The 56,875-nt window shown below is 61.0% G+C and carries 51 protein-coding genes, 4 tRNA genes, 1 pseudogene and 1 riboswitch (2 of these 57 only partly in view); of the genes and pseudogenes, 12 read left to right on the plus strand and 44 right to left on the minus strand.

The window, feature by feature from the left end; translation table 11 throughout:
- From purF to leuC, 14 genes are all read right to left on the minus strand, one after another.
- Window positions 1-59, minus strand: partial view of an amidophosphoribosyltransferase gene (purF, locus tag ACP7B3_RS04920; RefSeq protein WP_058426877.1) — the 5' end (the start) only. It extends 1,447 nt beyond the left edge of the window; the window shows 59 of its 1,506 coding nt (coding positions 1-59); it begins with the start codon at window positions 57-59; the stop codon falls past the left edge of the window.
- Between the two features lie 41 nt (window positions 60-100).
- Entirely contained in the window at window positions 101-658 is a 558-nt protein-coding gene (locus ACP7B3_RS04925) for a CvpA family protein (protein WP_003192538.1), read from the minus strand.
- Between the two features lie 256 nt (window positions 659-914).
- Window positions 915-1,592, minus strand: a complete 678-nt coding sequence (locus ACP7B3_RS04930; RefSeq protein ID WP_426178221.1) for an SPOR domain-containing protein — start codon at window positions 1,590-1,592, stop codon at window positions 915-917.
- A complete protein-coding gene (gene folC, locus ACP7B3_RS04935) occupies window positions 1,576-2,883 on the minus strand; it encodes a bifunctional tetrahydrofolate synthase/dihydrofolate synthase (protein ID WP_426178223.1) in 1,308 nt (435 codons plus the stop codon). The genes ACP7B3_RS04930 and folC overlap by 17 nt, the downstream gene beginning before the upstream one ends.
- Window positions 2,880-3,800, minus strand: coding sequence for an acetyl-CoA carboxylase, carboxyltransferase subunit beta (gene accD, locus ACP7B3_RS04940; protein WP_426178225.1), 921 nt, complete (start codon window positions 3,798-3,800; stop codon window positions 2,880-2,882). Before accD ends, folC begins: the two co-directional genes overlap by 4 nt.
- Window positions 3,801-4,043: 243 nt before the next feature.
- Window positions 4,044-4,676 carry a phosphoribosylanthranilate isomerase gene (locus ACP7B3_RS04945; protein ID WP_145166127.1) on the minus strand — a complete coding sequence of 211 codons (633 nt, stop codon included), beginning with the start codon at window positions 4,674-4,676 and terminating at the stop codon, window positions 4,044-4,046.
- A gap of 64 nt (window positions 4,677-4,740) precedes the next feature.
- Window positions 4,741-5,565 carry a tRNA pseudouridine(38-40) synthase TruA gene (gene truA, locus ACP7B3_RS04950; RefSeq protein WP_426178641.1) on the minus strand — a complete coding sequence of 275 codons (825 nt, stop codon included), beginning with the start codon at window positions 5,563-5,565 and terminating at the stop codon, window positions 4,741-4,743.
- Between the two features lie 234 nt (window positions 5,566-5,799).
- On the minus strand, window positions 5,800-8,394 hold the full coding sequence (locus tag ACP7B3_RS04955) for a FimV/HubP family polar landmark protein (RefSeq protein WP_426178227.1): 2,595 nt from the start codon (window positions 8,392-8,394) through the stop codon (window positions 5,800-5,802).
- 161 nt (window positions 8,395-8,555) lie between these two features.
- The gene (locus tag ACP7B3_RS04960; protein ID WP_426178229.1) at window positions 8,556-9,566 is read right to left on the minus strand and encodes an aspartate-semialdehyde dehydrogenase; all 1,011 of its coding nucleotides are present in this window, start codon (window positions 9,564-9,566) and stop codon (window positions 8,556-8,558) included.
- A 239-nt stretch (window positions 9,567-9,805) separates the two neighbouring features.
- Entirely contained in the window at window positions 9,806-10,918 is a 1,113-nt protein-coding gene (gene asd / locus ACP7B3_RS04965) for an aspartate-semialdehyde dehydrogenase (RefSeq protein WP_058412147.1), read from the minus strand.
- A gap of 64 nt (window positions 10,919-10,982) precedes the next feature.
- Window positions 10,983-12,065 (minus strand): 3-isopropylmalate dehydrogenase, encoded by a 1,083-nt coding sequence (gene leuB / locus ACP7B3_RS04970; RefSeq protein WP_021491199.1) that lies wholly within the window; start codon window positions 12,063-12,065, stop codon window positions 10,983-10,985.
- A 52-nt stretch (window positions 12,066-12,117) separates the two neighbouring features.
- On the minus strand, window positions 12,118-12,882 hold the full coding sequence (locus ACP7B3_RS04975; protein WP_426178232.1) for a class I SAM-dependent methyltransferase: 765 nt from the start codon (window positions 12,880-12,882) through the stop codon (window positions 12,118-12,120).
- Between the two features lie 129 nt (window positions 12,883-13,011).
- Entirely contained in the window at window positions 13,012-13,656 is a 645-nt protein-coding gene (gene leuD / locus ACP7B3_RS04980) for a 3-isopropylmalate dehydratase small subunit (RefSeq protein WP_094953214.1), read from the minus strand.
- A 10-nt stretch (window positions 13,657-13,666) separates the two neighbouring features.
- Window positions 13,667-15,085, minus strand: coding sequence for a 3-isopropylmalate dehydratase large subunit (gene leuC / locus ACP7B3_RS04985; protein ID WP_145166122.1), 1,419 nt, complete (start codon window positions 15,083-15,085; stop codon window positions 13,667-13,669).
- A 147-nt stretch (window positions 15,086-15,232) separates the two neighbouring features.
- Here leuC and ACP7B3_RS04990 point away from each other — a divergent pair, with 147 nt between their 5' ends.
- Window positions 15,233-16,123: a LysR family transcriptional regulator gene (locus tag ACP7B3_RS04990; protein ID WP_145166121.1), complete on the plus strand. Its 891-nt coding sequence runs from the start codon at window positions 15,233-15,235 to the stop codon at window positions 16,121-16,123.
- A 65-nt stretch (window positions 16,124-16,188) separates the two neighbouring features.
- Window positions 16,189-19,467, plus strand: coding sequence for an EAL domain-containing protein (locus tag ACP7B3_RS04995; protein WP_145166120.1), 3,279 nt, complete (start codon window positions 16,189-16,191; stop codon window positions 19,465-19,467).
- Between the two features lie 3 nt (window positions 19,468-19,470).
- Here the strand turns inward: ACP7B3_RS04995 and ACP7B3_RS05000 are convergent, their stop codons facing one another.
- From ACP7B3_RS05000 to ACP7B3_RS05030, 7 genes are all read right to left on the minus strand, one after another.
- A complete protein-coding gene (locus ACP7B3_RS05000; protein WP_426178235.1) occupies window positions 19,471-20,754 on the minus strand; it encodes a hypothetical protein in 1,284 nt (427 codons plus the stop codon).
- Window positions 20,755-20,858: 104 nt separating this feature from the next.
- The gene (locus ACP7B3_RS05005) at window positions 20,859-21,809 is read right to left on the minus strand and encodes a hypothetical protein (protein WP_426178237.1); all 951 of its coding nucleotides are present in this window, start codon (window positions 21,807-21,809) and stop codon (window positions 20,859-20,861) included.
- An 89-nt stretch (window positions 21,810-21,898) separates the two neighbouring features.
- Entirely contained in the window at window positions 21,899-22,894 is a 996-nt protein-coding gene (locus tag ACP7B3_RS05010) for a hypothetical protein (protein ID WP_426178239.1), read from the minus strand.
- Between the two features lie 364 nt (window positions 22,895-23,258).
- A complete protein-coding gene (locus ACP7B3_RS05015; RefSeq protein ID WP_145166116.1) occupies window positions 23,259-24,218 on the minus strand; it encodes a tRNA dihydrouridine synthase in 960 nt (319 codons plus the stop codon).
- Window positions 24,219-24,273: 55 nt separating this feature from the next.
- Complete coding sequence (locus ACP7B3_RS05020; protein WP_106576673.1) at window positions 24,274-24,708, minus strand: acyl-CoA thioesterase; 435 nt, start codon at window positions 24,706-24,708, stop codon at window positions 24,274-24,276.
- Between the two features lie 38 nt (window positions 24,709-24,746).
- Entirely contained in the window at window positions 24,747-25,580 is an 834-nt protein-coding gene (locus ACP7B3_RS05025; RefSeq protein WP_242195227.1) for an alpha/beta hydrolase, read from the minus strand.
- Window positions 25,581-25,595: 15 nt separating this feature from the next.
- The gene (locus tag ACP7B3_RS05030; RefSeq protein ID WP_083357717.1) at window positions 25,596-26,135 is read right to left on the minus strand and encodes a TetR/AcrR family transcriptional regulator; all 540 of its coding nucleotides are present in this window, start codon (window positions 26,133-26,135) and stop codon (window positions 25,596-25,598) included.
- A gap of 268 nt (window positions 26,136-26,403) precedes the next feature.
- On the opposite strand from ACP7B3_RS05030, the gene ACP7B3_RS05035 reads away from it, so the two are divergent.
- The gene (locus ACP7B3_RS05035) at window positions 26,404-26,769 is read left to right on the plus strand and encodes a hypothetical protein (protein ID WP_416362993.1); all 366 of its coding nucleotides are present in this window, start codon (window positions 26,404-26,406) and stop codon (window positions 26,767-26,769) included.
- Window positions 26,770-26,859: 90 nt separating this feature from the next.
- Here ACP7B3_RS05035 and ACP7B3_RS05040 read toward each other — a convergent pair.
- The 6 genes from ACP7B3_RS05040 to uvrB form a co-directional block, all read right to left on the minus strand.
- Window positions 26,860-26,935: transfer RNA gene (locus ACP7B3_RS05040), tRNA-Glu, on the minus strand.
- A gap of 79 nt (window positions 26,936-27,014) precedes the next feature.
- Window positions 27,015-27,090: transfer RNA gene (locus ACP7B3_RS05045), tRNA-Ala, on the minus strand.
- Window positions 27,091-27,140: 50 nt separating this feature from the next.
- A tRNA-Glu gene (locus tag ACP7B3_RS05050) sits at window positions 27,141-27,216 on the minus strand.
- A 78-nt stretch (window positions 27,217-27,294) separates the two neighbouring features.
- Window positions 27,295-27,370 (minus strand) — tRNA-Ala (locus ACP7B3_RS05055).
- 147 nt (window positions 27,371-27,517) lie between these two features.
- Window positions 27,518-28,999 carry a glutamate--tRNA ligase gene (gene gltX / locus ACP7B3_RS05060; protein ID WP_053128828.1) on the minus strand — a complete coding sequence of 494 codons (1,482 nt, stop codon included), beginning with the start codon at window positions 28,997-28,999 and terminating at the stop codon, window positions 27,518-27,520.
- Between the two features lie 186 nt (window positions 29,000-29,185).
- Window positions 29,186-31,201 (minus strand): excinuclease ABC subunit UvrB, encoded by a 2,016-nt coding sequence (gene uvrB / locus ACP7B3_RS05065; protein WP_124418047.1) that lies wholly within the window; start codon window positions 31,199-31,201, stop codon window positions 29,186-29,188.
- Between the two features lie 343 nt (window positions 31,202-31,544).
- Between uvrB and ACP7B3_RS05070 the strand changes: the two genes are divergently transcribed.
- Together ACP7B3_RS05070 and ACP7B3_RS05075 are read left to right on the plus strand one after the other, a co-directional pair.
- The gene (locus ACP7B3_RS05070) at window positions 31,545-32,741 is read left to right on the plus strand and encodes an amino acid aminotransferase (RefSeq protein ID WP_262210388.1); all 1,197 of its coding nucleotides are present in this window, start codon (window positions 31,545-31,547) and stop codon (window positions 32,739-32,741) included.
- A 332-nt stretch (window positions 32,742-33,073) separates the two neighbouring features.
- On the plus strand, window positions 33,074-33,283 hold the full coding sequence (locus ACP7B3_RS05075) for a hypothetical protein (RefSeq protein ID WP_078738148.1): 210 nt from the start codon (window positions 33,074-33,076) through the stop codon (window positions 33,281-33,283).
- A gap of 109 nt (window positions 33,284-33,392) precedes the next feature.
- Here ACP7B3_RS05075 and ptrR read toward each other — a convergent pair whose 3' ends face one another.
- Window positions 33,393-34,265 (minus strand): putrescine utilization regulator PtrR, encoded by an 873-nt coding sequence (gene ptrR / locus ACP7B3_RS05080; protein ID WP_404483756.1) that lies wholly within the window; start codon window positions 34,263-34,265, stop codon window positions 33,393-33,395.
- A 102-nt stretch (window positions 34,266-34,367) separates the two neighbouring features.
- On the opposite strand from ptrR, the gene ACP7B3_RS05085 reads away from it, so the two are divergent.
- Complete coding sequence (locus tag ACP7B3_RS05085) at window positions 34,368-35,759, plus strand: aldehyde dehydrogenase family protein (protein ID WP_426178244.1); 1,392 nt, start codon at window positions 34,368-34,370, stop codon at window positions 35,757-35,759.
- A gap of 383 nt (window positions 35,760-36,142) precedes the next feature.
- Here ACP7B3_RS05085 and ACP7B3_RS05090 read toward each other — a convergent pair whose 3' ends face one another.
- Genes ACP7B3_RS05090 through ACP7B3_RS05100 form a run of 3 tightly spaced genes read right to left on the minus strand, consistent with a single transcriptional unit; the run spans window position 36,143 to window position 39,069 of the window.
- On the minus strand, window positions 36,143-37,162 hold the full coding sequence (locus tag ACP7B3_RS05090) for a sensor histidine kinase (protein ID WP_426178246.1): 1,020 nt from the start codon (window positions 37,160-37,162) through the stop codon (window positions 36,143-36,145).
- Between the two features lie 9 nt (window positions 37,163-37,171).
- Window positions 37,172-38,638 carry an RAD55 family ATPase gene (locus tag ACP7B3_RS05095; protein WP_426178248.1) on the minus strand — a complete coding sequence of 489 codons (1,467 nt, stop codon included), beginning with the start codon at window positions 38,636-38,638 and terminating at the stop codon, window positions 37,172-37,174.
- A complete protein-coding gene (locus ACP7B3_RS05100) occupies window positions 38,635-39,069 on the minus strand; it encodes a hypothetical protein (RefSeq protein WP_256676531.1) in 435 nt (144 codons plus the stop codon). Before ACP7B3_RS05100 ends, ACP7B3_RS05095 begins: the two co-directional genes overlap by 4 nt.
- A gap of 112 nt (window positions 39,070-39,181) precedes the next feature.
- Window positions 39,182-39,374, plus strand: a riboswitch (cobalamin riboswitch).
- Between the two features lie 116 nt (window positions 39,375-39,490).
- On the opposite strand from ACP7B3_RS05100, the gene ACP7B3_RS05105 reads away from it, so the two are divergent.
- From ACP7B3_RS05105 to ACP7B3_RS05115, 3 genes are read left to right on the plus strand one after another with little or no spacing between them, the layout of a single operon-like run.
- Window positions 39,491-40,501 carry an ABC transporter substrate-binding protein gene (locus ACP7B3_RS05105; protein WP_426178250.1) on the plus strand — a complete coding sequence of 337 codons (1,011 nt, stop codon included), beginning with the start codon at window positions 39,491-39,493 and terminating at the stop codon, window positions 40,499-40,501.
- Window positions 40,498-41,502 carry a FecCD family ABC transporter permease gene (locus tag ACP7B3_RS05110; RefSeq protein ID WP_119742591.1) on the plus strand — a complete coding sequence of 335 codons (1,005 nt, stop codon included), beginning with the start codon at window positions 40,498-40,500 and terminating at the stop codon, window positions 41,500-41,502. The genes ACP7B3_RS05105 and ACP7B3_RS05110 overlap by 4 nt, the downstream gene beginning before the upstream one ends.
- Window positions 41,499-42,263, plus strand: a complete 765-nt coding sequence (locus ACP7B3_RS05115) for an ABC transporter ATP-binding protein (RefSeq protein ID WP_426178253.1) — start codon at window positions 41,499-41,501, stop codon at window positions 42,261-42,263. Before ACP7B3_RS05110 ends, ACP7B3_RS05115 begins: the two co-directional genes overlap by 4 nt.
- Before the next feature lie 295 nt (window positions 42,264-42,558).
- Here ACP7B3_RS05115 and ACP7B3_RS05120 read toward each other — a convergent pair whose 3' ends face one another.
- The 4 genes from ACP7B3_RS05120 to ACP7B3_RS05135 all read right to left on the minus strand — a co-directional run bounded on the left by ACP7B3_RS05120 (window position 42,559) and on the right by ACP7B3_RS05135 (window position 44,404).
- A complete protein-coding gene (locus ACP7B3_RS05120) occupies window positions 42,559-43,056 on the minus strand; it encodes a GNAT family N-acetyltransferase (RefSeq protein ID WP_426178255.1) in 498 nt (165 codons plus the stop codon).
- Window positions 43,053-43,277: a hypothetical protein gene (locus ACP7B3_RS05125; protein ID WP_145166000.1), complete on the minus strand. Its 225-nt coding sequence runs from the start codon at window positions 43,275-43,277 to the stop codon at window positions 43,053-43,055. The genes ACP7B3_RS05120 and ACP7B3_RS05125 overlap by 4 nt, the downstream gene beginning before the upstream one ends.
- A gap of 109 nt (window positions 43,278-43,386) precedes the next feature.
- On the minus strand, window positions 43,387-43,854 hold the full coding sequence (locus ACP7B3_RS05130; protein ID WP_426178257.1) for a DUF1203 domain-containing protein: 468 nt from the start codon (window positions 43,852-43,854) through the stop codon (window positions 43,387-43,389).
- A 94-nt stretch (window positions 43,855-43,948) separates the two neighbouring features.
- Entirely contained in the window at window positions 43,949-44,404 is a 456-nt protein-coding gene (locus ACP7B3_RS05135) for a GNAT family N-acetyltransferase (protein ID WP_426178259.1), read from the minus strand.
- A gap of 127 nt (window positions 44,405-44,531) precedes the next feature.
- Here ACP7B3_RS05135 and ACP7B3_RS05140 point away from each other — a divergent pair, with 127 nt between their 5' ends.
- Window positions 44,532-44,990, plus strand: coding sequence for a hypothetical protein (locus tag ACP7B3_RS05140; protein WP_426178261.1), 459 nt, complete (start codon window positions 44,532-44,534; stop codon window positions 44,988-44,990).
- On the opposite strand, the gene ACP7B3_RS05145 is transcribed toward ACP7B3_RS05140, so the two are convergent.
- Genes ACP7B3_RS05145 through ACP7B3_RS05155 form a run of 3 tightly spaced genes read right to left on the minus strand, consistent with a single transcriptional unit; the run spans window position 44,929 to window position 46,974 of the window.
- Window positions 44,929-45,906, minus strand: a complete 978-nt coding sequence (locus tag ACP7B3_RS05145) for an alpha/beta hydrolase (RefSeq protein ID WP_426178263.1) — start codon at window positions 45,904-45,906, stop codon at window positions 44,929-44,931. The genes ACP7B3_RS05140 and ACP7B3_RS05145 overlap by 62 nt on opposite strands.
- Window positions 45,906-46,346 carry a tryptophan-rich sensory protein TspO gene (gene tspO, locus ACP7B3_RS05150; RefSeq protein ID WP_426178265.1) on the minus strand — a complete coding sequence of 147 codons (441 nt, stop codon included), beginning with the start codon at window positions 46,344-46,346 and terminating at the stop codon, window positions 45,906-45,908. Before tspO ends, ACP7B3_RS05145 begins: the two co-directional genes overlap by 1 nt.
- 58 nt (window positions 46,347-46,404) lie before the next feature.
- The gene (locus tag ACP7B3_RS05155) at window positions 46,405-46,974 is read right to left on the minus strand and encodes a nucleotidyltransferase family protein (protein WP_124418051.1); all 570 of its coding nucleotides are present in this window, start codon (window positions 46,972-46,974) and stop codon (window positions 46,405-46,407) included.
- Between the two features lie 124 nt (window positions 46,975-47,098).
- On the opposite strand from ACP7B3_RS05155, the gene ACP7B3_RS05160 reads away from it, so the two are divergent.
- Together ACP7B3_RS05160 and ACP7B3_RS05165 are read left to right on the plus strand one after the other, a co-directional pair.
- Window positions 47,099-47,704, plus strand: a complete 606-nt coding sequence (locus ACP7B3_RS05160) for a hypothetical protein (protein ID WP_169367243.1) — start codon at window positions 47,099-47,101, stop codon at window positions 47,702-47,704.
- Between the two features lie 616 nt (window positions 47,705-48,320).
- Window positions 48,321-48,560 (plus strand): annotated as a pseudogene (locus ACP7B3_RS05165) (DUF6124 family protein).
- Between the two features lie 37 nt (window positions 48,561-48,597).
- On the opposite strand, the gene ACP7B3_RS05170 reads toward ACP7B3_RS05165, so the two are convergent.
- From ACP7B3_RS05170 to ACP7B3_RS05195, 6 genes are all read right to left on the minus strand, one after another.
- Window positions 48,598-48,897 (minus strand): hypothetical protein, encoded by a 300-nt coding sequence (locus ACP7B3_RS05170; protein WP_017136894.1) that lies wholly within the window; start codon window positions 48,895-48,897, stop codon window positions 48,598-48,600.
- Window positions 48,898-48,972: 75 nt separating this feature from the next.
- Window positions 48,973-49,206, minus strand: a complete 234-nt coding sequence (locus ACP7B3_RS05175) for a hypothetical protein (protein WP_106576648.1) — start codon at window positions 49,204-49,206, stop codon at window positions 48,973-48,975.
- An 815-nt stretch (window positions 49,207-50,021) separates the two neighbouring features.
- A complete protein-coding gene (locus tag ACP7B3_RS05180) occupies window positions 50,022-50,390 on the minus strand; it encodes a hypothetical protein (protein WP_426178268.1) in 369 nt (122 codons plus the stop codon).
- A gap of 348 nt (window positions 50,391-50,738) precedes the next feature.
- Entirely contained in the window at window positions 50,739-51,287 is a 549-nt protein-coding gene (locus ACP7B3_RS05185) for a hypothetical protein (protein ID WP_119742571.1), read from the minus strand.
- A gap of 23 nt (window positions 51,288-51,310) precedes the next feature.
- On the minus strand, window positions 51,311-51,625 hold the full coding sequence (locus ACP7B3_RS05190) for a hypothetical protein (protein WP_119742569.1): 315 nt from the start codon (window positions 51,623-51,625) through the stop codon (window positions 51,311-51,313).
- Between the two features lie 11 nt (window positions 51,626-51,636).
- Window positions 51,637-56,875 carry the 3' portion of a hemagglutinin repeat-containing protein gene (locus tag ACP7B3_RS05195; protein ID WP_426178271.1) on the minus strand. The gene runs 3,005 nt beyond the window's last position, so only the last 5,239 of its 8,244 coding nucleotides appear in the window; its start codon lies off the right edge, out of view — the gene reads right to left on this strand; it ends in the stop codon at window positions 51,637-51,639.

A 56,875-nucleotide genomic window follows, 5' to 3' on the forward strand; every position in this document is an offset into this window, starting at 1 on the left:
GCGTCATACAGCGCCTGATTCACGTTCGACTTACCGACGATACCGACGATGCCACACATGCGACGCAACCCCTACTTAATGAATCTTGACTGAACACTGCTTACTGAGGCGTTTTGGCCGGCAAGAGGTGTTCCTTGAACGGAAGATCAGCGGGTACGCTGATTCCGCTGGCCAGCCACTGACTGCTCCACCCCAGAATGAGGTTCTTGGACCAATCTGCAACCAATAGAAATTTTGGCACGAGTACCGACTCCTGCCACCACGAATCCTGCTGTACCGGCCCCAGGCTCAACAGCCCGACCGCCACGACCACCAGCAACGCGCCACGCGCAGCGCCGAAGGCCATGCCGAGAAATCGATCGGTCCCGGAGAGGCCGGTGACACGTATCAACTCGCCAATAAGATAATTGACCATTGCCCCCACCAGCAGCGTGGCGATGAACATGATGGCGCAGCCCGCGATGACGCGAGCCGAAGGTGTCTCGATGTAACCGGCCAGGTAAACCGACAATGAACCACCGAACATCCAGGCTACGACTCCTGCGATGATCCAGGTCAGCAACGACAGTGCTTCTTTTACGAAGCCGCGGCTTAGACTGATCAAAGCGGAGATGGCGACGATTGCAACGATCGCCCAATCAACCCAGGTAAATGGCACAGTGCAGCCTACGTACGGATAAGGCGGCGCATTTTAGCAGAGCGCCGGGCTGTCGGTAAGCTGTGATTGCGGGTGCGTTGCAAATCAATGGGTTGAGTAGGGCGAAGGCCCCTTCAGGACCACCAAATACAATGTGGGAGGGGGCTTGCCCCCGATAGCGATGGGTCATTATCAGAGAGGCTGACTGACCTACCGCCATCGGGGGCAAGCCCCCTCCCACATTGAGTGCATTCCAAGCTGAAACGGGGGGGTGAAATCAGCCGCGCTCAGGCTGAAAACGCACCACAAAGCCATTCAGGTTCTGCTGGCGACCCAGCAAGTCGCGCAGACGATCGGCCTCGGCGCGCTCGATCAGCGGCCCGATAAACACGCGATTCTTGCCATCGGCACTGCGGATATAGGCGTTGTAGCCCTGAGCACGCAGCTTTTTCTGCAAGGCTTCGGCGCTCTCGCGATTGGCCAGGCTGGCGAGCTGGATCGACCAAGTGATCGGCAGGCCATTGGGATCGATACGGCTTTGACCAACGTCCGGCTTGCCCGGCGCGGCAGGTTGCGGCGCAACCGGCTTGGGCGCTGGTGCCGGCGCGGCCGGCTTGGCGGCAACCGCAGGCGCTGCCGGAGCGGGCGCAGCTGCGGGTGCGGGCTTGACCACTGGCACGCTCGGCTGCACCGGCATGCTCGGCGCCTGCTGCGTAGCCACATCCGCATCACTCGGCACAGACTCCTCAGGCAACGCCTGCGGCTCGGGCACCACCACCGGCTCGACCTGAACTTGCGGTACCGTCGGCGCCTGGGGCGCAGCCGGCGCCTCAACGACTACCTGGCGCTGCTCGTCCTGACGCGAAAACAGCATCGGCAGAAAAATCACCGCCAACGCCACCAGCACCAGGGCTCCAACCATTCGCTGCTTGTATGCGCTATCCAGTAATGCCATGTGCAGCTTCCTCCGTGGAGCGCCGGGCCAACCACTCTAGCGCCTCGGCAACACAATAAAATGATCCGAACAACAGAATCTCGTCCTCGGCCGTTGCCACCGCACACTGCGCTTCAAGCGCAGCGGTGACGCTTGCATACGACGCCACTGGCGCACCAAGGTTCTGCAAGGCCGTTTCCAATTCAGCGGCCGGCCGACTGCGCGGCGTATCCAGCGGCGCAACTGCCCAAGCCTGGACATTGTCCAACAACGGCGCAACCACGCCGCCCAGGTCTTTGTCAGCCAACAGCCCGAACACCGCCAGGCGGCGACCCACCGGCGGCGTACGCGACAGGCGTTGTGCCAGGTACTCGGCGGCATGCGGGTTGTGCCCCACATCCAGCAGCAGGTTCAGGCGCTTGCCCTCCCACTCGAAGGTGCGACGATCCAGGCGCCCGACCACCCGAGTGGCCAGCAATGTCGCGGCAATCTGCTCGGCATGCCACGGCAAATCCAGCAGCAGGTAAGCCTGCAACGCCAGCGCAGCGTTTTCCATCGGCAGGTTCAGCAGCGGCAGATCATGCAGCTCTACCACCTGGCCGCGCGCATCACGCCCACGCCATTGCCAATGTTGAGCACCGATGTCGAGATTGAATTCGCGGCCGCGCAGGTAAAACGGGCAATCCAGCTCGCGCACCTTGTCGAGCAAGGGTTGCGGCGGGTCCAGATCACCACACAGGGCAGGCTTGCCCTGGCGGAAGATCCCGGCCTTTTCATAGGCGACCGACTCGCGGGTATTGCCCAAGTAGTCGGCATGGTCGACGCCAATGCTGGTGACCAGCGCCAGGTCGGCATCCACCACGTTGACCGTGTCCAGACGCCCACCCAGGCCGACTTCGAGAACCACCACATCCAATTGCGCACGCTCGAACAGCCAGAACGCCGCCAGGGTGCCCATTTCGAAGTAGGTCAGGGAAATTTCGCCGCGCCCGGCATCCAATGCGGCGAAGGCCTCGCAGAGCTGCTCATCAGTGGCTTCGACGCCATTGAGTTGCACCCGCTCGTTGTAACGCAGCAGGTGCGGGGAATTGTAGACGCCGACTTTCAGCCCTTGGGCTTGCAGCAGCGCCGCGACAAAGGCACAGGTAGAGCCTTTGCCGTTGGTGCCGGTCACCGTGATCACACGCGGTGCCGGCTGGCCCAACCCGAGGCGGGCCGCTACCTGTTGCGAGCGCTCCAGGCCCATGTCGATGGCTGACGGATGCAACTGCTCAAGGTAGGCGAGCCATTCGCCCAGGGTCCGTTGGGTCATAGGTTTGCAGGCACCGGCGGTACAACGATCGGTTCGACTTTAGGCGCGATGTACACAGGCGTCGGCAGGCCCATCATTTGCGCCAGCAGGTTACCCAGGCGTGGACGCAGCTCGCCACGGGCGATGATCATGTCAATCGCGCCGTGCTCCAGCAGGAACTCGCTGCGCTGGAAACCTTCCGGCAGTTTTTCGCGAACGGTCTGCTCGATCACGCGCGGGCCGGCAAAGCCGATCAGGGCCTTGGGTTCGCCGACAATCACGTCACCCAGCATCGCCAGGCTGGCGGAAACACCACCATAAACCGGGTCAGTCAGCACAGAGATGAACGGAATGCCTTCTTCACGCAGACGCGCCAGTACCGCGGAGGTCTTGGCCATTTGCATCAGGGAAATCAGCGCTTCCTGCATGCGCGCGCCACCGGAGGCGGCGAAGCAGATCATCGGGCAACGGTTTTCCAGGGCGTAGTTGGCGGCACGTACGAAACGCTCACCGACGATGGCGCCCATGGAGCCGCCCATGAAGGAAAACTCAAACGCAGACACCACCACCGGCATGCCCAGCAACTTGCCACTGACGGAAATCAGCGCATCTTTTTCACCGGTCTGCTTTTGCGCGGCGGTGAGGCGATCCTTGTACTTCTTGCCGTCGCGGAACTTGAGACGGTCAACCGGCTCCAGGTCTGCGCCCAGCTCGGCACGGCCATCGGCGTCGAGGAAAATGTCGATGCGGGCGCGGGCGCCGATACGCATGTGGTGGTTGCACTTGGGGCAAACGTCCAGGGTCTTTTCCAGCTCCGGGCGGTAGAGCACCGCGTCGCAGGATGGGCACTTGTGCCACAGACCTTCAGGAACCGAGCTTTTCTTCACCTCGGAACGCATGATCGAAGGGATCAGTTTGTCTACTAACCAGTTGCTCATGCTTTCTTTCTCCAGTACCGGTGGCTTGAACACAGCCCCGCGTATGCCCTTGAGCTAAATTCATATGTGGCGATGACACAGGCTGGACGGGGTCAGACGTTCGACCAGCCACTTCCTGCCTGTATCCTCAGCCTTCCAGACAACCTGCAGCGCGGGTTGCCACTACATTTCCGGGCCTCCCGCAGGCGGCGCCGATGCTGTTTTACACAGTGGTAGTTATGGACGGCGGCAGACTGCGAGCCGTCACATCACACCATTGCTGTTGCGCACCGCTTGCATGAATGCGCGAATCTTGTGGTGATCCTTGATGCCCTTGCCCTGCTCCACCCCACCGCTGACGTCGACGGCGTACGGCCGAACCTGCTCGATGGCGGCCCCGACATTCGCGGGGTTTAGCCCGCCGGCCAGGATAATCGGCTTGCTCAGCCCCTCGGGAATCAGCGTCCAGTCGAATGCTTCGCCCGTACCGCCCGGCACGCCTTCGACATAGGTATCCAACAGAATGCCACGAGCGCCAGTATAGGCAGCGCACGCGGCGGCGATGTCATCCCCGGCCTTGACGCGCAGCGCCTTGATATACGGACGCTGGTAGCTTTCACACTCGTCGGGGCTTTCGTCGCCGTGAAACTGCAGCATGTCCAGCTGCACGGCATCCAGGGTTTCGTTGAGCTCGCAGCGACTGGCGTTGACGAACAAGCCAACGGTGGTCACGAACGGCGGCAACGCGGCGATGATTGCACGCGCCTGCAACACATTCACCGCCCGTGGGCTCCTGGCATAAAACACGAAACCGATGGCATCCGCCCCCGCCTCGACTGCCGCCAGCGCGTCTTCTATGCGGGTGATCCCGCAAATCTTGCTGCGAACGGCTGACATGTCGTAGAAACCTCAGGGGTTGAGCCGAGAAAGTCCCGGATGGTAACAAAAGCTATTCCGGGCGTCAGCCGCCAAGTTCGCTGAAACCTGTGAGGAAGTGTGGCCCGATGAAACGATCCGGCAATTCGAACTCGTCGCGGTACTCCACGTCCACCAGATACAGGCCAAAGGGATGCGCCGTCACCCCACCTGTGCGGCGGATACGACTTTCCAGCACTTCTTTGGCCCACTCCACCGGGCGCTCGCCGGTGCCGATGGTCATCAACACGCCTGCAATATTGCGCACCATATGGTGCAGGAAGGCGCCGGCGCGGATATCCAGCACGATCATCTTGCCGTGACGGGTCACCCGCAGGTGATGGACTTCCTTGATCGGCGACTTGGCCTGGCACTGGCCGGCACGGAACGCGCTGAAATCATGCACACCGACCAAATGCTGCGCGGCCTCGGCCATGCGCTCGGCGTCCAGCGGGCGATGGTTCCAGGTTATTTCCTGGTTGAGGTGCGCCGGACGGATCTGGTCGTTGTAGATCACGTAGCGATAACGCCGGGCAATCGCCTTGAAGCGCGCATGAAAATGCGCAGGCATGACCTTGGCCCAGGTGACGCTGACGTCATGGGGCAAATTGATATTGGCGCCCATCACCCACGCTTTCATCGTGCGCTCGGCCTGGGTGTCAAAGTGCACCACCTGGCCACAGGCGTGCACACCGGCGTCGGTTCGCCCGGCGCACATCAGCGACACCGGCGAGTCGGCGACCTTGGACAAGGCGTGTTCGAGGGTTTCCTGCACCGTCAGCACACCCGAGGCCTGGCGCTGCCAGCCGCGATAGCGTGAGCCTTTGTATTCCACGCCCAGGGCGATGCGGTTAAAGCCTGCGGCCGCCATTTCGGCGGCCGCGTTATCTATATTTGCCAAGAACTGAGAGCCCGATGAGTTGCGCAAAGGCGGCCATTATAAAGGCGGCGCACGCATGAGGGGCGCTTTTGTTGCGAGGCCACACGCCAAACCAACTGTGGGAGCGGGCTTGTTCGCGAATGCAACGTGCCGGTCGCTCAATCAGCTAACCGGCACGTCACCCTCGCGAGCAAGCCTGCCCCCACACTGGTGTTACACCACCCTTCAGATTTTGCCGAGCATTTCCTTGGCTTCACCGCGCTGGGCTTCGTCGCCCTCAGTCAGCACTTCGGACAGGATGTCGCGCGCGCCGTCGGCATCGCCCATGTCGATGTACGCCTGGGCCAGGTCGAGCTTGGTGGCCACCTCATCGGTGCCAGAGAGGAAATCGAACTCCGGCTCATCAGCGCCCAACGCCGCATCTTCAGCGGTAAAGGAAGGCTCGATCGGCGGATGCTCGAGGCTCTGGGACAGGCGATCGAGCTCCGCGTTGACATCGTCCAGCTCGGACGTGAAGGCATCCGGCTTGGCGGCCGGCGGCGCTTGCGGTTCGTCAGCCAGGGACAGGTCGAAGTCTTCCGGCAGGTCGAAATCATCCAGTGCGGCAGGGGTAAGGGTCGGCGGCTCAACGGCCGGCACATCCTTCATCTGGTCTTCAAGGCCCGAGAGGAAGTCATCGTCCGATTGCGTGGACGACGGCGCGTCCAGCTGCAGGTCCAGATCGAAGTCCGACATATCATCCGGGGCAGGCTTGGCTTGCGTCTGGCGCTGCAGGACCGACTCGAAACTCGACTCATCCTTGGGGCTGACCACGGCCGGCGAAGCGGCTTCCAGATCGTCCAGGCTCAAGTCGAAATCCGTATCGAACGCGTCGGGTTCCGGGGCCGGTGCTGCCGGTTTGTCTTCGAGCAGGTTCTTCACGTATTGAGCGTCCAGCGCCGCCGCGGCCACCGCAGCACTGACGCCCGCGGCCAACACGGCCATGGCCGGGAAGCGACTCTTGAGCTGCTCGACCTGGGCGTGGTTTTCGCCCGTGGCCACCAGTTGACGCTCTTGCGTGACGAAGCCGTCCTTGTCGCTCTGCAGACCGTAGACTTCCATCAGCTTCAAACGCAGGTCACTGCGCTTGGGCTCGCGCTTGATCGCCTGCTCCAACACATCGGCGGCCTGATTCAGGTGACCACGGTCGATGTGGGATTGAGCTTGTGCCAGCGCATCGCTGGAGTTTACCGGGGCCACGGCGACCGCCAACGGCGCCAGCACGGAAGCCACGCTCGGCACCACCACAGGCTCAACCACGGGGGCAGGCGCTGGCGCGGCAGCCAGCTTGACGTTCGGCGGCGGCACTTCCAGGCCTTCGAAGCTGTCCGGTGGCAGGTCGTGATCCACACTCGGCGAGAACTGTGGCTCTTCAGCCAGCGCCCGCGCCATACGCAGGTGCTTTTCCTCTTCGAGGCGGGCATTGCGGTGACGGGCCCACAGCAGCAGGAGCAACAACACCAGCAAGCCGGCAGCACCGCCGATGACCCCGAGGACAATCGGGTTGGTCAGCAGATCGTTGAATTTACCTTCGGTGGTGCTCGCCGGCGCGGCATCCGGCTTGATCGGCTCGGGCGTGGCCACCACGGCAGCCGGCGTCGCATCGGGTGCCGGCGCTGCCGCCGCAGTGGCCGCAGGCTCGCCTGGCAGCTGCGCGGGGATGGCTGCTGTCGTGGGCGCAGTGCCCGGCACTGCCGGGTTACCGCCCTGAGCCTGCAACTTGGCCAGTTGATCGTTTTTCAGTTGAATCAGCTTTTGCAGCTTGTCCAGCTGGCTTTGCAGGTCGGCTGCGCGGCTTTTCAGCTCGGCATTGTCGCGGCGCGTGGTGTCCAGCTCTTCCTGGGTCATCGCCAGCTTGTCGCTCAACGCACGACCGTCAGCGGCCCTGCCCTTTGCACCTTTCTTGGCGGACTCGGCCGACACCAGGCTCAAATTGTCCTTGGCGTTGGTGCTCGCGGGCGCATCGCCTGCCTGGGTGCGCCGAGTGGCGTCGAGTTGCTGCTTGCCGGCGGCCTGATTATTGGCCGTGCGACGCCCCTGGCGCCAGGCGGCATTTTGCGCAGTGACTTCGGCAATCGCCTCCGGCTGCGGCAAGCTGGTGGCTTGCTGGCGATCCGGAAGACGCAGCACCTGGCCGGTTTTCAGGCGGTTGATATTGCCGTCGATGAAAGCATCAGGGTTGAGCGCCTGGATCGCCAGCATGGTTTGCTGGACCGATGCGCCGTTACGGTTCTTCGCGGCAATTTCCCACAAGGTATCGCGAGAAGTCGTAGTGTGCTGCGCAGCTTTGCTGACTGGGGGCGCCGTATTGGCAGGTGCCGACTGGGTCGGCGCACTCAAGCGCGGTGCAGGAGCGCTGGCGGTCGGTGCCGGCTGCTCGAACTTGGCCGGGTCGAGCAGCACACTGTAGTCGCGCATCAGGCGGCCGTTGGGCCATTGCACTTGAAGCAGAAAACGTACATAGGAATCAGGCAGCGGCTTGCTGGAGGTGACGCGCACCACACTGCGGCCATTGGGGTTGATCACCGGGGTAAATGTCAGGTCATTCAAAAACGCCTGGCGATCCACGCCGGCGTCCACGAACGCCTGGTCAGACGCCAGGCTCGGGGTGATCTCGGAGGCGGTGAGGCCGCCGACGTCGAGCAATTCGATTTCCACCGCCAACGGCTGGTTCAACTTCGACTTGAGGGTCATCTCCCCAAGCTGCAGCGCCTGCGCCATACCGGAAGACAGCGCCGAGGCGGCCGCTATTGCTAACACCAGTTTGCGAACTTGAACCATAGCCTCATCCTTTGTTTGAACACTCCCCGGCCTGCGAGAAGGTTGGTAACCGCTGCCATAAGGCATGGCGAGCCGATAGGTTACCGACGCGCTTCTGTTTCGCTTGGGGCCAAGCATAGCGCCTGGCTAGAATCAATCTACAAATTGCCGCCAAGTATCTTTTACACAAGGCCTTTTATCAACAACTGCGCCAGCTGCACGGCGTTCAGTGCCGCGCCCTTGCGTACGTTATCTGACGTCAGCCACAGATTTAGTTCCGCCGGGTCGTCAACGCCCGCACGCACTCGTCCAACGTAGACCACATCCTGGCCGACCGCATCCCCAACGGCCGTAGGGTAGTCGCCCTCTTCCACCAGCTCGATCCCCGGCGCTGCCTCCAGTGCACGGTTGACAGCGGCCAGGTCGACCGGCGCGCCCAACTGCAATGACACTGTCAGGCTATCGCCAAAAAACACCGGGGCTTGAACGCAGGTTGCGGAAATCTTTAGCAGAGGTGTTTCCAGCACGGCGCGCAGTTCGTGTACGAGGCGTTTCTCCAGGGCTGTATGACCTTGGGCGTCAGGCGTGCCGACTTGCGCCAGCAGGTTGAAGGCCATCTGCCGATCAAAGAACTTCGGCTCCAGCGGGCGCACGTTCAGCAGCTCGGCGGTCTGGCGGGCCAGCTCGCTGACGGCCTCGCGGCCCTGGGCCGAAACGGCCAGGTTGGCAGTGATGCTGACGCGCTGGATATCCAGCACGCCGCGCAACGGCGCCAGAACCACCGCCAGGTTAGTGGCGGACGGACTCGGGCTGCCGAGCTGGAAGGGCTTTTTCAGGCCCTTGAGAATATGCGCGTTGGCTTCCGGCACGACCTGAGGTGCCTGGTCGGCCGGCAAGGCGCCGGAGAGGTCGATCACCGAGCAACCAGCCGCCGTGGCGCGTGGTGCGAAACTCAGGGTCACCGCCGGGCCTGCCGCGAAGAAGGCCAGCTGGGCTTTTTTGAAGTCGAACTCATCAACTTCCTTGACCCGCACGTTTTTGCCGCGAAACGGCACCGAGGCGCCGGCCGAGTTGCTGCCCGCCAGCAGATACAGGGTGCCTACCGGAAAATCCAGTTCTTCGAGAATCTGCACCAGGGTTTCACCCACGGTGCCGGTTGCACCGATCACGGCGATTTCAAAGGTCTGGGTCATGGTGGCTGCCTCGGGCGTTGCGGGGGGAGCGGCACTTTACCGGGTGGTGGGGAGTGAGGCAATTGGGCTGGGCCCTGGGGTGAGGCTGATGGCCCCATCGCGGGCAAGCCCGGCTCCCACATTTTGATTTGTGAACACAGTCAAATGTGGGAGCTGGCTTGCCTGCGATGAGGCCCTCAAGAGCAATAAAAAACCCGCGCCTGTCACCAGAACGCGGGTTTCTCACTCACCAGCAGCGATCAACGCTCCAGCAAAATCCGCAGCATGCGACGCAGCGGTTCAGCCGCGCCCCACAGCAGTTGGTCACCGACGGTGAACGCGCCCAGGTACTGAGTACCCATGTTCAGCTTGCGCAGACGGCCAACCGGTACATTCAGGGTGCCGGTGACCTTGGTTGGGCTCAGCTCCTGCATGCTGATGTCGCGGTTGTTCGGCACCAGCTTGACCCATGGGTTGTGCTGGCTGATCAGCCCTTCGATATCGGCGATCGGCACGTCTTTGTTCAGCTTGATGGTCAGCGCCTGGCTGTGGCAGCGCATGGCGCCGATGCGCACGCAGATGCCGTCCACCGGGATCGGGTTCTTGAAGCGACCGAGGATCTTGTTGGTCTCAGCCTGGGCCTTCCACTCTTCGCGGCTCTGGCCGTTCGGCAGTTCCTTGTCGATCCACGGGATCAGGCTACCGGCCAATGGCACGCCGAAGTTCTCGGTCGGGTAGGCATCGCTGCGCATGGCTTCGGCCACACGGCGGTCGATGTCGAGGATCGCGCTGGCAGGGTCGGCCAGTTGATCAGCCACAGCGGCGTGGGTGGCGCCCATTTGCTTGATCAGCTCGCGCATGTTCTGCGCACCGGCGCCGGAGGCCGCCTGATAGGTCATGGCGCTCATCCACTCGACCAGGCCAGCTTCGAACAAGCCGCCCAGGCCCATCAGCATCAGGCTGACGGTGCAGTTGCCGCCCACGTAGTTCTTGGTGCCAGCGTCCAGCTGCTGGTCAATCACCTTGCGGTTCACCGGGTCGAGGATGATCACGGCGTCGTCCTGCATGCGCAGGCTCGAGGCGGCGTCAATCCAGTAACCCTGCCAGCCGGCTTCGCGCAGCTTGGGGAAGACTTCGCTGGTGTAGTCGCCACCCTGGCAGGTCAAAATCACGTCGAGGGTTTTGAGCTCTTCAATGCTGTAGGCGTCTTTGAGCGGAGCAATATCCTTGCCCACGGACGGCCCTTGGCCACCCACGTTCGACGTGGTGAAAAACACCGGCTCAATAAGATCGAAATCCTGCTCTTCCAGCATCCGCTGCATGAGCACGGAACCGACCATACCGCGCCAACCGATCAGACCTACACGTTTCATCGCAACTACACCTTGTTAAAAAGTGGGCCGCCTTTCAGCAACAACTGCAAGCGGGCCCGAGAGATTACAGATTCCGCAGCGCGGCGACTACTGCGTCGCCCATTTCTTGCGTCCCAACCTTGGTGCAACCCTGCGACCAGATGTCGCCGGTGCGCAAACCCTGGTCCAGCACAAGGCTCACAGCCTTCTCGATCGCATCCGCCGCTTCACTCAGGTTGAAGCTGTAACGCAGCATCATCGACACCGACAAGATGGTCGCCAACGGGTTGGCAATGCCTTGGCCTGCAATATCCGGCGCCGAACCGTGGCACGGCTCGTACATGCCTTTATTGTTGGTGTCCAGGGACGCCGACGGCAGCATGCCGATGGAACCGGTGAGCATCGACGCCTGGTCGGACAGGATGTCGCCGAACAGGTTGTCGGTGACGATCACATCGAACTGCTTGGGTGCACGCACCAGCTGCATGGCGGCATTGTCGACGTACATGTGGCTCAGTTCGACGTCCGGGTAGTCCTTGGCCACTTCTTCGACGATTTCGCGCCACAGTTGGCTGGAGGCCAGTACGTTGGCTTTATCCACCGAGCAGACCTTCTTGCCGCGCACGCGGGCCATGTCGAAACCGACACGGGCGATACGGCGGATCTCGCTCTCGCTGTACGGCAGCGTGTCGTAGGCCTGACGCTCGCCATTTTCCAACTCACGCACGCCGCGTGGCGAGCCGAAGTAGATACCGCCGGTCAGCTCGCGCACGATCAGGATGTCCAGGCCCGCCACCACTTCCGGCTTGAGGCTCGACGCATCGGCCAGCTGCGGGTACAGAATCGCCGGACGCAGGTTGCCGAACAGGCCCAGTTGCGCGCGAATCTTCAGCAGGCCGCGCTCCGGGCGGATATCACGTTCGATTTTGTCCCACTTCGGGCCGCCCACGGCGCCGAGCAGTACGGCGTCGGCAGCACGGGCGCGGTCCAGGGTTTCGTCAGCCAGGGGCACGCCGTGCTTGTCGATGGCGGCGCCGCCGATCACGTCGTGGCTCAATTCGAAGCCCAGGCTGTACTTGCTGTTGGCCAATTCCAGGACTTTGACCGCTTCGGCCATGATTTCCGGACCAATACCGTCGCCAGGAAGAATCAGAATCTGCTTGCTCATGCGTTCCTCGTTTCATCAAGCGACCCGCCCGTGGGCAGGTCGGGAAAATTAATCAGCGTTCGGCAAACACCACCAGCACGTCGGTGCTGAAGGTGCCGTCGGCTTGAATCTCGTAGTAATCACGCACTTCCTGGCCCATCGCCTGCTGCAACTCGAGGATCGCGGCGCGCAATACCTCGGGCGTACGCATGCGCTCCACCCACGAGGAGTATTCCAGGCGCAGGCGCTGACGGCTGCTGTTGCGGACGTGCAAGCCGGCTTCGCTGAGCTGGCGCATCCATTCGGCGGCGGAGTAATCGCGCACGTGACTGGTATCGCGCAGCACTTCGACGGTTTGCAGGTAAGTGTCCAACAGCGGGCTGCCCGGTGACAAGACATCGACAAATGCCGCGATGCCGCCAGGCTTGAGCACCCGACGCACTTCGCGAAAGGCCAGGCCAGAGTCGCTCCAGTGGTGGGCCGAGTAACGGCTGAACACGAAGTCGAACTCGCCATCGGCAAATGGCAGGCGCTCGGCGGCGCCATGCACGGTGCGGATGTTGTTCAAGCCACGGTCCACGGCCGCGGCGGCGACCACGTCGAGCATTTGCTGGGACAGATCGTAGGCCACCACTTCTTTAACCAGCGGCGCAACGTGAAAGCTCACATGCCCGGCACCGCAGCCCAGGTCCAGCAGTCGTGCGGCGCCCTGCCCGGCCAGTTCGGCCTGCAGCAGTGCGAATTCGCTGCCTTGAGCGTGCACGGCACTGCTCAGGTAGGCCGAGGCCTGTTCGCCGAATTGTTTTTGCACGACTTGGGTGTGGGCGGTGTTGGTCATGGTGGCTTTCCTTGGGTTTTGGGGTGGTTGTACGGCCGCTATCGCAGGCAAGCCAGCTCCCACTGTTGGAATGCATTCCAAGGTGGGAGTCGGGCTTGCCCGCGATGGGGCCCGCACGGTTACCGCAAATCAGGCATCGCGAAACAACCAGGGCTGGCTCGCCCGGTGCTTGGTTTCAAACGCGGCAATCGCATCGCCGTCCTGCAAGGTCAGGCCGATATCGTCCAGGCCATTGATCAGGCAGTGCTTACGGAACGCATCGACTTCAAAGTGATAGACCTTGCCGTCCGGACGGGTCACGGTCTGCGCGGCCAGGTCAACGGTCAGTTGGTAGCCAACATCGGCTTCGACCTGCTTGAACAGCTCGTCCACTTCGGCGTCGCTCAAGATGATCGGCAGCAAGCCGTTCTTGAAGCTGTTGTTGAAGAAGATGTCGGCGTAGCTCGGCGCGATGATGCTGCGAAAGCCATATTCTTCCAGGGCCCACGGCGCGTGTTCACGGCTGGAGCCGCAACCGAAGTTCTCGCGGGCCAGCAATACGCTGGCGCCTTGGTAACGCTCGGCGTTGAGCACAAAATCCTTGTTCAACGGGCGCTTGGAGTTGTCCTGGTAGGCGTAGCCCACGTCCAGGTAGCGCCACTCATCGAACAGGTTCGGGCCAAAACCGGTGCGCTTGATCGATTTCAAGAACTGCTTGGGAATGATCTGGTCGGTGTCGACGTTGGCACGGTCCAACGGCGCGACAAGACCGGTGTGTTGGGTAAAAGCTCTCATCGGGTATTCCTCAGATCAATTCGCGAACGTCGATGAAACGACCGTTGACGGCAGCGGCGGCGGCCATGGCCGGGCTGACCAGGTGGGTACGCCCACCGGCGCCCTGACGCCCTTCGAAGTTACGGTTGGAGGTGGACGCGCAATGCTCGCCCGACTCCAAACGGTCCGGGTTCATCGCCAGGCACATGGAGCAGCCCGGCTCGCGCCATTCAAAACCGGCCTCAAGGAAGATCTTGTCCAGGCCCTCGGCTTCGGCTTGCGCTTTGACCAGGCCCGAACCTGGCACCACGATGGCTTGCTTGATGGTCGAGGCCACTTTGCGGCCTTTGGCGATCACCGCCGCAGCGCGCAGGTCTTCGATCCGCGAGTTGGTGCAGGAACCGATAAACACGCGGTCCAACTGGATGTCGGTAATCGCCTGGTTGGCTTTCAAGCCCATGTACTTCAAGGCGCGCTCGATGGAGCCACGCTTGACCAGGTCGGTTTCCTTGGCCGGGTCCGGCACGTTCTGGTCGACGGCCAGGACCATTTCCGGCGAGGTGCCCCAGCTGACTTGCGGCTTGATCTGGGCTGCGTCGAGTTCGACCACGGTGTCAAACACCGCGTCGGCGTCGGAGACCAAGTCTTTCCAGGCTTCGACCGCTGCGTCCCAATCGGCACCTTGCGGGGCGAAGGGGCGGCCTTTGACGTATTCGACGGTTTTTTCGTCCGCCGCGACCATGCCGACACGGGCACCGGCTTCGATAGACATGTTGCAGATGGTCATGCGGCCTTCGATGGACAGGTCGCGAATCGCGCTGCCGGCGAACTCGATGGCATGGCCGTTACCGCCGGCGGTGCCGATCTTGCCAATCACGGCGAGCACGATGTCCTTGGCGGTCACGCCGAACGGCAAGGTGCCTTCGACTTTAACCAACATGTTCTTCATCTTTTTGGCGACCAGGCACTGGGTGGCGAACACATGTTCAACCTCGGAGGTGCCGATGCCATGGGCCAGAGCGCCGAACGCGCCGTGGGTGGAGGTGTGGGAGTCACCGCAGACCACGGTCATGCCCGGCAAGGTGGCGCCCTGCTCCGGGCCGATCACGTGCACGATGCCCTGACGCACGTCATTCATCTTGAATTCGGTGATGCCATATTCATCGCAATAGTCGTCGAGGGTTTGCACCTGCAACCGCGACACCTGGTCGGCAATGGCCTCGATGCCGCCCTTGCGCTCCGGGGTGGTCGGTACGTTGTGGTCCGGGGTGGCGATGATCGAGTCGACGCGCCAAGGCTTGCGCCCGGCCAGCCGCAGGCCTTCGAACGCTTGGGGCGAGGTCACTTCATGGATGATGTGACGGTCGATATAGATCAGCGACGAGCCATCGTCGCGCCGTTTCACTTCATGGGAATCCCAAAGCTTGTCGTAAAGCGTTTTGCCGGCCATCAGTCGGTCCTCATCATCGGTCTTTCTATGCCCCGGGCCTTGAGACATTCAATAACCCTTTGGCTTGTGAGGCTGATGGTATGGCGCTACATTAAATAACTCAAATTCATATTTTTTATGCTTTGGATTACCAACTGGAATACCTCAATGGACTTGGCCAACCTTAATGCCTTTATTGCCATCGCCGAGACCGGCAGCTTCTCCGGCGCCGGTGAACGCCTGCACCTGACCCAACCGGCCATCAGCAAGCGCATCGCCGGGCTGGAACAACAATTAAAGGTACGTTTATTCGACCGCCTGGGCCGCGAAGTCGGCCTGACCGAGGCCGGGCGCGCCCTGCTGCCACGTGCTTATCAGATTCTCAATGTGCTGGACGACACCCGCCGCGCGCTCACCAACCTGACCGGCGAAGTCAGCGGCCGCCTGACGTTGGCCACCAGCCACCACATCGGCCTGCACCGCCTGCCACCGATTTTGCGCACCTTTACCCGCGAGTACCCGAATGTGGCGCTGGATATTCAGTTCCTCGATTCGGAAGTGGCCTACGAGGAAATCCTCCATGGCCGCGCTGAGGTGGCCGTCATCACCCTGGCGCCCGATCCGCACAACCTGGTACGCGCCACACCGGTGTGGGACGACCCGCTGGATTTCGTGGTGGCGCCCGAGCACAGCCTGACCGCCAATGGCACGGTCAACCTGGCCGATATCGCCAAACACCCGGCGGTCTTCCCCGGTGGCAACACCTTTACCCACCATATTGTCAGCCGCTTGTTCGAAGCCCAGGGCCTGACGCCGAATATCGCCATGAGCACCAACTACCTGGAAACCATCAAGATGATGGTGTCCATCGGCCTGGCCTGGAGCGTGTTGCCGCGCACCATGCTTGATGAACAGGTGGCAAGTATCGCTTTGCCGGGCATACAGCTCAGTCGCCAGCTAGGCTATATCGTGCACACCGAAAGGACGCTGTCGAACGCTGCGCGGGCTTTCATGAGCCTATTGGATGCACAGGTCGATCTGCCAGGGATACCGGCATGAAGCTGTGCGGCCTCAAGGTCTGAATAAACCGCGCCGAACGCCCATTGAGCCAAGGCCCTTTGATAATGCGCAACCCCGTCGATTCCGTGCCACCCCTGCCCCGCATTTACGCCCTGGACCCTCAAGAGGCGGAACAAAGCTGGGACAGCGCCCCGCAGTTGCTGGCAGCCCTCAATGCTGCCCGCCTGGGCGCGTGGTGCTGGGAAATCGACACCGGCAGGATCAGTTGGTCACGCGGCACCCAGGCGCTGTTCGGCTACGACCCGCGCCAACCGCTGCCCAAAGACCTGGATTACCTGGATCTGCTCGCGCCGTCGGACCGCGCGCGCGTGGTGCGGGCCTTTCACGCCGTGCTGGCGGGCGAGCCGTTTGAGCAGGCCATGCACCACCACATCCAGTGGCCGGATGGCAGCCATCACTGGCTGGAAATCAACGGCAGCCTGGCACCGGACAAGACCGGCCGGCGCCGCATGATCGGCGTGATCCGCGAAACCACTCGCCAGCGCGAGCGCGAGCACGCCCTTATCCACTCGGAAAAACGCTTCGCCACGCTGTTTCATCTGTGCCCCAATATGGTCCTGCTGACCCGCCAGGCCGACGGCCTGATCAGCGAAGCCAACCAGTATTTCGAGATGCTCTTCGGCTGGCCCGTGGCCCAGGCCATCGGCCGCACCACGCTGGACCTGGGCCTGTGGCGTGACCCGCAACAGCGTGCGCTGCTGGTCAGGGCCACCCAACGCAAGGGCGAACCCATCAGCATGGAAGTGCAGTTCTGCGCCAGCAATGGCCAGATCCACGACGGCACCTTGAGCGCACAAAAAGTCGAGCTGGAGGGTGAGGCCTACCTGATCAGCACGTTTGTCGACACCACCGAACGCAAAAACGCCGAACAGGCGCTCAAGGACAGCCAGGAGCGTCTCGACCTGGCCCTGGATTCGGCACAGCTGGGCACCTGGGACTGGCATATCCCCAGCGGCATGCTCTATGGCTCGGCCCGCGCGGCGCAACTGCACGGTCTGGAGGCGTTGCCATTTCACGAACCTTTCGATGCGTTTTTTGAAGGCATGTCCGATGAAGAACGCGAGGGCATGCGCAACGCCTATCGCAGCCTGCGCGAAGGCCCGGGCGGCAACTACCAGTTGACCTACCGCGTCCAGATGGAGGACGGCAGCGCTCGTTACCTGGAGAGCCGCGCGCGGCTGTATCGCGACGAATCGGGCAAACCGTTGCGCATGGCCGGCACCTTGCTGGATATCACCGACCAGGTGGAACGCGAGCAGCGCATCACCGCCTCCGAAGAAAAGTTCGCCAGCCTGTTCCAGGCCAGCCCCGACCCGATCTGCGTGACCTACCTGGACAGCGGCGCTTTTATCGAAATCAACCCCGCGTTTACGCAGACCTTTGGCTGGACCGCCGCCGAGGTGCTCGACAAAAGCGCCGACCAGATCGGGCTGTGGGATGACTCGAGCAAGCGCCTGCAACGTATAGAGCGGGTGATTCGCGAGCAGTCATTAAACAATGTCGCCATTGGGGTGCATCACAAAAATGGCCAAAGCCTCACCTGCGTGATTTCCAGCCGCTTGATCAAGGTCGGCGACCAACCCTGCATCGTCACGACCCTGCGCGATATCACCCAGCAACAACGCTCCGAGGCCGCCCTTAAGGCCAGCGAAGAAAAATTCGCCAAGGCCTTCCATTCAAGCCCCGACGCCATCTCCATCACCGAACGTGACACCGGCCGTTATGTGGAGGTCAATGACGGCTTCTGCCGCCTCACCGGCTACCGCGCCGAGGAAGCCATCGGCCTGACGCTGTATCAGATCGGCATCTGGGCTGATGAGAATCAGCGTGCGGCGCTGCTGGCCGAACTGCAGATCAAGGGCCGAATTCATCACCTGGAAATGCTTTGGCACAACAAGCGTGGCGAATTATTGGCCGTGGAGGTGTCGGTCGAACCGATCACCCTCAATGAAACGCCGTGCCTGCTGCTGACGGCGCGGGACGTGAGCCTGCTGAAAAACGCCCAGGCGCAGATCCGTCACCTGGCCTATCACGACCCGCTGACCAACCTGCCCAATCGTGCGTTGCTGATGGACCGCCTGAGCCAGCAGATCGCCCTGCTCAAACGCCATAATCTGCGGGGCGCGCTGCTGTTTCTCGACCTCGATCATTTCAAGCACATCAACGATTCCCTCGGCCACCCGGTGGGCGACACCGTGCTGAAAATCGTCACCGCGCGCCTCGAAGCCAGCGTGCGCATGGAAGATACGGTGGCGCGCCTGGGCGGCGATGAGTTCGTGGTGTTGCTCAGCGGCCTGGAAGGTACACGCGTGGAAGTCAGCGCTCAGGTACAGGAACTGGCGGACACCCTGCGCGAATTGCTCTCGGAACCGATGTTCCTCGACGGCCATCGCCTGCAGGTCACGCCGAGCATTGGCGTGGCGCTGATCCCCGACCACGGCTCGACACCCGCAGACCTGCTCAAGCGTGCCGACATTGCGCTGTATCGGGCCAAGGATTCAGGACGCAACACCACGCAGATGTTTCATAACAGCATGCAGAAAACCGCCAGTGAACGCCTGCGCATGGAGACCGACCTGCGTCTGGCGCTGTCACGCGGTGAGTTCAGCGTGCATTACCAGCCTCAAGTGGATGCGCGCGGCAACCGTATCATCGGTGCCGAAGCGCTGGTGCGCTGGCAGCACCCGCAACTGGGAGCGCAGTCACCCACCGAATTTATCAAAGTGCTGGAAGACAGCGGCCTGATCCTGGAAGTCGGCACCTGGATTCTTGATGAAGCCTGCGGCGCCTTTGCCCAATTGATCGCCGACGGCCTGGTGGACCCGTTGAATTTCAGCCTGTGCGTGAATATAAGCCCGCGCCAGTTTCGCCAGAACGACTTCGTGGAGCGGGTGGAGCGCTGCCTCAAGCAGCATCACCTGCCGTATAGCCTGCTGAAACTGGAAATCACCGAAGGCATCGTGATCCAGAACCTGGATGACACCGTGGCCAAGATGCGCCGCCTGAAAAAACTCGGCGTAAGTTTTGCCATGGATGACTTCGGCACCGGCTATTCGTCGCTGACCTACCTCAAGCGCCTGCCGGTGGATGCGTTGAAGATCGATCAGTCCTTTGTGCGCGACGCCACCCACGACCCCAACGATGCCGAAATCATCCGCGCCATCGTCGCCATGGCGCGCAGCTTGAACCTGGAAGTGATCGCCGAGGGCGTGGAAACCCCGGAACAACTGGCATTCCTGCAAAAGCTGGGCTGCCATTTGTTCCAGGGGTATTTACACAGCCGGCCTCTGCCCATCGAGGCGTTCAGGAAGCTATTGGTGTGACCCTTACACCAGCTTCAATGCGCGAAACCCGCCGTTCATCCATCGCGATGACGCCAGGTCCTGCTTTCGCCCATAGAAATCCAGCGCGCCATTGATGACCGCGACCGAGTGGCCGGTGTCTGCCAGCGTGCCGACCGCGCCGCGGGCCAGTTCTTCAACCGTGCTTTCACGTATATAGGCGTACAACCCAAGCCGCCGGAGCGCCTCCCCCGGGTACTCGCCGTCGTTGAGGGTGTGCAGGGCCGTTGCATAACTCTGCCCGGCGCGCATGTCGTTATTTTCCAGGTGCGCGCGCTTGGCACTGACCGCGTACAAGAAGTTGGCGTAGTTGATCAACTGCGTATTGCTGCCGTGGAAGTTTGACGCGACGATGGCCTGGCGCAGCTCATCATGGGTCACCGTCAGCGTGAAGGAGTCCCTCATGACCACCTCAAAACCGTCGGCGGTGACTTGGATGCGCTTATAGATCCCCTGGGGGTCCTGCCAGAACCGGATGATCGCCGCCTTGATCGCCGACACCGTGACGCAATTGCCTTCCACGCCCTGATAAAAACCACCCCAGATCTGTTCGGGCGTCATGCCGGACACGACATCGGACACCTGCCGGGCGTTGTCGGGTGCCGCCGGCTTGTCGTCGAACAACACGTACCCGTAACCCTGCCTGGTCTGGCGCCGCTCGTCGTAATAATGGCTTACGCCGTCCATCACCAGCGCCGAGCCAAAGTTGTGGGTCTCCATGACCCCTACCGCGCCCTTTGCCTGCATGGCACTTGACGGCACGTACTGGCACAGGCCGAACAGGCCCAAGCCCTGCAAACATCGCTGGACGGTCTCGCCCTCCAGTGTTTTTGCCAGCGCGGCTTCAAACGTCGGGTAATTGCCGGTCAGTTGCTTGCGCTTTACGAACGCTGCGAACACAAAGTTGGCATCCTTGACTGCCCCGCTATCGTCGCCACTGAACCTCGAAGCCTGCGTCGCCTGCGCCAACTCCTGGCGAGACAACTGAACCTTGAACTCGTCCTTCATGGTGATGTGATAGCCATCGCCCGTGGCAGTCAGCGCATTGAACATGCCAGCCGGGTGCTGCCCGAAGGTTGTCATCATCAGTTTGATGACGGCTGCGTGGGTGCTGGTGTCAAAGTGCTCGCCAAACTCCCCCCGCGCCGCATTGAATGCACGGATGATATGCGCAGGTTTTTCCCCCGCACGTTTTGACGAAAACACCGAAGCCGCGTCGTCGTACCCGTTGGCCGGCGAGCCTGGGCCATTACTTGCTGTGATATTCATTCACTGATTTCCTGAGACTTACCGAAGCAATAACCTGCAAAACACAATCGGGGCGGGGCGGCGTTGCGATGGGTTGAGCCGCCCGCATCGCCTGTGGTCGCCCCTTAGAAAAGGGCTATCGCCTGACCGCGGGCAGGCGTGGCGCCCCTGCGCCCCCACAACTCTTCGCGGCCGTTGATCACCGCCACCGAATGCCCGGTGCGATTGCACATGCCCAATTGCCCACGGGCGAGTTCCCGCACAGAGACCGTTTTCATGTGCTTGCGCAGCCCCAGCCGCATGAACCCCTCCCCTGGCCCACGCTCATCCTCACCGTTGTTCAGGCTGCGAATCGCCGCCTGATAACTTCTGCCCGCCGTGTAATCGTTGTTTTCCATCTGTGCACGCTTGGCACTGACCGCAAACAGAAATTGCGCATCCTTGAGCATGCCCTTGTCCTGCCCTCTGAACCTGGCGCCTCGCGCACCTTCGGCCAATTCACGGTCAGTCAGCGTGAGCTGAAAGTCATCGCGCATCACCACTCGATAACCGCCGCTGAGGCGGGTGACTTGTTGGTAGATATCCGTGGGGCTTTGACCAAATCGGTGCATCGCCGCCTTGATCGCCGACACCGTCACGCAGTTGCCGTCGGGGCCTTGGCGAAACCCACTCCAGATGTTGTCCGGCTTCGCACCGCCGCGCTTGTTTGAAAGGCACGCGAGCGCGGCTTCGGAATTGGGCCTGGGAGTGACCGGCTCGTGCACTACCGACGGATTGACCGGTGGCGTGGGTATAACGGGGACTAACTTATCTTTGGTGGCCGACAACGCCCTCAGTATCTGAGTCAATAAAGAACTCAACAGCACCGCAAACGACTGCACCGCATCACGTTCATTAACGCCGCGCACCCGACGTGCTGAACCGTTGATAGATGGCCGACAAACAGTTGCAGCAGTCTTTCTTTCAATCACGCTCAAGTGAACATCCGCTGCATGATTGGCACTTGTTAAATCACTATTGATCACCTGCCTGACATCGATGACACGCGCGATATTATTAATTAAACAGTTAGACATATTCCCCTCCATTGAGCAGGCGCCTCTTTGCAACTTATAGCCACAGAGGCGCCTGCACGCTTCAAGAAGTTAAACCAAGTGTGGGACTATCAGGCCTTGAACATTGGCTTGGTATTTAACCGCCAGTTTCTTGGATCAAAATAATCTTCAACCGGGCCTGGGCTGGTTAAGTCCGGAACCGGTGTATCAGGCAAGGGCTTTGGGGCGATGTCCGGCACCACGGAGGGCGTTGGCTCCGGCGTAACCACCGGCGTGACGATGCCTGGCACCGCATGTGTGTGGTCTGGCTTGATCTCGGTCTTTGGCGCAGGCGGCACGCCAGGCTTGGTGTCCGACTCGACCTCAGGCGTGACGGTGCCGGGTACCTCAGGGGTGTGTTCTGGCGTGATATCAGCCTTCACGTCCGGTGTTACACCCGGCTTGATCCCCGGTTGCGGGCTGGTTTCAGGCAATGGCGACAGATCCAGCACACGCTTCAGTCGTGGGACGTTGTTCACAACCGCCTGCGCATCCGTGCAATGGCAATGACCGGCGTTCACATTGACGTGTACGTTGGTCTTACCGTCATTCGTCACGGTAATCGCCGGCTCGGGCGCGGGCAGATGTGGCAGCGCAGCTGGCGCTTTGAGTGCAGTAGGCACTACCACCGCAGCGTCCATCAGCTGCAGCTTCGCTTGCGGCTCCGACACCTGCGGTTTCGCCGGCAAGTTGCCTACATCCGGCGAACTCGGCTGCTTGGCGACCTCGGAATTCACCGGCACCGTGCGCGCCTCAGGCTTGGCGTCTGGCACAACGCCCGGGCCGGACAGCAGCGCGGGCGTTAAATCCTTTCCGGCGACCATTTCGCGTATAGCCTTGAAAACCTGCTCGAGCATGTCAAATAACCGCGTGAGCGCAGCACCCGGAATCATCAGTTCGTTGGGCGAGAACCGGGAGTTGTCAGTGTTAAGCGGCGTGTTGGCAACACGCGCACCGGAAACCTGCACCTCTGTCGTTTCAGCAAACTTAGCGGATGAAATACTGTTTCGATCAAGGACAGACGCATTAACTTTCATGAACGATGGATTATTAACCGACAGCGACATTTAGCAATTCCTTATTCAACAGAGCCTGGCCGTATCAGCGGACCAGAGAAGTGAGAGTGTTAATAGCTGAAAACAACCACGTTGCTTCACAGTCCTTACTTTCGTGGAAAGTTAGGCTATCGAGTTCCGCCAATCGCAGCTCATATAAGGAAACCAATGCGCGTTATCAGACTTTGCCGCATGAACTATCGCGACAAACCGCGAGGCAAGCCGCTCTTGGCGCTAAAAAATCGTCACACCCGTTAATACACTGCAGGCATGCAACTCACCGACAAGATTAAACCGCCTGTTCGTCAATCTTTTGTGCTAGCCCACAAACGAAAAAAGGGCGCCAATGGCACCCTTTTTTAGTGAACGTGAACAATCAGGCTGCAATGGGGTGTTGCATGCCCAGCAGGTGGCTGACGTGCTTCAAATCCGTCTCGCGCCGCAAGGCGGTAAACAGCACCACTGCTTCAGGATAATTGCGCGTCAGCATCGCCAGCCATTGCTTCAACCGGCCAGGCGCCTGCTTTTCAGTCAGTTGCGCCACTGATTGGGTCCAGAACGCCTGAAGCATCGGCTGCATCTGCGCCCAGGTCATTTCCACCACCTCTTCGCCCGCCTTGGCTGCCACAATTTGGCGCGCCAGGTCAGGCCGTGCCACCAGGCCGCGACCAAGCATGATGTCTTCGACGCCGCTGATTTCACGGCAACGCTTCCAGTCTTCGACGCTCCAGATATCCCCATTGGCGAACACCGGCACCTTGACCACGTCCTGCACCCGCGGGATCCACTCCCAGTGGGCCGGCGGCTTGTAGCCGTCGGTCTTGGTACGCGCATGCACCACGATATGCGCCGCGCCGCCTTCAGCCAGCGCCGTGGCGCACACCAGCGCACCGTCCGGGCTGTCGAAGCCAAGGCGCATCTTGGCGGTCACGGGGATATGCGCGGGCACGGCACGGCGCACGTGTTCAACAATCTGATTGAGCAGCTCCGGCTCCTTGAGCAGCACGGCGCCGCCGCGCGACTTGTTGACCGTCTTGGCCGGGCAGCCGAAGTTCAGGTCAATCACCTGGGAACCCAGCTCGCACGCCAGCGCGGCGTTTTCGGCCAGGCACACCGGGTCGGAACCCAGCAATTGCACACGCAGCGGCACGCCCGCCGCGGTGTGGGCACCGTGCAGCAGTTCCGGGGCGAGCTTGTGGAAATAGGCGGGGGTCAGCAGGCGGTCGTTGACGCGGATGAACTCGGTCACGCACCAGTCAATACCGCCCACGCGGGTCAGCACATCGCGCAGGATGTTGTCGACCAACCCCTCCATGGGCGCCAAAGCAATTTGCATGGAAAACACTCAACAAAAATCGTGGCGCAGTTTACTGGGTTTCCTGCAAGAAACGTTAACCCCCTGTCAGCGCGGGACCGTAGCCGTCGAGAAATTCGGCCGGCATACGCTTGGGCTTGCCCGTGGAGAGTTCGATGCAGACAAACGTGGTATGCGCGCGCAGCAAGGTCGCGCCGTCGCGAGGACGGACCAGTTGGAAACGACGGGTCATCTTCAGGCGCTGGTCCCAGTCGACGATCCAGGTCGCCAGCTGCAGCTCATCACCTTCGTAGCCGGCCGCCAGGTAGTCGATCTCATGGCGCACCACGGCCATGGCGCGGTCGAGCCGGCGGTACTCGGTAAGGTCCAGCCCCAGGCGCTGGGAATGGCGCCAGGCGCAACGCTCCAGCCACGACACATACACCGCATTGTTGGCGTGCCCGAGGCCGTCGATGTCTTCAGCGCCAACCTGTAGATCGATGATAAATGGCGTTGCCAAGTCCCAGCCCATGCCTTGCTCCAGTCGATTGATGTCGGCGGGGCAGTGTATCAGGCCGTTTGCCGCGCCTGTAGACGGCGGCCGGCCAACAGGGCAAGCACACCCTCGATCACCCGCGGATCGGCCAGCACTTTCTGGTGCCCGCCTTGTTCCAGGCGCAACAGGCGGCTGTCGAACCAGGCCTCGTGAATAGCTTGCGAGGCTTTGACCGGGACAAAAGTGTCGTCTTCGGCGTGCACGATCAAACCGGGGATATTGAGCTGGTAGTGAGCCACGTCCAGGTGTTTGAGCGGCATGCCGAAGGTTAATTCGACTTCCTGGATAAACGCCGAGCGCGCCCGTGGCGGCAACCCGACCATGCCGGCAAAACCGCGCAGCACGTCGAGAAAGCGCGAAGGCGCCGCAATGCTCACCAGCGCCTCGGTACGCAGGCCCAGCTGAACCGCCAGCATCGCGCTGGCACCGCCCATGGAATGCCCCACTACCGCGTGCAACGGCGGCAACTCGGCGGCAGCTTCGAGCATGGCGCGGGCGAACAGCAGCACATGCGCCTCGCGCCCCGGTGAACGGCCGTGGGCCGGACCGTCGAGGGCAATCACCGAATAGCCGTCATCCACCAACGCCGTGATCAGGCTGGCGAACTGTGTGGGGCGCCCTTCCCAGCCGTGCATCAGCAGCACGGCGGGGCCCTGGCCCCAACGCAACGCCGACAGGCCGAAACGCAAGGTGATGCGCTCCGATTGCGCCAGCAGCGGCAACTCCCAGTCGCGCGGCGGCAGGTTGCGTGGCGTCATGAAGGTACGACGCAACTTGCTGGCCACCAGGTGCGGCGCCACGCGGCCGACGGTGCCATTGAAGCCTCGAATCCAGGTTAATGCGCCCATCAGGCGACTCCTTTTTCAGCGCACCGCCGATTTGGCCGCGCGCAACACGCGGTCCGACAACTCGCCCGGCCCGAGCGCGCGGGCCAAGGCCAGGCCGCCGATCATCAAGGCCATATCCGCCAGGGCTTTGTCGGTGTCCTCCGGGCTGGCAGCCAATTGCGCGGCCATCAGCTCCGTATGCTCGTTGAGTGCCTGGCGAAACTCATCCGGCAAGCGGCTCATCTCGCCCACAGTGGCGGGTATCGGGCAGGCCTGGTCCGTGGAGTCACGGTGCTTGCGCGACAGATAAAACGCCGCCACCAGGCCTCTGCGCTCCTCACCGGTGAGTTGCGCGTCCATGTCGTCAATCGACGCGCGCCGCCGGGCGAGCAACTGGGTGAAGGCCTCCAGCATCAACGCGTCCTTGCTTTCAAAGTGCGCGTAGAAGCCGCCGACCGTAAGCCCCGCCGCGCCCATGACTTCGCCGACACTCGGTTCGGCCGGGCCGCGCTGGATCAACGCCGCGCTGGCAGCCTGCAAAATGCGTTCGCGGGTTTGCGCTTTTTTATCGCTCATCGTTGCCTCCGTCTCTCATGGGTTGAATATTATTACCATAATAATATTTCGCAAGCCACCCGCATGACCGCTCGTCCGAGCAGCACAGATCACATCAAAGGAATAAACCGCCCGCCCCAGGCGTTCTTAGTGCAATGAACTGCACATCGCAGAGAACGTCATGGCCTGGCGGCAGCAAAACCAGAACTGCGCGTGGGTCGCCGCAGAAGCCCCCCCTACGTGTTCGCCAACGAATACACCGCCAACTTCAAAGGTTGAAGGCGAAGGCGTGGGCAACCAGCCGTTCGGCAAATTCTTCAACGACGCCGACGGGCATGCCGAGGCCAACTTCCTGGAGGCCCTGTGCGCCAATGACTGGGTGTTCGATGCGGGGTATCAGGAGATCGTGGTGAGCCTCAACAACTCACCGTGCCGGCAATGCTGCGTGCTGTTCAGGCAGTTCATGGAGGACATCCTGCTGCGCTTTCCAAACACACGGCTTGCGATTTCACGCTTGCCCGGCATTCGCGTCGAAATGTGCAACGTCGCACTGGAGGACGCCCAGAACAGAGGTCCGCAGGTTGATCGGCAAAAGGAACTGGCGCGCATCAACGAATCCCTGTGCACCGCCAATGGGTTACGCAGGATGCCGTAAACGGCCGCGGGAAAAACCCAAACGCCAGACAAACAAAAGGGCCATTCAATAATTGAATGACCCTTAAAAATCCCGCAGAGCGGGTAATCGTGGCGTCCCCTAGGGGACTCGAACCCCTGTTACCGCCGTGAAAGGGCGGTGTCCTAGGCCACTAGACGAAGGGGACACAAACCTTCTATACAACTGACCAGCGCTGAGAGCTGATCGATTCAAGGACGGTGTGGCCAGACCTTGAACCTGTAAATTGGTGGAGCTAAACGGGATCGAACCGTTGACCTCTTGCATGCCATGCAAGCGCTCTCCCAGCTGAGCTATAGCCCCGGATTTTTCGCCTCGCGGCGCAGCAGACCTTTCGAGCTGCTTGTTGAAACTGGCGTCCCCTAGGGGACTCGAACCCCTGTTACCGCCGTGAAAGGGCGGTGTCCTAGGCCACTAGACGAAGGGGACAAAACCTTCTGTACATCTGATCAGCGCTGAGAACTGATCAATTCAAGGACGGTGTGGCCAGACCTTGAACCTGTAAATTGGTGGAGCTAAACGGGATCGAACCGTTGACCTCTTGCATGCCATGCAAGCGCTCTCCCAGCTGAGCTATAGCCCCTCATCGGTGAGGACGGGGCGAATCTTAATGGCGGTTTGGAAACGTGTCAAATTTATTTTCAACTATTTCCAAAATTTTTTGCCGGGATAACAATCACTTACCGACGAAACCCCGGAAAACCGGGGTTTCGTCGTTACAACAGCCGACTTAAGCGATAGCGCCCAGCAGCTTTTCCCACTCTTTGTTTTCTTTCTTCGACACACCACCAAGCAAATCAAGGGCTTGGCGCAGACGGAAACGCGTCAGGTCCGGGCCGAGGATTTCCATCGCATCCAGTACCGACACCGAACTGGCCTGCCCGGTAATCGCGGCAAACATCAGTGGCATGGCATCGCGCAGTTTCAGCTCAAGGGACTCGACCACCGCCTGAATCGTCGCAGTGATTGCATCCTTCTCCCACTGACGCAGGCTTTCGAGCTTCCACAGGATCAACTGCATCAGCTGGCGAACCTGATCGCCCGAGAGTTTCTTGGACTCGAACAGCTTGGCATCCGGGTTCACGCCACCGGCAAAGAAGAAGCTGGCCAATGGAGCCACCTGGCTGAACGTCTCCACCCTGCCCTGCACCAACGGCGCGATCTTCATCATGTACTCGGGGTTCAGCGCCCATTGCTGCACGCGGCTGGCGAACTCTTCCACCGGCAGGTCGCGCAGCCATTGGCCGTTGAGCCATGACAGCTTCTCGATATCGAAAATCGGCCCGCCCAGGGATACGCGCGACAGGTCGAAGTTATCGACCATTTCCTGCAGAGAGAACTTCTCACGCTCGTCCGGCATCGACCAGCCCATGCGGCCCAGGTAGTTGAGCATCGCTTCGGGCATAAAGCCCATGCGCTCGTAGAACGTCACCGAGGTCGGGTTCTTGCGCTTGGACAGCTTGCTCTTGTCCGGGTTACGCAGCAGCGGCATGTAGCACAACTGCGGCTGTTCCCAGCCGAAGTATTCGTAGAGCAGGATCAGTTTGGGCGCCGACGGCAGCCATTCTTCGCCGCGCAGCACGTGGGTGATGCCCATCAGGTGGTCGTCGACCACGTTGGCCAGGAAGTACGTCGGCAGGCCGTCGGTCTTCATCAGCACCTGCATGTCCATGCGGTCCCACGGAATCTCGACGTCACCGCGCAGCATGTCCGGCACCACGCACACGCCTTCGCTCGGCACTTTCATGCGAATCACGTGAGGTTCACCGGCAGCCAGGCGCTGGGCCACTTCTTCTTTGGATAGCAGCAGCGCACGGCCGTCGTAACGCGGGGTTTCGCCACGGGCCTGTTGCTCGGCACGCATCTGGTCCAGCTCTTCGGCCGTGCAGAAGCACGGGAACGCATGGCCCATGTCGACCAATTGCTGGGTGTACTGTTTGTAGATGTCGCTGCGCTCGCTCTGGCGATACGGGCCGTGCGGGCCACCGACGTCCGGGCCTTCGGCCCAGGTGATGCCCAACCAGCGCAAGGCATCAAAAATCTGCTGTTCCGACTCACGGGTCGAACGCAGTTGATCGGTGTCTTCGATCCGCAGGATGAATTCACCGCCGTGCTGCTTGGCAAAGCAGTAGTTGAACAGGGCGATGTAAGCAGTGCCGACGTGGGGATCCCCAGTAGGCGATGGCGCAATGCGCGTGCGGACGGTGGTCATGGCAGGTCTCGAATGGGCGATATAACTGAAAATTGAAACAAGGGGCGAATGGTAACAGCCTGGGGGATTTCTGGAAAACCGAGGCGCGGCCATCGGGGGCAAGCCCCCTCCCACATTTGACGGCGTTCACACGCCAACGTGTGGGAGGGGGCTTGCCCCCGATGAGGCCCGCTCATTCACCGCAAATCAAACAGCCAACAACCGCTCGCGCAACTTGCCGATCTCATCGCGCATCTGCGCCGCCGCTTCAAACTCAAGATCGCGCGCCAGCTGGTACATCTTCTCTTCCAACTGCCGGATACGCTTGGTGATCTCACTCGGCGAGCGCAATTCATTCTCGTACTTGGCGCTTTCTTCGGCGGCCTTGGCCATGCCTTTGCGCTTCTTGCTGCGCGAGCCCGGCACGGTGGCGCCTTCCATGATGTCGGCGACGTCCTTGAACACGCCTTTGGGGATAATGCCATTCTCCAGGTTGAAGGCGATCTGCTTGTCACGGCGGCGTTCGGTCTCGCCAATCGCGCGCTCCATGGAGCCGGTGATACGGTCCGCGTACAGAATCGCCCGGCCATTGAGGTTACGCGCCGCCCGGCCGATGGTCTGGATCAGCGAGCGCTCGGAGCGCAGGAAGCCTTCCTTGTCGGCGTCCAGAATCGCCACCAGCGACACCTCCGGCATGTCCAACCCTTCACGCAACAGGTTGATGCCCACCAGCACATCAAAGGTGCCCAGACGCAGGTCGCGGATAATCTCGACGCGCTCCACGGTGTCGATGTCCGAGTGCAAATAGCGCACGCGCACGCCGTGGTCGGCCAGGTAGTCGGTCAAGTCTTCGGACATGCGCTTGGTCAGCGTGGTGACCAGCACCCGCTCCTCCAGGGCCACGCGCTTGGTGATTTCCGAGAGCAAGTCATCGACCTGGGTCAGCGCCGGGCGGATTTCGATTTGCGGGTCGACAAGACCGGTCGGGCGCACCAGTTGCTCAATCACGCGGCCCGCATGTTCGGCTTCGTAGTTACCCGGTGTGGCCGAGACGAAAATCGTCTGCGGGCTGATACTTTCAAACTCGTCGAAACGCATCGGCCGGTTGTCCAGTGCCGACGGCAGGCGAAAACCGTATTCCACCAGGGTTTCCTTACGCGAGCGGTCACCTTTGTACATCGCGCCCACCTGCGGCACGCTGACGTGGGATTCGTCGATCACCAGCAAGGCGTCGTCCGGCAGGTAATCGAACAAGGTGGGCGGCGCCTGCCCGGATTCGCGACCCGAGAGGTAGCGCGAGTAATTTTCGATGCCGTTGCAGTAACCCAGCTCCAGGATCATTTCCAGGTCGAACCGCGTGCGCTGCTCCAGGCGCTGGGCTTCCACCAGCTTGTTGTTGGCGCGCAGGTAGTCCAGGCGCTCGACCAGCTCGGCCTTAATGCCCTCGATCGCGCCCATCAGCGTTTCGCGCGGCGTTACGTAGTGGCTTTTCGGGTAGAAGGTGAAGCGTGGCAGCTTGCGAATCACCTCGCCGGTCAACGGGTCGAAGGCCGACAGGCTCTCGACTTCGTCGTCGAACAGCTCGATGCGGATGGCTTCGAGGTCGGATTCGGCCGGGTAGATGTCGATCACATCGCCGCGCACACGGAAGGTGGCGCGGGCGAAATCCATGTCATTGCGGGTGTACTGCAAGCTCGTCAGGCGCCGCAGCAGCTCGCGCTGGTCGAGTTTGTCGCCGCGATCAACGTGCAGCACCATCTTCAAATAGGTTTCGGGGCTGCCCAGGCCGTAGATGCACGACACCGTGGTGACGATGATCGCGTCTTTGCGTTCCAGCAGCGCCTTGGTCGCCGACAACCGCATCTGCTCGATGTGGTCGTTGATCGACGCGTCCTTCTCGATGAAGGTGTCAGAGGATGGCACGTAGGCTTCGGGCTGGTAGTAATCGTAGTAGGAAACGAAGTATTCCACCGCGTTGTTCGGGAAAAACGCCTTGAACTCGCCATACAGCTGGGCGGCCAGGGTTTTGTTCGGCGCCAGCACCAGGGTCGGGCGATTGGTCTGCGCAATCACATTGGCAATGCTGAAGGTCTTGCCTGAACCGGTCACCCCAAGCAGCGTCTGGTGCGCCAGGCCGGCTTCAATGCCTTCAACCATCAGGCGAATGGCTTCGGGTTGATCGCCGGCGGGTTCAAAGCGGGTGACGAGCTGGAAATCCGACATAACGTACCTCGTGTAGTCACCCCAGACTCGAAACCGCCAGGGACGAAAAAGCTCAGCAACCCGCGAATAGTCAACGCAGGTTGCAGGAAAAAACCATGATAGCTGTAGAAGTGGAGGCAAATGTGACGGGTTTCAAGGCAATCGTCCTACCTGCTGTCGCCGCCCCACGTTGCAATAAGACTAACGGTCGGCAAATAAACCGAAAAACTTGGCCGAAAAGCCGTTTCGGTTGTCGCCCTGAGCCTGGATGGCCTCTATACTAGCTCCCCGTTTGTGCACCGCTCTAGTGCATTCGGCTGGAGCGCGACACGTCCCTCCATTCCCCCATAGAGCTGCCGCAAAAATGAGCCTGTTCTCCGCTGTCGAAATGGCACCACGCGATCCAATCCTGGGCCTCAACGAAGCATTCAACGCCGACACACGAACCACCAAGGTCAACCTTGGCGTGGGCGTTTACTGCAACGAGGAGGGGAAGATTCCACTCTTGCGTGCCGTTGCCGAAGCGGAAGCCATTCGCGTGGCGCAACACGCCGCCCGTGGCTACTTGCCGATCGACGGTATCGTTGCCTACGACCAGGCCGTGCAAAAGCTGCTGTTCGGCGCCGACTCGCCCCTGCTGAGCGCTGGCCGTGTGATCACCGCGCAAGCCGTCGGCGGCACCGGCGCGCTGAAGATCGGCGCAGACTTCCTCAAGCAACTGCTGCCCAACGCCGTGGTTGCCATCAGCGACCCTAGCTGGGAAAACCACCAGGCGCTGTTCGAAAAAGCCGGCTTCCCGGTGCAAACCTACCGCTATTACGACGCCGCCACCCACGACGTCAACCGCGCCGGCCTGCTCGAAGACCTCAACGCCCTGCCGCCACAGTCCATCGTGGTGCTGCATGCCTGCTGCCACAACCCGACCGGCGTCGACCTGAGCCCGGCCGACTGGCAAAACGTGCTGGACGTGATCAAGGCGAAAAACCTCGTACCGTTCCTCGACATGGCCTACCAGGGCTTTGGCGACGGCATTCACGAAGATGCCGCCGCCGTGCGCCTGTTCGCTGAGTCGGGCCTGACCTTCTTTGTGTCCAGCTCGTTCTCCAAATCGTTCTCGCTGTACGGCGAACGCGTGGGTGCGCTGTCGATCGTCAGCGAATCCAAGGAAGAAAGCGCGCGCATCCTGTCCCAGGTCAAACGCGTGATCCGCACCAACTACTCCAACCCGCCGACCCACGGCGCGGCGATTGTGGCGGCGGTGCTGAACAACCCTGAGCTGCGTGCCCAGTGGGAAGCAGAACTGGCCGAAATGCGCCTGCGCATCCGCGGCATGCGTGAGCAGATGGTGGCTGAACTGGCCAAGGCTGCCCCGGGTCACGACTTCAGCTTCGTCGGCCGCCAGCGTGGGATGTTCTCCTACTCCGGCCTGACCGTGGAGCAAGTCACCCGCCTGCGTACCGAGTTTGGTATCTACGCGCTCGACACTGGCCGCATTTGCGTAGCGGCGCTGAACCAGTCGAACATTGGTGCAGTGACCCAGGCGATTGTTCAGGTGCTGTAAACCTGCAACGGTTGCGACAAAGGGGAAGCCATTCAATGGCTTCCCCTTTTTTGTAGCCAACGCGCCTCCCGTGGCAAACAGGCCTCCTATGGCCCGCAGGCTTCCCATGGCCAGCAGGCCTCCCGTGGCGAGCGGGCTTGCCCCGCGTTGGGCTGCGAAGCAGCCCCATAAAGCCCCCCCGTGAACTTACTGAAAGAACCCGATGCCTGAACAAGGGGCCGCGACGCCCCCCCAACGCGAGGCAAGCCCGCTTGCCACAGGAAGAAAACCTCGCTGCCTGCCGCGACCAGCCCTAGACTGAACCCCAACTGCCCCTTTGCTGTGAGAGCCCTATGAGAAACGACGACCTGGACCTGCGCGCCGACCGCGACGAACTGCATGACTTCACCCCGCGCGCGCCGCAAGCCAAGCGCCAGAAAAGCCTGGTGCTGCAAGTGGCACTGGGTGTGTTCCTCGGTGGCCTGGCCCTTTGGTTGGTACAACTGGGCGCCACGGCCATCATGGCAAAACTCGCCATGGGCACCCTGCAATTTGGCGGTTGAAAACACGATGAACAGGTGGGAGCCGGCTTGCCTGCGATGACGTCAGTCCAGCCTGCACGGCCTTGGCTGATACACCGCTATCGCAGGCAAGCCAGCTCCCACATTAGATCTAAGTGGCTACCAGACCACGCTCCTCCAACAGCTTCACAAAACTGTTCAAACTCTGCGACACCGTGCCCCGGCGCCAGATCAGCCAGGTATTGAGGAGGCGGAACGCGTCGCTCAGCGGCCACACACTCACCGCCGTAAACCCCGGCATGCTCTCCAGCATGCTGCGCGGCATCAGTGCCAGGCCGGCCCCGGCACTGACGCAGGCGAGCATGCCGTGATAAGACTCCATTTCAAAGATCTTGCCCGGCACCGCGCCATCCTGTGAGAACCAGCGCTCGAAGTGGTGGCGATACGAGCAGTTCGAGCGAAACGTGTAGATGCTCTCCCCCGCCACATCCTGCCCGCGCGTGATCGGCGCATGGTGCAGCGGCGCAATGACCACCATCTCCTCCTCAAACACCGGCACGCCTTCCAGCGTGGCATGCAGCACTGGTCCGTCGACAAACGCGGCCGCCAGGCGCCCCGACAACACGCCCTCGATCATCGTGCCGGACGGCCCGGTGCTCAGGTCCAGCTCGACCTTGGCGTGTTTCTGGTTATACGCCGCAAGCAACGCCGGAATGCGCACCGCCGCCGTGCTCTCCAGCGAACCCAGCGCAAACGCGCCCTGGGGCTCCTCCCCCGCCACCGTGGCGCGGGCTTCTTGCACCAGATCAAGAATGCGCCGCGTGTAGCCGAGGAAATTCCACCCGGCCGGCGACAGGCGCAGGCGACTCTTCTCACGGATAAACAACTCCACGCCCAGGTCCTGCTCCAGTTGCTTGATACGCGTGGTCAGGTTCGACGGCACGCGATGAATCAACTGCGCGGCGGCGCTGATGCTGCCTTGCTCGGCAACGGCCTTGAAGATTTCCAGCTGCACCAGGTCCAAGTCATTCTCCAATCGTGAATGTATTGCTTAATATTATTCAGTTTCCAGAAAACATGCAGCCCCGTAGGCTGAACCCATCCACTCATTCAGCCGGACGGTGCCATGAACGCTATCTCTCACCAGACTCACGCCTTGTCGATCAACCCCGCCACTGGCGAAACAGTCGGCAGCTACCCTTACGAAACCGAGGCGCAGTTGGACGCGGCGCTTAACCGCGCCACGGATGCCTTCCAAAGCTGGCGCCTTCAACCGGCGAGCCAGCGCGCCGAATTGCTGCTGGCCCTGGCCGGTGCCTTGCGTGACCAGGCCGAAGACATGGCGCAGATGATTACCCTGGAAATGGGCAAACCCATCGCCCAGGCCCGTGCCGAAATCGAAAAATGCGCGCAACTCAGCCAATGGTATGCCGCCCACGGCCCGGCCATGCTCGCCCCGGAACCCACGCTGGTGGACAACGGCAGCGCCCAGATCGAATACCGCCCACTGGGCCCGATCCTCGCCGTCATGCCGTGGAACTTCCCGGTCTGGCAAGTGCTGCGCGGCGCCGTGCCGACCCTGCTCGCCGGCAACACCTACGTGCTCAAACATGCACCCAACGTGATGGGCAGCGCCTACCTGATGAAGGCGGCGTTTCAAAAAGCCGGTTTCGCCGATGGCCTGTTTGAAGTGGTCAACGTGACCAACGACGGCGTGTCCAAGGCCATCGCCGACCCACGCATCGCCGCGGTCACCCTCACCGGCAGCGTCCGCGCCGGCGCCGCCATCGGCTCCCAGGCCGGCGCCGCGCTGAAGAAATGCGTGCTGGAACTGGGCGGCTCCGACCCGTTCATCGTGCTCAACGACGCCGACCTCGACGCCGCCGTCCAGGCCGCCGTGATCGGGCGTTTCCAGAACAGCGGCCAAGTCTGCGCTGCCGCCAAGCGCCTGATCATCGAAGAAGGCGTAGTGCAAGCCTTTACCGCCAAATTCCTCGCTGCCAGCCGCGCCTTGGTGATGGGCGACCCAACCGAAACCAGCACTTACGTCGGCCCAATGGCCCGCTTCGACCTGCGCGACGAACTGCACGGCCAAGTCCAGGCCACGCTGGAAGAAGGCGCAACCCTACTGCTGGGCGGCAACAAAGTTGCCGGCGCCGGCAACTACTACGAACCGACCGTGCTGGCCGACGTCACCGACCAGATGACCTCGTTCAAACAGGAACTGTTCGGCCCCGTGGCCTCGATCATCACCGCCCGGGATGCCGACCACGCGATAGCGCTGGCCAATGACAGCGAATTCGGCCTGACGGCGAGCGTCTTCACCACCGACGCGGTGAAGGCACGGGATATCACCAACCAGCTGGAAACTGGCGCAGTATTCGTCAACGCGTTCAGCGTGTCCGACCCGCGCGTAGCGTTTGGTGGAGTGAAAAAGAGTGGGTTCGGGCGGGAGTTGTCGCACTTTGGCGTGCGTGAATTCTGCAATGCACAGACCGTGTGGCTGGATCGCAAATAAAACAGGCAACACCCTTCAGCTGTGGGAGCGGGCTTGCTCGCGAAGGCGGTGTATCAGTTGGCAAATTTGTCGACTGACAGACTGCATTCGCGAGCAAGCCCGCTCCCACCTTTGATTTGCGGTGTAGATGGGTGTGCGTGAATTCTGCAACGCGCAGACCGTGTGGCTGGATCGCAAATAAAACAGGCAACACCCTTCAACTGTGGGAGCGGGCTTGCTCGCGAAGGCGGTGTATCAGTTGGCAAATTTGTCGACTGACAGACTGCATTCGCGAGCAAGCCCGCTCCCACTCAAGCCAGCTCCCACTTTTGATTTGCGGTGTTTGTGGCCGTGCGTGAATTCTGCAACGCGTAGCCCCTGTGGCTGGATCGCAAATACGCGAGTCAGTCGCTCAACAACGGCAGCGTCACCACAAACTCACTGCCCTTGCCCTTGCCCTCGCTTTTGGCGGTGACCTTGCCGCCATGTGCTTCAACCAGCTCGCGCACCACCGTGAGCCCGATCCCCAGGCCCGAGCCGTTGAAGCCGATGGCGTGTTCATCCTGCACGTAAGGGTCAAAGATCAGCGGCAGCGCCTTGGCCGAAACGCCAATACCGTTGTCACAAATGCTGATCCGCAGCGCGTCCGTCGCGGTCACAGCCAGCACAATCGAGCCGCCAACCGGCGTGTACTTGGCTGCGTTGGCCAGCAGGTTATGCAGAATCTGCGCAAGGCGCCCAGGGTCTCCGCTCACCATCACTTGGCCGTCAGGCAGGTGGGCCTCAAATTGCTGCTTCTTCGCCCGCATCACCGGGCCGCAGGCATCAATGGCACTTCTGAGGATTTGCAGGATGTCCACATCGCGTCGTTCGATGCGCAGCTTGCCCGTGCTGACGCGGGACACATCCAGCAAGTCGTCGACCAACTGTGAAATATGCTGCACCTGACTTTCAATCAGCTCACGCATGCGCGGCAACTGGTCGCTGGGCAGGCGAACCATGCGCTCGGCGATCATGCTGATTGGCGTCAATGGATTGCGCAGCTCATGCGCCACCATCGCCAGGATGCTTTTCTGCTGGCCCAGCGCGCGCTCGGCCGTGGCCTGCAAGTCTTGTGCACTGAGCGCCGCGATTACCAGTTGCGCATTCGCCTCGCGAAGCTCCTGGTAAAGGCGTTGTTCCTCCAGGGGCGGCGGGGTTGCGGCGCCCGACTGCGCAAGGAGGATCGCCAGCACCAGCTGCTGATTGGCCTCGATCACCTGCTCGACGTGCTGGGTATCCACCAGACGGCTGCTGGCGTCAGTCAATTGCTGCTGCAGGGCGGCCAGCACTGTACGCGCCTCAACGGTTTTTTGGCCAATGAGGAACAGTTCGTGAGCCGCCGTGGTCAGCTCACTGTCAGGCTTGCCGTCGCCGCCACTCACGAGTCGGGCTCACACATGTTTGGTTTCCGCCGAAGCTTGCCGGGTCGGTCGGCCGCCCAACAGCCCCTCCTGCTCCGGCAGCATGTCGCGAATCTGCAGGCCGTTATCGTCGATGTGGTACTGGCGCAGTTGGTCGGAGTGGGCGCTGGCACGCACCTTGACCACGGCCATGATGCGCAGCAACCGGCTTTGTACTTCGATATAGCGCTGCACGATGATCGCGTCGGTCAGAAACGCCGTGCCATAAGGGCTGAAGCGCAGGTCGGTGTAACGGTCTTCGAGCTCCGAGGTCATCAACACGCTGACCCCAACGGCGGTCAGCGCCGTGACCATGCGTGACAGCGACTCGCGAAAATCCGCACGGAAGGTAGGCGCCAACGCGAGCTCAAAGCCTGACAGCGAGTCAATCACCACACGGGTGGCTTTCAACCGGCTGATTTCACTGAGCAGCAGTTGCACGATTTCGTCGATGGACAGGTCCGGCGCGCGGCTGTCCACCAGGCTGACTTTCCCGCTCTTGATCAACTCGGCCAACTGAGGGTTCTGCGAATGGTTGGGCCGTTGCTCGAACGCCGCAATCACCCCGGTTTCGCCGTTGCGCGCGCCTTCAGCCAGAAAGGTCGCCGCCAGGATGCTCTTGCCCGAGCCCGACGGGCCGGCCACCAATAGCGAATAACCACGAGGCAGGCCGCCGCCGAGCATCTCATCAAGCGCCGGCACGCCCATTTTCAGGCGGGTGATCGGGAACGTCGACGGCGCTTCAACCAAACGGTTGACGGCGGCCGGCGGGAACACCTTGACCCCCGAGGTGGCAATACGAAAGGTGTGCAGCCCCGGCAAGGTCGGTTGGCCGCGCATCTTCATGATTTCCATCTTGCGCACCATCGAATTGCGCTCAACGCTCTGGCGCAGCCAGATCAGGCCATCGGCCACGGTGAAAATCGGATTAGTGTCCGTCTCGGTGAAATATTCGCCGATCAGGAAGGTGGTCGCCTGCCACGTGGTCATCAACATGCCCAACTGCTGGATGAACTGCGGCAGGTTGTTGTTCGGGTTGTGCTGCGTCTGACTGGCCAGCACCACGGAGCGGAAGGAATCGACAAACACCAGCGACGGCGAATGCGCCTCGACCTCGCTGACAATGCGCCGCAATACCTCGTCCAGGTCGCCCGCCAGGGTGTCGTCGGCCAGGTTGATATAACGAATCGACCGGTTGATGGCGGCGTCGTCGAAAAAATCGAATTGCTGCTGATAGCGCAGCATCTTCAGCGGCGGCTCACCGAGCACGGTAAAGAACAGCGCCGGACGCTCCGGCGTGGCCAGCGCAAACATCATCTGGTGCGCGAGGGTGGTTTTGCCGCAGCCTGGCGGGCCGGCGATCAGGTTGAACGAAAACTCCGGCAGGCCACCGCCCAGTACCTCGTCCAGTCCTGGCACACCCGTGGCCAGACGGTTGATAGTCACTTTGGTGCTCATGGCGAAATTTCCTGCGAAGAGGTGTCGCTCGAAGAAGGCTGCCACACGCCAACCAGCAGACGTGCGGTGAGTGAAGGCCCGATCAGCGTGGTCAGAAGCTCGTAGAGGGTAGTCAGCAACACCTCACCGAAAAACAGCGCATCGGTTTCGTTCTGCTCGACGAGTACGGATTTGAGGGCAATCAAGTCCATCGCGGCCGGCACACTGTCATAGGTGGCGGCCAGGCGTGGATGGGTCGAGACGCACAGATGGAAGCTGCGACGGTACAGCGCGGCAACGCCTTGCTGGCCGATGACGGGCGCCAGTGCTGCGCCCACATCCTGCAAAATCGAAACAACCGCCGCGGCGATGCTTGCAGTGTCAGCCTGCGGACCAACACGGTGCGCCAGAGAAGCTACGATCCGGCGGCTCTCTTCGCTAAGCGTGGGCATGTCTGACTAATATCTGATGAACAGAGACTGATGGTACACCCTATATCCGCAGATAGAGACCCCCGGCGGCCTGCCAATTGCGCGTGGACAGGCTCCCCCTTGCGGGCATGATCGACTACCATACCGCGCCGGTTCCCACACGGGACTAATAGGGAATCCGAAGCGCGTTCATTGCGCCAATCGGAACTGCCCCCGCAACTGTAGGTGCTGAGCCTGCTCCACATCGCCACTGGGCATTGCCCGGGAAGGCCGGAGCGTGGCGACGACGCATCAGTCAGGAGACCTGCCGGCCCAGCAAAATCACTAACCGGCGGGGTGTCCGGGAAGTACCTCCGCGCCCTGCGATGCCCGCAGCGCTCCAGGGTGTATTTCCGAGCCGTACCTCCCCAGTTCCACGTAAGGTTCACCCGGAGATTGCCCGATGTTGCCACGCGTTACCGCCCTGATCACCGCCCTGGGCTTTTGTGCCCTGGCCCAAGCGGCGCCCACTCACTACCCGCTGACGGTGCAGAACTGCGGCAGCACCCTGACCTTTGAGCAGGCGCCTGCGCGCACGGTGACCATCGGCCAGGCCGCCACCGAGATGCTTTACGCCTTGGGCGTGGGCGACAAAGTGGTCGGCACCTCGCTGTGGTTCAACAACGTATTGCCGCAATTCAAGGCGCAGAACGACGCCATTGAGCGCCTGGCCAACAACGAACCCAGCTTCGAAGCGGTGATCGCCAAGCGCCCGCAACTGGTGGCGGCCGAGCTGGAATGGGTGGTGGGCCCGCAAGGCGTGGTCGGCACCCGCGAGCAGTTTCACGAGCTGAAGATCCCCACCTACCTGCTGCCCTCCGACTGCGAAGCCAAGGACAACCTGGTGGGCGCCGACGGCACGCGGCTGGAGCCGTTTCGCGTCGAGACCGTCTATAAAAGCATCAGCCAACTGGCCGAGATTTTCGACGTACAGGCGCGCGGCCAACAATTGAACGACGAGCTCAAGGCGCGCCTGGCCAAATCCATTGCCACCGCCCACAGCAAAGGCCTCAAGCAGGCCAGCGCATTGGTGTGGTTCTCCAGCTCGGAAATGGCCAGCGACCCGTACGTGGCCGGCCACAAGGGCGTGCCCGAATTCATGCTCCAAACCCTGGGCCTGCACAATGTGGTGCAGTCCGATGACGAGTGGCCCGCCGTCGGCTGGGAGACCATCGCCAAGGCCAACCCGACCTTTCTGGTGATCGCGCGCATGGACCGCCGCCGCTACCCGGCCGACGACCATGAAAAGAAACTCGCCTTCCTGCGCAGCGACCCGGTGACCCGCAACATGGACGCGGTGAAAAACAACCGCATCATCATCCTCGACGCTCTGGCATTGCAGGCCAGCGTGCGCACGTTCGATGGCCTGGAACAGCTGGCCGCCGCCATCGACGGCTACGACCTGCGCAAATGATGCGTACCCTTCTCGCCCTGGCGCTGCTGTTGCTCGCCGTGCTCGCCGGCGTGGCCATCGGCGAAACCGCCATCGCGCCGCAGGTGGTGTTGCAGGTGCTTGCCAACAAACTGTGGGCAGCCGGTTACGTGCTCGACCCGATCGACGAAGGCGTGGTGTGGAATTACCGCCTGACCCGCGCCCTGGTCGCCGCCGCGTGCGGTGCCGGGTTGGCCACGTGCGGGGTGATCTTGCAGTCGTTGTTGCGTAACCCGTTGGCCGATCCTTATCTGCTGGGCATCAGCGCCGGCGCCTCGACCGGCGCGGTATTGGTGGCGCTGATCGGCGTCGGCGGCGGGCTGGTTTCGCTGTCGGCAGGTGCGTTTGTCGGCGCCATGGCGGCCTTTGCGCTGGTGATTCTGCTGGCGCGCGCCAGCGGCTCGGCGAGCGGCACCGGCCAGATCATCCTCGCCGGCATCGCCGGCTCACAGCTGTTCAACGCCCTCACCGCGTTCCTGATCACCAAGTCCGCCAGCTCCGAGCAGGCACGCGGCATTATGTTCTGGCTGCTGGGCAACCTCAGCGGGGTGCGCTGGCCGTCGGTGTGGCTGGCGGTGCCGGTGACCGTCGCAGGCCTGGCGGTGTGCCTGTGGCATCGGCGTGCCCTGGATGCCTTCACCTTCGGCACCGACTCGGCGGCCTCGCTGGGCATTCCAGTGCGCCGAGTGCAGTTTGTGCTGGTGGGCTGTGCGGCGCTGGTGACGGCGGTAATGGTGTCGATTGTCGGCTCCATTGGCTTTGTCGGGCTGGTGATTCCGCATGCCGTGCGCCTGCTGGTCGGTACCGGGCATTCACGGCTGCTGCCGGCCAGCGCCTTGGGCGGCGCGCTGTTTTTGATCGCCGCCGACGTGCTCTCGCGCACGCTGATCAAGGGCCAGGTGATTCCGGTCGGCGTGGTTACCGCGCTGGTCGGCGCGCCGGTGTTTGCATTGATCCTGATCGGCCGGAGAAATGCGCGATGACGGTGCTCAGTTGCACAGGGCTGGGGTTCAAGGTGCGCGACGCCGAGTTGCTGCGCGATATCCACCTTGACGTTCAGCAGGGTGAAACCTTGGGCATTGTCGGGCCGAACGGTTCCGGCAAGTCCACCCTGCTCAAACTGCTCGCCGGTTTGCGTGCACCGGCGTCCGGTGAAGTGCTGTTGGGCGGCCAGCGCCTGGGCCGCCTATCCCGGCGCGCCATCGCGCAGCAACTGGCCGTGGTGGAACAGCAGGCTGATACCGACGATGCCATCCGCGTGTTCGACGCCGTGGCACTGGGCCGCACGCCCTGGCTGTCGGCGCTGAGCCCCTGGTCTGACGAAGACGACGCCATTGTGGGTCAGGCGCTGCACGACGTAGACGCCACCCACCTGAGCAAACGCGCGTGGCGCAGCCTTTCCGGCGGCGAACGCCAACGCGTGCACATCGCCCGCGCCCTGGCGCAACGGCCGCAGATTCTGTTGCTGGATGAGCCGACCAATCACTTGGATATCCAGCACCAACTGGCGATCTTGAAGGGCGTGCAGGCCTTGCCGGTGACCACCTTGATTGCGCTGCATGACCTTAACCAGGCGCTGACCTGTGACCGTTTGGCCGTACTGGACCGCGGGCGGCTGGTGGCGCTGGGCCCGCCACTGGAGGTGCTGACGCCGCAGCGATTGCAAGAGACATTCGGGGTACAGGCGCACTACCTGACGGACCCGTTTGACGGCGCGCAGATCCTGCGGTTGCGCTCTAACTGACTGGCTGAACGCCGTTAAAATGTGGGAGCTGGCTTGCCTGCGATAGCGGTGGGTCAGCCGACTGTTGTATCACTGACACACCGCCTTCGCGGGCAAGCCCGCTCCCACAGTTTGACCGAGTTCATCTGCCAGTGCCGCACTGCTTTGCTCTTCTGTGGGAGCTGGCTTGCCTGCGATGCAGACACCTCGGTCTATCAGGGACACACAGTTGATGCCATCGCAGGCAAGCCAGCTCCCACATTTGATTGAGTTCGGCTTCCAGAATCAGGTCGGCTGCCCGGCGTCCCTGAAGCAGCTACAGCGACCGCTGCATATGCGTCGTCCGCCAAACCGGGTCGGCCTCGACATCAACAATTTCAAACCCCTGCCGAAGCCAAAAATCAATCGCTCCAGCAAGAAACGGATGAGTATGCAGGTAAACCATCTCCACCCCCTCCCCCCGCGCCTTCGCCTCCAGCGCGCTGTACAACTCACCCGCCAACCCGAATCGGCGCAACGCCGGCGCCACAAACAGGCGCACCACCTCCACCGTCTTGAGGCCCTGGTAATTCAACTGGGAGAAGCGCCCGTCGTAGGGCACATAGCCGATGGCCGCAACAATTTGGCCATCGACGCGGGCGATCAGGAACTGGCCGTCGCCATGAACATACACCGCTTCAAACCGCGCCAGATCGTCCGGCATGCCGGCTGCGCTGAGCTTGGGGAAAAGCTCGCTGCGAGCCTCAAGGACAAAGTCCAGCACTGCTGGAATGTCGTCGCAGGTCACGTCCTGAATGACCGGTCGCTCGTTCATACAACTTTGATCTGGCTGATCCCTACCACCTGCGCCTGCTCCAGAATCTCCTCGGGCGTCGCATCCGCAGGCGGCAGGATCAACCCATTCTCCGCATCGCCAAAATGCAATTGCAGTAAATGCATCGCCGCCTCGTGCACGGGCAGTTCAGGCTGTTTGAGTTCAAACACATGGGTGCGGGGCTCGTCGTTGAAGAGGTAGTTCAGGGTGTATTCGCGCATGGTGGCATCCTTGTGATGGGAGTAAGCAACTGCATATCCTGACCTACCGATCAGGTTTCAAGTTCAACCGGGTGAGGCGCCTAACACCGCAGATGCCACTCAACCTACCTTACGCCCGCTCTATCCGCCCCGAATAACAGCCTTGCTTGGCGTTGTGAACATGGATGTAACCGACCGCTGGGTTGGCCAACATTCGCTCGATCACCGGCTCTATCTCCTGCCCCGGCGCGACATCGGCCTCCAGCAGCATGCCCTCCTCAGAAAACGCCCGAAGAGACAGCAGCCGGATTCGCATCACCTCAGGCACTTGATTCACCGCATCGTAGGCCTGCGTCGCGCCCTCTCGAACGAATATTGCGTGCGAAGCGCGGTAGGGTGAGTTCGCGGGTTGGCTGACGTGATTGAGCAACAACAGACTCTGCCCGACCTCGGCGTCCTTCATCTCTATGCGGTCAGGAAAACCTGGCTGACAGTCGACATAGCAACGCTTGATGCCACGCGAGGCGAGTTCGTCATCGGGCAACCCAAACAAGCTGGAAAAAGGTTCGGGGGCAAGCCCGGTAATTCGAAAGTTCATGATAGAGGCCTCTCAGGGTAGGCACCTATCAGGCGATACCCGCGGCATCATGCGCTATCCGATTCTTGCGCCGAGATTCACCCGCACAGGGTGCTCATGCATTGTCCCGCACGTAGCGAAGATAACCGTTGGCCGCCGCCCCCACACAAACAAATCCCGCGTGCTCATACAGCAGCCGGGCAGGGTTATCTGGGCGTACGTGCAACCCCAGTTGATTGAAGCCACTCTGTTTGGCCTTGAGCGCATAAGCGTCCAGCAGCGCCCGGCCCACCCCGTTGCGCCGGCAGGCCTCGCTGACATTGAGGGTGTACAGCTCGGCGGCGCCTTGCTCGGGCGCCCATAACGAATAGCCCGCAAACTGCCCGTCAAGCATCGCGACGGTCAGCCGGTCAAAGTTGTCTGCCCAGAGGGTGAGGTGTCGCTCAAGTTGCAGCCGCCATGCGGATTCATGCGCAGGCTCCCAACACTGGATGTAGGCTTGCTCGCCCCGGTAGATCGATGGCAGGTCGGTGACAGCGGCCGGCCTGAGTGTTACGCGTGAATCACACATTGCACCGCCCTTGATGACTGACGATCTGGACGCGTGAGATTACCTGCCTTGCTGCAAAAAAGGGATTTCATCTTCTTCGCCAACCGCTCTGCTAGCATCCGCGCCAGCCCACCACGGAGTCGCCCCTATGCTACGGATTGCAGCCTGCACCCTCCTCGCCAGCTTGTGCGCCCCACCGGTCCTGGCCGAACAACGCCTGCAGTGCGCCGACGCCAAGGTGACGATCGGCGTGGACCCAACGTTGCCCTTGCTGACCAGCGAAAGCGCTGAAGTTTTCCTGCGCGTAGAACGCGGCCCGCGTGCAACGCTGCTGCGCTACTACAGCATCGACTTCATCGGCGGCGCCTGCGACACCGACGCCAATGGCGAGCCGCGCATCGTCTACCAGGCCGTGTGCAACGGAACAGCCTGCCACACCCTGTCGAATTGGGGCCTCATCAACCCCGTGACCTTGCAAGTGCTGCTGATACCCGCCGATGACAGCCTGGAGCCCGCCACGCGCCTGCTCGGGCATCGGCCAGCGCTTACGGCTGCGCCGTTGAATGTGAGTGTGGAGGCGCATCGATTGGGGTTGGCGACGCCTTGATGCGAGCCGTGATCCACGCTCGGCTATGCAACAACACCGCCTGCGCCATCGCCACCGGAAAATGAATAAACCCGTGGGCTGATTCCGGTAGCAGGTGGGCTTCAACCTCCGCCACCTCTGCCCATCGCTCAGCGAGATGAAGCGTGTCGTCCTTGAGCGGGTCCAACTCCCCCACAAACATCAACGCTGGCGGCAACTCCGTAAGGTCGCCATACAGCGGTGACAAGGGTGGCTGGCGCCGCGCCTCATCACTCAGCCCCGGCGTGAGCATGCGCAGCGCCTCGACCATTCCCGGCCCGTCCAGCAACAATGTCTCCGGCCCCGCCGTGCGCACGCTCGGTGTGCCGGTCAAGTCATAAACCCCGTAATACAGCACCGCCCCGCTCACCCGCTTGAGCAAATCCGGCCATTGCTTCAGCGCCAGCAAGGTTGCCGCCGCCAGATGCCCACCGGCGGACTCACCCACGACAAACACCGGCAAATCAGCAAACTCGTCACTGCTGAGCAGCCAACGCGCCGCATTCAGGCAGTCTTCCATCAGCCCCTCAACCGGCGTGTCGACCGCCAGCCGATAATCCACCGACACCACCGCCACGCCACACGCCTGCACCATGCCCAGGTTCAGGTCGTCGTCCATCTGCGCATTGCCGATCACCCAGCCGCCGCCGTGGATATCCAGCACCACGCCTTTGGTTTTCCCCTCGGGCCGCAGGATGCGTACGGGCACCGAGCCGACCCTTCGGGTTTCGGCCACAGGCGCTTTCTTGAGGGCTTGGCTGACCCGCAACAGCGCCTGAATCACACGCGGCGTGACGCGGTTGCGGATTTTAAAGCGCGGCATCCAGGCAAGCTTCTTGTTGAAGTCGCGCATCTGCGCCAGCTCAGGCTCGCTGGCAGGCCACGGTGTGTAGGCCATCAGCGATTGTTCCGCAAAATCGAGAAATTCAACGCCGCCGCCACACTCAGCCACGCCAAGTAAGGGAACAGGATCAACCCGGTAATCAAGTCCAACCGCAACGCCATCACCACCAACGCCGCTACTACGAGCCACAGCAGCACGATCACCACCATTCCGGCAAAGAGGTTATGCGCGCCGAAAAACACCGGCGTCCACAGCGTGTTCAGCGCAATCTGCGCCGCCCACAAGCCCAGGGCCAATTGGCTGCCGGGGATCATCGTCAGGCGATAGCCCGCCCAGGCCAGCAGCAGATAGATGACCGTCCAGACCACCGGAAACAACCAATTGGGTGGGGTGAAGCTGGGTTTGACCAGGCTTTCGTACCACTGGCCGGGCTTGAAAATAACGCCGGTGCTGGCGGCGGCGGCGCAGGCGATGAGGAAAATCAGGAAGATCATGGGCTATCCACTCTCAGGGTTCATTTGAAGATAGGACGCATGGGGAGCCGGTAAAAGTTCACAAATCATCCGGCGCCACGATCTTCAGCCAAGGCCAGCGCGCTTGATAACTGCGGGCCTTGGCGGCGAACAACTCAGGCTCCGGGTGCAGCGGGTTGATGCGCAACACGCCCTGCTCCACATCCGCTAAGCCATAGGGCGCATACACCTCGCCCGTGTCGATCTCCAGCCCGATGCAGGTGCCGGCCACCAGGTAACGGTCCACGCCCTGTTTAGCCGAGTGCAGCTGTGGATAAGGCCGACCAAAGCGCTCGCCGTACCAAAGGTGCACCCGCGCCTGGTTCTTGACCTCGACGTTGACGCCCAAATCCTCAAACAGCCGTTCGGCGGCGCGGATCACCTTGTCCTCCGCTTCGTAGGACAGATCCGTGTCGAAGTAAAAGACGTCGTAGTCCTTTACGCCCTGAGCCGCAGGCAAGTTTGACTGATGGTTCCATACGGCCTGGAACAGGCAGCCCGCCGTGAGCATGCACTGCTCGACACCGAGGTCGGGCAGGCGCGCGGTGATCTGGGCGTTGATGGGGTTGGCCATGGCCAGTTCGAGCAGGGTGTTGACGGTCAATGTCATGGTTAATCCTTGGGTGTTCAGTGCGGCTCAAGCCACCGACCCTACACGACTGGCGGGAGGGTTTCGTGACAGCAATATTTCTATACACTTTGCCCGCCCGCTACCAATCGTCAAGGATAAAACGATGCGAATCAGAGAAATGGCCCTCATCACCGCCGCCGCGTTGCTGCTCACCGCCTGCAGCGACAGCCCATCGGACGCCGACATTCAAGCCGCGCTGCAACCCAGGCTGGAAGGGGCTTCCTGCGTAAAGGCGGCGATGTTCAACAGCTTCCCGGTGACCTTGAGTGACAGCGTCATGAGCGGCACCTCCAGCGCCAACCAGCCGGCCTTCGATGCGCTGACCAACGCCGGCCTGCTGGCCAAAAGCGACAAAACCTACACCCTCACCGACGCCGGCCGCGCCGCCTACGTGCAGCAGGAATCCGGGTTCTGCTACGCCCAGGGCTATGAAATCGCCAAGGTCCAGAACATTGCCGCCAACACCAACCCCATGGGCGCCGCCGTGGACAAATCCTGGGTGGTGACCGTGGACATTCGCCAGAAAACCATCGCCGACTGGGCCAACACCCCGGCGATCGAAAAACTGGCCCGCAACCCGGAAAACCTCTCCGAAGTGCCAAAGACCTACCACGTGGTGGTCGGGCGCCTGAAGGGCGAGCAAACGCTGAAGCTGATCGACCCACGGTTTTCGATCATGCGTGGGGTTGGGGTGAATCAGGCGTTTTAAACCCGGCACGGTTGTGGCAAGCAGGCTTGTTGTGGCTTGAAGGCTTGTTGTGACTTGCAGGCCTGCTGTGGCTTGAAGGCTAGTTGTGACTTGAAGGCCTGTTGTGGGTTGAGGGCCCGTTGTGGCTTGAAGACTTCTTGTGGCGAGCAGGCTTGCCCTGCGCTGGAGTGCGCAGCGCTCCCAACCCAGCCACCGCGGTCCAACAGTAAAACTCGGTCGCCTGTTTGGAGGGGCCGCTTCGCAGCCCAACGCAGGGCAAGCCCGCTCGCCACAAAAGGAGTTTCCTCAGCCTGGGGAATTGCGAACGGCCCGCAGCACCTTGCCCCATTGCCTACGCGTGCGTCAGAATCCGCCGGCTTGTGCGCTGGGGTGGCCGTCTCTAAGGTGGCTCGGTCGCTGAATGTTCAGTGATCGGGTTTAGTAGCCCACGGTTTAACCTAACAAGTGCATAAGCTTCATCTGTCAGGCGTTCTCGTCTGTGCTTGATGGTGGCTGTGCGTAGGGCACCCTCGGGTGCGCCGGTTTTGTTAGGTTCCACCGGTCTACTAACCTGCGTACAGCTACCGCCTTTTCGTTTAGTAGCGATGAGGTTGTAGCCCAAGCAAGGAACTTAACAATGGCTAATGTCACAACTGACTCAACCACCCTCTTCACCGTCGTCCCCGACGCCAGCACCGAAACCCTCATCACCAACAGCTACGAAACCTTCACCAGCGTCAGCACCCTGCTGCTCGACCTGTCCGAAGACCTGTGAGGCAAACACCGCGACATCGCCCTGGCCATTCACCAACTGAGCGAACTGGGCGTGCTGCTCACCGCCAAATTGCTTGACCGTGAAGCGCCTTGCCCTGGCTGACCCACAGCCCACGGCAGCGCCGCTGAGGGCGCTGCCTTCAATTAACCCCAGGGAAAGAATCAACGTACTGAATGGTGAAGTCTGGAAAGGAGTCAACAATCTGGATCTTGTAGTCGGGGAAACTCTCGACTGTTTTCCACTTGCCGGCCGAATCGGGAAAACTGCTCACCTGCTTTACCTTAAGGTCAGGGAAACTGTTTACCACCTTGACCTTATAGTCCGGGAAGCTACTGACGAACTTGATGTTGCCGTAAATCTTTGACACATCAACAGTCGTATCCGCTTGAGCGCCGAAGGCACACGCCAGCAGCAGTGACGCGAGAGCAACTTTGAACATGACAGCCTCATCCTGAGAAATAAAAAGGCGCCCAGTTTAACGACCTGCGCGCACAACGTCCTGCATTGCCGGTTCTTAACCCTTCAACTCACCCGCGCGGTTACTCGCCGCATCGTCGTAAGCCACATACAACGACTCGGCGATCTGGCTTTTGATGGCTTTGGTGGCTTCCAGCCCCAACACAAACCCTTCAGCCTTGCCGCCAGCGCGGTTGAGTTCTTCGTGGGTGGAAGCACCGGTGATGGCGTCGAGCAGCTTGATGGCGTGAGGGCCTACGCCTTTAGGGAGGGAGATTTGGTCGATGGACATGGCGATACCTTGATAAAAAATGATCGGAAGCGCATGGACCACTGCCGGGGGATGCCATGGTAGACCGGTTAGCGGGGAAAGGGGCTGCTTTCGGCCAGAAGCAGCCGGTCATCAAGGCCCAAAAGTGTCCCGAGGTGAGTATCTAGTTGCGCCAATCGGCGCCAGTCATTGTGAGCCTGGCTAGAGGTTTCAACCATTTGCTAACTGGAGGTAATCGCAAATAGGTTTTTGCACAAGTAAACATCCTCTCTTGGAATGAAATCTTCGGGGCTTTCATTGCAGGAAAATGCTTCGAAAACGTGGCTGATGATTTTCTTTGCTTGGTCCGTGGAAAGGATGCGCGTGTCTATCAGGTCAAGAAGAGCATCGGCTATCTCGTTTAAACTAACGCAGTATTCTTCAGCTGCAATCCTGAGAAGCGCTCGCATTTCCCTATATTCATCATCTGAATTTACGTTGTTTTTCAGAAACTCAAGTGGCTCTTCCAGAATTTCAAAGGGTAAATTTTTTGATATCTGTCGCAGTATTCTATAAGGGCCCGCCTAAGCATCACGCCATCAAATTTTTGAGAGCTAGCCCCTTACAGTGCATTAACTTTCGTATTAGCTATCCAGCTTTTCATCGCGAAACCTACCTTGCTTAGCGCTTAGTTGAGGGACGTCAAAGCGTCCAGTCGGCTTCTTCAGATACTTCAATCCTCACCATGCGTCACCTCACCACAAGAGGCCCCCCGATTCTGTTGGCTCCTTCGAATGCTCGCAATGGGTCGAAAGTGGTCATCGACAGATTTTCGTTGCTCACACTGCACAACGCTTTCACAAGAAATCACTGACCTGGAACGATTTATCAGTCGCGAAAATCGATTCATAGACCGCGTCGTCAAGTTCGTCACGGGCAAGGAACACGCTAGCACTATATGCGCGGGCCTTGCAAAACCAAGCAAAAGATCCGTCGTCGTCGCGCTCCAGCAGATAGAAGTATTGTTCCTCCATTTGAGCGCATATAGTCTCAAGTCGAGCCCGACCTCCACACGACAACAGTTCAGCGACCTCGTTAGAGTCACCCCCTACCTCATCAACCGCCCAGAGAACGATACGAGTAGCCACCCGCGTTTTCTCGGCCGGTTCTAGAGCATCGAAAGTACGGTGTACGTCAGGATAGCTTGACACCAAGCGGTCAGTCATGGGGCTTAAATCCTCAGAGCGGGCTTGCCGATTACACCTGAATTGCCATCTAAAAGGACACCGTAGTACGTCGGCGAAACTTCGTTGAAACCTCTTCAGGTCGGTAGCAGCCCCTCGTGACAGAAATCAACCGGCCAAAAGCGGACGACCAACTCGGTTCTGGTTTAGCCCAGCTTGCCTCCTCCGCAAGTGCAAGCCGGCTCACTTCTCTGCCTCTTGGATACGCCTGGTATGTCAAGTCGGCTAAAGGCCACGCCCCCGATGCGCATTGATTCGGCTCACGCTTAGGTTTGAACTATCCGCAATATCCGGATAGCCACCTGTCGCTGGAATTCTGAATACGCTGAGCTAAAAGGCATCCAGAGCTCTACACAGCCCTGCCTTCTCAACAGGCTCACTTTCAGGTTTTCCAGCTGGGTTTAAGCGCTGCAACGCGACCAGGCACTGGCCACCGTCCAACAGGACCAGCTCATAGTCCTGACCCGCCTTTGGGGTGAAACGAAAGGTTTGCCGGCAACTATAGGAATATCCGGCGGAAACGTGGCCTTCACTCTGGAAGTTCATGGCGAAAGGCTTGCCCGCCGGCACTTTGAGTTCGGTACGCGCCAGATCTTGTCCTTCCACCCGGCGGTTGCTCTCGGGCATGCCCAGGCTGCGACCATTATTCTTGTCCGCAAAGCCGGATTCGGACACGGCCATCACCCCGGCGCCGGGGACACGCCAGTCGATGCAATCGCGGCCCGGCACGCCGCGCGCCATGCCATTGGTGATTACGCGCAAACGCGCGGTATCACCTGAGGCGGGTTCGACATAGGCCGTGGAGTAAGCCCGGATATTGGCAATATTGCCGCAGCCGCTCACGGCAAAAGCCAGACCCGCTATCAGAAACGCTCTCATGGAAAATCCTATTTTTTGTGCCTTCAACGTGCGGACGCACAGGCCTTGAGCTCATGCCGGGTGTCCAGCGCACAGAGATCAAAACCGTCACTGCGGGTGTAGCCTGCACGCTTCATACACTCGAAGCGTTCTGCTTTCTGCTGGAGCGTGGCCTTGGGATCAATGCCGGATCGGTTTTTTGAACCGCACGCCAACATCGAAGCGAACACCTCCTGGCTGTTCGCACCCGGTTTCTTCCATAGCTCCACTTCATCAGTGGGTGGCTGAAACGGCGTGGCAAAACAGGCCGTGACGAGCGGTAGCAGCATGACTGCAAGTGCAACTGGTTTAAGCCACATTCTAGGTTTCCTTATTTTCTAGGGCTGACAGGCACCAGCACCGGCTTCATTTCTTTCATGTCAGGCCAATACCTCGTGCAGGCAGACTCACCACTGCCATAACAACTGTGCATCGTAGTGGCACCGTTGAAGACGTTGATTAGTTCCTTGAGATAGGTACTGCCTTCAGGGATCACCCCGCCGGTGCCCGGGTTGTTGCCCATGAAGAACAACCGGCCAACCGGATCGTAGTTGTGGACCTCATATTTGAGGACCATGTTCGCCCGTTCGACAGGGTCGGTGACGGCGTTGCGGTTTTGCAGATAGGCCAGCTGTTCATCGGCGCGATAGACATTGAACGCTCCGCCAAAGTTATACACCGTGGTCTTGCTGAGCAGACCCGCAGCATCAGGCAAATTAGCAATGGAGTCTCGCGAGTTGCCGCCGGTCATGGTGCCGCGGCTGTGCTCAGTCAAATGCAAACCGGTGGCACCGTACTTGAGCTGGATTTCCCGAGCGGCTTCGGTGTAGTTGGTCAAGCCCCAGAAGTCGTTGTCCATTGCCTTCTGATAGCCGGCAACCAGCAGCTCTGACATTCGGTTACCCGCTGTCGGAAACCATAGGAAATATTGTGGCCCTGTAGCATCTGGGTCGCGATGCTGAGCGGCGTATTTCGCCGCTGCCTGCGCGTCGTTGAAAATCCCGTTGAGGGCCACGTTGACCACGTTGTTAGCGTCGGGTTGCAGGTTATCCCGCTCCTCACCCTCAACCTCCCGGAACTGCGGTTTCGTGTCCGCACCTCTGTCGACATTGCCCTGATCATCCATATCCACGGCATACATCTGGGGCGCCGTCTTGAACATCGTACGGTACGCCTCATCGGTAAACTGCACCCCCTGGCGATAGGCTTCATTCTTGATCGACTGCTCCGCCTCGGCGGTGCGTTGCAGTTTGTCCAGATCCTGGCGCCCGGCGCCAACATGGGAATGGGCGGTATCACGGTTGAGCCCGGCCACTGTTTGGTTGGCATCACGCCCGGTCAGCTGTTGCTGGCGATAGGCATCGGTAATCAGAATATTGCCCGCACTCACCGCGCTCAGGGTATTGCCCTGGGATGAATCCGAGGCTTTTCCCGCATCCAGGTAATTGCTGAACAAAGCCTTACTAGCGCCGTACATGCCCTGGCCGACAAAGTCGCTGCTGAGGGTGAACCCGCTGCTGTCCGCACTCGCCTTGGCGCTGTTGTGCAGGTTGGAGGTGGTCAATGAGCCAGTGCTCAGGCTGTTTTTGCCCTCGGCGATCGCCTTGTCATTGCTGGCAATCACGCCGCCCACCAAGTCGGTATTGCCTTTGACACGAATATCAAAGCCATCGTCGCCAGCCCGAATGCCGCTCTGCTCGGTGACGCTTTCAAAGTTGGATTTCTGGATGCCTTTGTTCTGACTCAGCGTGAAGCTCGATGAACCGATGCAGAACGGCGGCACGCAGATGCTCACGCCCACGCCGAGGCTGGTTTGCTTGGCCTTGTAGGTACTGGTGTCCTGCAGGCTTTCGACGCTGAAATCACCGCCCACATCGGCAGTGACTTGCTTGCCGGTGACCACCGCTCCCTTGAGCCGGGTATCGCCTGCAGAGTCGAGCGAGACTTTATTACCCGCATCCACGTGGGTGTTGCTCCAGACCACGTCATTGCCGTCGGCCTTGCCGCGGTTCTGGGAAGCACCTGCGTTGAAACTGATACCGTTGGTCGAACTGCCGATAGCAATACCGATCCCCAGGCTGGCATTACTGCCCTTCTCGGTACTGCGCTGCTCCACTGTATTTTGCGCGGCGAGCAAGGCGATTGTGCCGTCGGCCTTGAGATTTACATCATGCCTGGCGGTGATCTGGCTGCCTTGCACAGTGAGGTTACTGTTCTTGCCGGCGCCTGCAGCAGTGATGTTGACATCGCCACCGGCCAATACCGACGAGCCGGCCGCCGAGTTGGAGGTCTGCTCGCTTTTACTCTCCTTCTTACTGGTGCCTGCCGAAATGCTGATATTGATGCCCCCGGCCATGGCCGGGTCTTTGTCGTACTGGATATAGCCGTTGCCGGCTCCCATCAGGGTATTGACCAGCGCCAGGGTTTTTAGCCGGCCATCGTCGGTACGGTCGGAAGCGGTTTTCATCCGCTGAGCGGTCTGCACGGCTTCGATCACCGGGTTAGTCACGGTAATCGTGAGGCCGCCTTGCTTGAATTTGGTCTCCTGACTGATGTGTTGCTGGTTGCGAGCCTCAAGGATATTGACGTGCTGCGCCGCAATGTCCACATCGCCCTTGGGCGCCGTCAATTGGCTGCCGACCTGGCGATACGTATTGCCGGCCAAAATGTTCACGCTGCCGTCGGTGGCGCCGATGGTGCTGGCGGCCGCCGTTTCACTGTCGGTGCGGTTTTTGTCACTGCGTTGCTGGCTGCCGATGGTCACCGCGATTGCGCCGCCGCTGAACAACCCGCTTTGCTTGACGTCCTTGAAATGCTGCTCGCTGAGCTGATCGGTGGCGGCCAGTACATTCACATCGTGCCCGGCCAACAAGGTCGTACCGCTGGTAGAGACCACGTTGCTGCCGCGCACATTCACGTCGTTGCCGGCCTTGACCCACGTCGTCTCGCCACTGAGGGTGGTGGCCTGGGCGCGGGTCTCACTGACCGTGTCACGGGTGGTGGTGGTCTTGCTGGAGAACAGGCTATTACTGCCGGTGACTTTGTGGGCTTCATCGACAAAGTTGTAGCTCTGGCTGGTGCCGAGATTGACGTCACGCCCTGTGGCAACGGTGACCCCACCCTGCTCGCTGGTGACTTTCGCGCCACGGGCATTGAGGTCGTTGTCTGCGACCAGGCGGACCTCGCCTTCACCCTGGATCACGCTGCCGGTATCGGTGCGGCTGGCGTCCTTGCGCCAGTTGCTGGAATTCCATTGCACACTCTGCTCGCGGCTCTGGGTCACCGTGCCCAAGTTGATATCGTGGCCGGCAACCACCGTGGTCTTGCCGTCTTTGCCCGAGCTGACGATCTGCGCCGCACTGAGGTTGATGTCGCGCGCGGCATTCGCTACCAGTTCACCCTTGGCATCGGACACAAAAAGTCCGGCAACCCGTGATATCCCGGTCGCGGTGCCCTGGGCACTTTGGGTGTCGCGCGTGCTGGAAACCAGGTTGATGTCGCGACCGGCGACTGCGTTCAGGCGCGTGCCGGCATCGATCAAGCCACCGAGGTTGTTCAAGTCAGTGCGAGCCTTCACTTCTACCTCGGCGCCGGACAGACGCCCGCCCAGGTTCTGGATGCTGTCGGCGGAAATCGCCAGTACGCTGCGCCCGGCAATCGTGCCGCTGTTGACCAGGTCGCCTTGCAGATTGAGGTCCACCACGTTACCCGCCATCAGCGCGCCGGAACCGTCCAGGTCACCGTCGCGCACCCTTACATACACCTGCGGCACCAATGCCTGGGTCACGCTGCCATCGGCGAGGGTCACGTCTTTTTTGACCAACCACACGATGTCACTGGTCAATTGCGCCATTTGTTCAGGACTGAGTGCCACACCGGGCACCAGGCTCCACTTTCCGGCGTAGGTCAGCGCGCTGTCCAGCAGCGCCCGGTACTGGGTCTCGTCGTTGGCGTAGCCATCCAGAAAGCGCCGCCCGGTCAGTTGGGCGATCTGCTCACGGATCAGCTTCTGCTCATAGAAACCATCGCCCAGGCGCGTCAGGGTCAGGCCGGGGTCGAGTTGGAGCCGATCGAGCATGTAATTGGACGACAACCAAGAGCGGTAACTGGTGAAACGCGGGTCGCTTTCCACCAGGTAGTTCGGGTTTGCCTGAGGGTTGAGGTGGAACAGGCTATTGTCCGGCACCTGCACACTGACACCGCCAGTGCGTATCGACTCGCCGACGCCGCCCGCCGCAGTAGCTTGCAAGGCCGGCACCTCCAGGACCGGGGCCGACGCACGGCCATTGCCCACGTTCACGGTGGCAGCGCCGGCACCGACGGCGGCCTGGTCGACGCTGCTGGTCAGGCGTGCACCGACTTGCAGGCCACTGCCGGTTTGGGCGGTATTTTCCAGGTACTGGGTGGGCTGCAGGAAGATATCTGTGACACTGGCTGCCGGGTTGTAGGCGGCTGTGGAGTTGCCCTGGCGGTCGCGCCCTTTGCGATGGATGCGATACAGATGACTGAATGTGCCACTGTCCGTCACCGTCTGCTGCCCGGTGACTTCGGTGTTGTTGAGCTGTCCGATAGTGCCCACCAAGGTGCCGCCGGCGATGATCCGGCTCTTGTCGTTCAACACCGAATTGGCGGTCAGCAGCATTGAGCCGCCGGAAAGGATTTCACCCGGGTCCGAGGTGAGGATCTGCGTCTGGGTGATAGTGCGGGTGTAGTCGTAGCGGTTGTAGTTATCGGCCACGCCCTCGGGGCTGACCAAGTGGCTGACTTCGTCGTTGTAGAGTGAGATCTGGTCAGGGCGATAACGATTGGCAGAGCCAGTGTGCTGGAACTCCTGGACGCCTTCGCGGCTGACCTCAACCACTTGGGTGCTGAAGTGTTCGTTGGTATTGCGCAACTCGGCACTGTTAAGGCTCAGCCCACCGAGGGCTTCGATGCTTGCGCTGGCGTTACGCACCAGCCCGGCCTGGCCGGTGGCCTGGCCCTGGGCATCCAGCGCGCCGCCGATCAACAGATCACCGGCACTGAAAAGCATGGCGTGCTCACGGTTGACCAGCGTCCCGACGCCAATGTCGAGGCGCTCGCGCGCGGCGATCACAGCCGCGCGGGCATCTTCCACATCATTGGTCAGTTGCCCCGCCGCAATGGATAAGTGATCACCATAAATACGGCCGCTGCCCAGGTTGTTGAGCACCTGGGTATTGATCCGGGTGATCTGGGCATCGATCAAGCCACGGTTGTTCAGGGTATCCGCCACATCGAGGGTCACTTGCGCGGCACTGATCTCGCCGTTGGCGCGGTTTTCAACGCTATCGCTCAAGACCCGCAATTGCTTGCCGGCCTGAACGCCACCCTGGTTATCGAGCATGCCTTGCAGGGTCAGCTCAAGATTACCGTTGGCTTGCAGTTTGCCGGTATTGACCAACCCCGAAGCCAGGTTGAGGCTGATATCGCCCAGGCTCAACACGCGTCCATCGCCGCTGAGGCTCGCGCTGGTCAGGCCGAGCCGTTCTCCGGCGATCACGGTACCGGCACTGTTGAGCAGCGCTTGGTCGGCGCGGATTGACACTTGC

Source organism: Pseudomonas sp. TWRC1-2 (assembly GCF_049896685.1).
GTDB lineage: Bacteria > Pseudomonadota > Gammaproteobacteria > Pseudomonadales > Pseudomonadaceae > Aquipseudomonas.

Bases quoted from the DNA above. Each gene is read 5' to 3' on its own strand.
- ACP7B3_RS04930 (WP_426178221.1), bottom strand. From the start codon at position 1,592: ATGGCATTACTGGATAGCGCATACAAGCAGCGAATGGTTGGAGCCCTG.
- folC (WP_426178223.1), bottom strand. From the start codon at position 2,883: ATGACCCAACGGACCCTGGGCGAATGGCTCGCCTACCTTGAGCAGTTG.
- accD (WP_426178225.1), bottom strand. From the start codon at position 3,800: ATGAGCAACTGGTTAGTAGACAAACTGATCCCTTCGATCATGCGTTCC.
- ACP7B3_RS04945 (WP_145166127.1), bottom strand. From the start codon at position 4,676: ATGTCAGCCGTTCGCAGCAAGATTTGCGGGATCACCCGCATAGAAGAC.
- truA (WP_426178641.1), bottom strand. From the start codon at position 5,565: ATGGCGGCCGCAGGCTTTAACCGCATCGCCCTGGGCGTGGAATACAAA.
- ACP7B3_RS04955 (WP_426178227.1), bottom strand. From the start codon at position 8,394: ATGGTTCAAGTTCGCAAACTGGTGTTAGCAATAGCGGCCGCCTCGGCG.
- ACP7B3_RS04960 (WP_426178229.1), bottom strand. From the start codon at position 9,566: ATGACCCAGACCTTTGAAATCGCCGTGATCGGTGCAACCGGCACCGTG.
- asd (WP_058412147.1), bottom strand. From the start codon at position 10,918: ATGAAACGTGTAGGTCTGATCGGTTGGCGCGGTATGGTCGGTTCCGTG.
- leuB (WP_021491199.1), bottom strand. From the start codon at position 12,065: ATGAGCAAGCAGATTCTGATTCTTCCTGGCGACGGTATTGGTCCGGAA.
- ACP7B3_RS04975 (WP_426178232.1), bottom strand. From the start codon at position 12,882: ATGACCAACACCGCCCACACCCAAGTCGTGCAAAAACAATTCGGCGAA.
- leuD (WP_094953214.1), bottom strand. From the start codon at position 13,656: ATGAGAGCTTTTACCCAACACACCGGTCTTGTCGCGCCGTTGGACCGT.
- leuC (WP_145166122.1), bottom strand. From the start codon at position 15,085: ATGGCCGGCAAAACGCTTTACGACAAGCTTTGGGATTCCCATGAAGTG.
- ACP7B3_RS04990 (WP_145166121.1), top strand. From the start codon at position 15,233: ATGGACTTGGCCAACCTTAATGCCTTTATTGCCATCGCCGAGACCGGC.
- ACP7B3_RS04995 (WP_145166120.1), top strand. From the start codon at position 16,189: ATGCGCAACCCCGTCGATTCCGTGCCACCCCTGCCCCGCATTTACGCC.
- ACP7B3_RS05000 (WP_426178235.1), bottom strand. From the start codon at position 20,754: ATGAATATCACAGCAAGTAATGGCCCAGGCTCGCCGGCCAACGGGTAC.
- ACP7B3_RS05005 (WP_426178237.1), bottom strand. From the start codon at position 21,809: ATGTCTAACTGTTTAATTAATAATATCGCGCGTGTCATCGATGTCAGG.
- ACP7B3_RS05010 (WP_426178239.1), bottom strand. From the start codon at position 22,894: ATGTCGCTGTCGGTTAATAATCCATCGTTCATGAAAGTTAATGCGTCT.
- ACP7B3_RS05015 (WP_145166116.1), bottom strand. From the start codon at position 24,218: ATGCAAATTGCTTTGGCGCCCATGGAGGGGTTGGTCGACAACATCCTG.
- ACP7B3_RS05020 (WP_106576673.1), bottom strand. From the start codon at position 24,708: ATGGGCTGGGACTTGGCAACGCCATTTATCATCGATCTACAGGTTGGC.
- ACP7B3_RS05025 (WP_242195227.1), bottom strand. From the start codon at position 25,580: ATGGGCGCATTAACCTGGATTCGAGGCTTCAATGGCACCGTCGGCCGC.
- ACP7B3_RS05030 (WP_083357717.1), bottom strand. From the start codon at position 26,135: ATGAGCGATAAAAAAGCGCAAACCCGCGAACGCATTTTGCAGGCTGCC.
- gltX (WP_053128828.1), bottom strand. From the start codon at position 28,999: ATGACCACCGTCCGCACGCGCATTGCGCCATCGCCTACTGGGGATCCC.
- uvrB (WP_124418047.1), bottom strand. From the start codon at position 31,201: ATGTCGGATTTCCAGCTCGTCACCCGCTTTGAACCCGCCGGCGATCAA.
- ACP7B3_RS05070 (WP_262210388.1), top strand. From the start codon at position 31,545: ATGAGCCTGTTCTCCGCTGTCGAAATGGCACCACGCGATCCAATCCTG.
- ACP7B3_RS05075 (WP_078738148.1), top strand. From the start codon at position 33,074: ATGAGAAACGACGACCTGGACCTGCGCGCCGACCGCGACGAACTGCAT.
- ACP7B3_RS05085 (WP_426178244.1), top strand. From the start codon at position 34,368: ATGAACGCTATCTCTCACCAGACTCACGCCTTGTCGATCAACCCCGCC.
- ACP7B3_RS05095 (WP_426178248.1), bottom strand. From the start codon at position 38,638: ATGAGCACCAAAGTGACTATCAACCGTCTGGCCACGGGTGTGCCAGGA.
- ACP7B3_RS05100 (WP_256676531.1), bottom strand. From the start codon at position 39,069: ATGCCCACGCTTAGCGAAGAGAGCCGCCGGATCGTAGCTTCTCTGGCG.
- ACP7B3_RS05105 (WP_426178250.1), top strand. From the start codon at position 39,491: ATGTTGCCACGCGTTACCGCCCTGATCACCGCCCTGGGCTTTTGTGCC.
- ACP7B3_RS05110 (WP_119742591.1), top strand. From the start codon at position 40,498: ATGATGCGTACCCTTCTCGCCCTGGCGCTGCTGTTGCTCGCCGTGCTC.
- ACP7B3_RS05115 (WP_426178253.1), top strand. From the start codon at position 41,499: ATGACGGTGCTCAGTTGCACAGGGCTGGGGTTCAAGGTGCGCGACGCC.
- ACP7B3_RS05120 (WP_426178255.1), bottom strand. From the start codon at position 43,056: ATGAACGAGCGACCGGTCATTCAGGACGTGACCTGCGACGACATTCCA.
- ACP7B3_RS05125 (WP_145166000.1), bottom strand. From the start codon at position 43,277: ATGCGCGAATACACCCTGAACTACCTCTTCAACGACGAGCCCCGCACC.
- ACP7B3_RS05130 (WP_426178257.1), bottom strand. From the start codon at position 43,854: ATGAACTTTCGAATTACCGGGCTTGCCCCCGAACCTTTTTCCAGCTTG.
- ACP7B3_RS05135 (WP_426178259.1), bottom strand. From the start codon at position 44,404: ATGTGTGATTCACGCGTAACACTCAGGCCGGCCGCTGTCACCGACCTG.
- ACP7B3_RS05140 (WP_426178261.1), top strand. From the start codon at position 44,532: ATGCTACGGATTGCAGCCTGCACCCTCCTCGCCAGCTTGTGCGCCCCA.
- ACP7B3_RS05145 (WP_426178263.1), bottom strand. From the start codon at position 45,906: ATGGCCTACACACCGTGGCCTGCCAGCGAGCCTGAGCTGGCGCAGATG.
- tspO (WP_426178265.1), bottom strand. From the start codon at position 46,346: ATGATCTTCCTGATTTTCCTCATCGCCTGCGCCGCCGCCGCCAGCACC.
- ACP7B3_RS05155 (WP_124418051.1), bottom strand. From the start codon at position 46,974: ATGACATTGACCGTCAACACCCTGCTCGAACTGGCCATGGCCAACCCC.
- ACP7B3_RS05160 (WP_169367243.1), top strand. From the start codon at position 47,099: ATGCGAATCAGAGAAATGGCCCTCATCACCGCCGCCGCGTTGCTGCTC.
- ACP7B3_RS05170 (WP_017136894.1), bottom strand. From the start codon at position 48,897: ATGTTCAAAGTTGCTCTCGCGTCACTGCTGCTGGCGTGTGCCTTCGGC.
- ACP7B3_RS05175 (WP_106576648.1), bottom strand. From the start codon at position 49,206: ATGTCCATCGACCAAATCTCCCTCCCTAAAGGCGTAGGCCCTCACGCC.
- ACP7B3_RS05180 (WP_426178268.1), bottom strand. From the start codon at position 50,390: ATGACTGACCGCTTGGTGTCAAGCTATCCTGACGTACACCGTACTTTC.
- ACP7B3_RS05185 (WP_119742571.1), bottom strand. From the start codon at position 51,287: ATGAGAGCGTTTCTGATAGCGGGTCTGGCTTTTGCCGTGAGCGGCTGC.
- ACP7B3_RS05190 (WP_119742569.1), bottom strand. From the start codon at position 51,625: ATGTGGCTTAAACCAGTTGCACTTGCAGTCATGCTGCTACCGCTCGTC.